The organism is Nostoc sp. (genome assembly GCF_036918245.1).
In the GTDB taxonomy this organism is placed as follows: Bacteria; Cyanobacteriota; Cyanobacteriia; order Cyanobacteriales; family Nostocaceae; genus Nostoc.
Map to the genome: position 1 here is coordinate 1 of NZ_JBALEF010000027.1, position 57,671 is coordinate 57,671.

Here is a 57,671-nt window from a genome sequence, read left to right on the forward strand (position 1 = left end):
CTCTTTTTATCCCATTCTTACGGATGTTTTTAGAGCCACAGTCAGGACAATTCATGTTTTAGCACCCTATGTTCATACCCTATTATGCAACGCCTCGATGTTTACAGACCTTAATTCGCCCTTGGCGTTCTTGGAGGATTGCGTTACGCAAAAAAAGCGATAATGCTATAGTAGTATAGGGAATCCAGCAATATTTCCCTAAATTTACAGCATTTGAATGTAGAATAGATACTCAAATGTCTGAATAAATAGTTGGAGAGGTGTCCGAGCGGTTCATGGTGACGCACTCGAAATGCGTTTTGGGGAAACCCAACGGGGGTTCGAATCCCCCCCTCTCCGTTCAAAAGATTACTGAAAATTTACTACAAGGTGGCTGAAATTTGCCTACCTTTAACAAAAATCTTGAGCAACTTGTTTGTTTATTTGCAAGTGAGATAGGATTATCGCTTAATATTTAGGTAGTCAAATATTTGCCAAAAACACTAAAATATACACCACCAACACAGATTTTTGGGATAAACTAATGCCATCGTGTGAGGAGTGAACGATGGTAGATCGCAGCTTGGGGCGAGTATTCTCATTTAGTCTTATTAGCATTTTTTTATATCTGGGTATTAGTATAGGAGTGATTATCCGGCTTGGGCAATCACAGCGATTAAACGCTGCTACTACACCTACTGAGCCTGTGCGATTTCCATTAGCTATTCCTGAACTTACGCCATCAACAACGGAACAACAAACCTTTCCAGATACTATTACCATCAAAGCCGTTGGAGATATTATTCCCGGCACTAATTTCCCTAACTATAGATTACCCCGCTTTCGAGATCAATTATTACCAAAGTCAGTGAGAACTCACTTGCAAGGATCTGATATCTTGTTTGGTAATTTTGAAAGTAGTCTAACTAATTATCCCTATACTGCCAAAGATATTAGTCGAGGACAAGTCTTTGCCTTTCGCTCTCCACCTGTATATGCCCAGCTTTTTGCTGAAGCTGGTTTTAATGTGTTCAATATGGCAAATAACCATGCAATGGACTTTGGACCAGTAGGGTTCAAAGATACAATGAAAAATCTTCAGGCTGTGGGCATTGCAACATTAGGTCATAAAAATCAAATTCTTTATTTGGAAGCTAACAATATCCCCGTGGCGATGATCGGGTTTTCTCCTTATGAAATGTATAATTTCATCCATAATTTAGGAGCAGCTAAAGCACTTGTGGCAGAAGCCAAAAATAAAGCCAATATTGTAGTAGTATCGATGCACGCTGGAGCAGAAGGAACGGGGGCACTACACGTTAAGAATCAAACAGAGTTTTTTTATGGAGAAAACCGAGGTAATGCGATCGCCTTTGCTCGAAACATGATTGATGCAGGAGCGGACTTAGTACTAGGACATGGGCCTCACGTTCCCAGAGCGATGGAAATTTATAAGGGAAAAATCATTGCCTATTCTTTAGGAAACTTTTTGGGATATCGGACTTTATCTACAAATGCCCAAACAGGTGACTCAATGATTTTAGAAGTCAAACTCAACTCAGCAGGAGATTTGGTATCAAGTAAAATTATTCCTGTTCGGATGGATCGGCAGGGAATTCCTCATATCGATCAGAGTTTTCAAACTGTGAGACTTATGCGTTATTTGAATAATCAAGCTTTTCCTAAGAATCCGGTAAAGATTAATAAGAAGGGGGAAGTTGTTGTACAGAACAGGCTTGATCCTCTCTAAAATAATTCGTACTTCGTAATTCGTAATTAGTTAGTAGGAGTCGGCGCTGTGCTGGACTCACCGCGCTGCTTCACCAAAATCCCAGATTGAAAATCTAAAATTCACTAGTTATTGTCATCTTGTGGCTTTTCCTCGAACTTCTGAATATTCTGAGGTTGACTATTAGTGGGTGAATTTTGCTTTTCCAGTGTTGGTACTACCACAGCAGAAGGATCTGATTGTTTGGATTCCGTTGGTGGTGCTGGTGATATAAGCACAGGCTTTGATGGACTCACGGGTTGAGGGGAAGCAGAATTTTGACTAGAAGTGGGTAAGTTCTTTTGTGGGAATGGCAATGGTGCGGGGGAAGCATTTCGAGATGAGCGGATTGCTCGTAGTTTCTCCACTAAGGAGGGTGTGGGGGAAACGCTAGGTGAAGGTGTGGATTGTTCGGAATCACCGCGTTGTGATTCTCTTGTAGGGCTGCTGGTAGATGCTTTTTGAGAAGAACGACGATTGCGGCGACGCTGCTTGGAATTAGAGCCAGGTGCTGTTTCGGTTCTTGAGGTAGTGTTAGTCTCTTCACCTCTGGGTGAAGATGTACTATCAAAATTAGGTGCTTTCGCGCCTGATTCTTGAGTTGGCTTTTCAACAAGTGGCTTGGCAGTCGGCTGCTGCTGAGATTTGGGTAATATGCTTGTGATCCCAAAACCTGCTGTAGCAGCAACTAAGGCTACACCTATACCAATAAGTACCTGAGATGATCCCAGTTTTTTAGCCAGTACACTTTCCTTAGCCATGCCTGGGTTGGGTTGCGCCAGCACAGATGGTCTATAAATAGAATTTTGGGCAGTTTTCCCAATTACAGTTGCTGCTTGCTGCGCAGATAAATTGACAGTTGGCACTGCGTAAGTGGACAAGACTTGCGATGTCCCATTCACCTGATTTCCAGGTAGCAATTGCAGCCACTCCGCAACTGTCACTGGCCGAAAACGAGACTCTACCGCCATACCGCGCATTACCGCCTGGTTGACAGCAGCACTCAAATGTGGTTGCAGTTCGCGGGGGGAAGGCATTTGTTCGCGATCGCGCAATAATGCTGGCATGGGAACTTGGGCTGTCAACAGTGCATACAAGGTTGCTGCTAAACCATAAACATCTGTGGCGGGTGTGCGCGCCGCTTGCGTCATATACTGCTCAATAGGAGAATAACCCTCAGAAACCAAACCTGTGTGAGTCTGTCTGACACCGCCATTAAATTCCCTGGCAATGCCAAAATCAATCAGTACTACTTCCTGTGTTCCTTGACGAAGAATAATATTATCTGGTTTGACATCGCGGTGTAACAAGCCGTTGTTGTGTACTACCTGCAACGCTGCTCCAATTTGCCGGATGTAATGAATTGCTGTGCCTTCAGGCAAAGTTATCCCTGGTAATACAAATGCGTCTCCCAAGGTTTCGCCACGAATGTATTCCATCACCATATAAGGCAGTCCAGCTTCCACAAAAAAGTCACTAACTCGGACTATATTTGGGTGAATACACGTAGCTAATCGTCTGGCTTCATCTTGGAATTGGCGCTCGAATTTGGCAAAATCAGGATGTTGTCGCAGCCGTTCATTGATGGTTTTCATCACCACCTCCTGACCCAAGTAGTGATGCCTAGCTTTAAAGGTAATGCCAAAGCCACCCCGCCCTATTTCTTGAATTAGGGTATATTTTCCATCCTGCAAAATTGTGCCTGCTAACATAAAGAGTCCTGAGTCCTGAGCGAGCAGATAAGTAGCGAGTCCTGAGTTTTGAGGGATTTCCCAAAAATTTTCCCATATTTTTATCGGGCAGGGTTCTTGCCTGTTTATTTTACGGGATGATTTAGTTGTTGAAATTCCTGAAGTGAGAAATACCTCCCCATGATCGCAACAGTTTTATCTTTTCTCAGATGATAACGCGGGAGTGCGGCAAGCCTAAACCGGAAGACGGGCTAAGGCTATTTTTTAGGTTTTATAAAAGTCATTTTTAGAAAAGCTATTTAAAACCCAAATTCATCAATTGAATATCTGGCACGATCTTAACAAAACTTGAGAAACCGCGTTTGTGGGTGAAAAATCTAGGTTTTCAGGATAAACCAGCATAACAACTGATTTTTGATACATCTGCTAGATGTGAGTTCGTTCCGAAACGCAGTAATATTACATACTTTTATTGCTTTACAAAAGCGGCAATTTGCTAGATGATGGCAACGAAAGGGAAAATACATTAGTAAACATCTAGTTTTTTTACTCTCAGTAGTTGTGTGAAAACCCTGTAATTACAAGGCGGAAGTCGGTTTGAGTTTCCCTCATTACCCTAGCTCGAAGTAACAAAATGGCAACGCTAAATACCTCAAACTTCCCAGAAAATCACGCAACTTCTACCTCATATACCCATAGTCTAGTCTTCATCGACATGGCGGTTGAAGACTATAGCGATTTAATCAATGGCGTGCTTGATAATGCCCAAGTGTTCGTGCTTGACTCGACACAGAACGGTGTTGAACAAATTACGAAAATTCTGGCAAGTTGCGTAGAGGCGCAGCAGCTTGCCGTTAAACATCGCTCGAATTTGACTAACATTCATATTGTGTGCCACGGTGTCCCAGGTTGCTTACAATTGGGCAACACCCATTTAGGAATTGATACCCTCGACGAATACAGCCAGCAACTCCAACAATGGCAGAAGATATTTTCAGCCTCTGGCAAAAGCGATAACCCCAGTAACTTACTCATCTATGGTTGCAATGTGGCTTTGGGTGATGCAGGGGCAGAATTTGTAGAAAAACTGCACCAACTCACAGGAGCGAATATTGCCGCTTCTCGTCAGCGGATTGGCAATGCAGTATTAGGCGGTAACTGGGAGTTAGAAGTTCGCACTGCTGATATGGAAGTAAATCTTGCGTTTGCAGAAACGACGCGAGAAGCTTACCCAGGAGTACTAGCAACGTTTACAGTAAATAATACCAAAGACGCAGATGATGGTGATCGCAATAACGGCATCACAACACTCCGGGAGGCAATTAACTTAGCCAACGCTACTGCTGGGGATGATGCGATCGCTTTTGGAGGCGTGTTCACAGATACTACTCCAGATACCATCACGCTCACCTCTGGGCAACTGACGATTACCGATGATGTTACCATCTTGGGGACTGGGACATCTAAGCTTACTGTGAGTGGAAAGAATACCTCTACAGTATTCGAGATATCGGGACTAGGGACAGTTGTCAATATTAATGGACTGGCGATCGCTAGCGGCAGTATTAAGATTAATAGAACTTCCATCCTCAGCCTAGCAAAAAGCAGTGTGTCTGGTAATACAGCAGGAAGTGGCATCTCTAATAGCGGCATCCTCAGTCTTGCTAACACCAGTGTCTTTAGCAATACGCAAGGTGGTATCTATAACGGTGGTATTCTCAGCCTAACTAACAGCAGTGTTTATGCCAATACCGGGGGAAGCAAGATTTATAATGGCAATACTGGAGGAGGCGGCATTTTTAATGACGCTTCCTCTGGTAAAACTGGTATTCTCAGCCTAATTAACAGCAGTGTCTCTAGCAATACGGCAAACTCCGGCGCTGGCATCTATAATCAAGGCGGTACTCTCAGGCTGACCAATAGCACTGTCTCTGGCAATACTGCAACCTCCGGCGGTGCCATTTTTAACGGAAAAGATGATGGTTATGGTTCCGGATTAGCTACTCTAACTAATAGCACCATCTCTGGCAATACAGCGTTAAAGGATGGCGGTGGCATATACAATGGCGGAGCCTACGCCAGTGACAACAGCCTCACCCTAATCAGCACTACAATTAATAACAACACAGCTGACTCAGATGGTGATGGTACTGGCAATGGCGGGGGTGTTTTTAGTTCCTCTGATTCCTCTGTTAACGTCAAGGTTAGTAACACCATCATTGCAGGCAACTTCGACAAGTCCACCTCCGGTGATATACACCCTGACGTGAGTGGTGGGCTGATTGACTCCGGCAATAACCTGATTGGCAATAATACTGGTAGCACTGCCTTTACCACCAGCACCCTCGTCGGCACAAGTGCTAACCCCATTGACCCCAAACTCGGACTGCTGCAAAATAACGGTGGTGCAACCTTTACCCAGGCGTTACTTGCGAAAAGCCCCGCTATTGATGCTGGCAATAATTCCCTAGTTCCTAGTGGTGTCACCACTGACCAACGCGGCGCTCGATTTAACCGGATATTCAACGGTGTTGTTGATATTGGTGCTTACGAAGTCCAGTCCCCCATCACTTTGCCACCTGTTAATACTGCCACAGTGGTGACTAATACCAATGATTCTGGCTCAGGGTCGTTGCGGCAGGCTATCCTCAATGCCAATTCGACTCTTGGGGCAGATACGATTACCTTTGCGGGCGTGTTCACCGATGCCACCCCAGATATTATCACCCTGACGTCTGGGAAACTAACCATTACCGATAATATAACCATTTTGGGCGCTGGGGCATCTAACCTCATTGTGAGTGGGAATAATTCATCGGGCGTGTTTGAGATATTGGGTTCTGGAACAGATGCCAGCATTGATAGCTTGAAGATTGCTAATGCTAATGACCCCTTGGGCAGTATTTTGCTCAATAGCAATACCAGCCTCAGCCTGACTAACAGCAATGTCTCTGACAATAGAGGGGAGGTAGGCGGCATATTTAACAGAGGAACACTCAGCCTAACGGGAAGCACTGTCTCTGGCAATAGCGGGTCGTCCTTAGGCGGCGGCATCTTTAACAAAGGCAACCTTAGCCTAATTAACAGCACTGTCTCTAATAATAATGCAAGCGTCGGTTTCTACACAGCTTATGGTGGCGGCATATTCAACACAGGTAAACTCAGCATAACTAACAGCACTGTCTCTAATAATAGTGCGATCGCCAGCGGTCTTGGTCGGGGAGGCCCTGACCCCTACCCATCTTACGGCGGTGGCATTTATAACTCAGGCACCGTCGATATCACTAACAGCACTGTCTCTGATAATAGTGCGGCAGACGGCGGTGGCATCTCTAACTCAGGTACTTTTAGCTTGATTAACAGCACTGTCTCTGGTAATAGTGTATATTACACCGGCGGCGGTATCTTGAACAGCGGCACTCTCACCCTCACCAATGACACCATTACCAATAACACAGCAGAGGGCTTTGGCTATAACGGTGTTAGTGGCAACGGTGGGGGTGTTGTCAGTAATGGCACTGTTATCGTTGGTAATACCATCATTGCAGGCAACTTCTACACAGTTTTTTCTGATGATCCCAACGATTCCGGTAATTCCCGCGACGTTTCCGGCAACTTCAGCGACGCTGGTAATAACCTAATTGGCGATCGCACTGCTAGCACCGGCTTTACTACCAGCACCCTCGTCGGCACCAGAACCAACCCCATTGATCCAAAACTCAGCCCCCTGCAAAATAACGGTGGTGCAACCTTTACTAATGCCTTACTTGGGGATAGTCCCGCCATTAACGCTGGCAATAATGCTCTGATTCCAGCAGGTATCACTACCGACCAACGCGGCGCTGGATTTAACAGAATATCTAAGGGTAAAGTTGATATTGGTGCATTAGAGTTTAATGGGCTGAATGGAACCAATGGCGCTGATAATTTAGTAGGCAAGAACTACAGTGACATCATTAACGCTCAAGCCGGGAACGATACCATCACAGGTAATCAAGGCAACGATATCCTAACTGGTGGCGGCGGCAAAGATAAATTTGTTTACAACTTAGGTGACGGTGTTGATACCATTACCGATTTCGGTGGGCTAGGTAAAGGCTCAAATCCATCAGCAGCAATCATTGCCGAACTGGATATCCTCAAATTTCAAGGTGCTGGATTGACAGCCCGAAATCTGCTACTCACCCAGAATTCTAACAATCTGGAAATCACCTTTGAAGGGGTGGCTGATGACAAAGTTATCCTGCAAAACTTTCCCCTGGAAAACCTAGAGAACGTATCGGCAGTGGGCAATATCCTGTTTAATGGGCAAACCAGCATTAGTCAAAGCTTTGATGTCTTCGATGCCAACTCCACCCAAAACGCTATCTTAAACAAGAACACAGTCACCTTTCTCAATGACCTGAACAACAATCTCAATGGCTTTGACAACTCAGCAGATGTTATTAATGGTCAAGGGGGCGATGACCGCATCGACGGCAAGAGTGGTAACGACCTGCTGCGCGGTGGCGCTGGTAACGATACCCTGCTTGGTGGTGTTGGTAATGATACCCTGCTTGGTGGTGCTGGTAATAATAGCCTTATGGGAGGTGCTGGTAATGACATCCTCCTTGGCGGTGATTTTAGTGATACGCTGACTGGCGGTAGCGGTAATGACCAGTTCATCTACCAAACCCTTAGCAATAGTGATACAATCACTGACTTTAATAAAAGCGAGGATAAATTAATCCTTACTGACTTGTTTAAGAGTAGAGGCTACAGTGGCAGCAATCCCATCGGTGATGGCAACTTACAATTTGTGCAATCGGGTACTTCTACACTAGTTCAAGTTTTTGATTATTATTCTTTTTACACCTTTGTGACTTTGAATAATTTCACCGCGACAAATCTGGTAGTTGGTACTAACGTCATCGTCTAGCGCTCGATTCTAGTCTGTAGCGACTGTCTTAAGATTGAACCTCACACGACTTCGAGTCGTGTGATTCCTGCTTCAGGGGTCTGTGCCTGAATTACTCTCTTGTATTACGAGTTCTCCACAAGCATTTAGAGCCTCCGGGATACCATTAACGCAGAGTTAGACGAAAAGGGCGATTTAATAATTATTGAGCAAGACGGGGGCAAAGCAGCGATCGCATATTGGGGCATGAAGACTATGAATTTTGGGTTACTGTAGCGAAAGAAGATTTGGATTTTAGATGTCTCTGAAATCTAAAATCCAAAATCTAAAATTATTACAGTTGCCGCACTAATGGCTGACCATCTTTGACTTCACCAATTAAAACTAAATCGACACAGTTAACGAAGATGCCATTTTCCAGAACGCCGGGAATGTTATTCAATGTCTTTTCTAGTCCGGCTGGATCTTCAATAGAGTCAAATCTGACATCTAAGACAAAGTTCCCTTGGTCTGTGATTACTGGTCCAGCTTTTTTTACACCCATGCGGAGTTCTGGTTTGCCACCGAGTTTTTTGATGGCATTAGTTACAGGAGTAATTGCCATTGGAATCACTTCCACGGGCACAGCGAAACTAGAACCTAAGCGGTCTACTAACTTGCCACTGTCTACTACGACGATGAACTGTTCTGCTAGGTAGTCTACGACTTTTTCGCGGGTATGTGCTGCACCACCGCCTTTAATCAAATTCTTCTGCGGATCGACTTCATCTGCGCCATCAATGGCAATATCTATGCGATCGATAGCATCCAAGGTGGCGAGAGGGACACCATACTGCTTCGCCAGCACTTCTGACTGAAACGAGGTAGGTATACCAATGATATCTTTGAGTTCACCAGACTTGAGGCGATCGCCCAAAAACTGAATTGTATATGCTGTAGTTGACCCCGTACCCAACCCGACAATGGAACCCGACTTTACTAAGGCGGCGGCGGCTTTGCCAACTTCTTGCTTCATCAACTTTACGGGATCTGCTGCTGCGGTCATTGCCAAAACTCCTGAAAAACTGACTATAGTCCATAGTAGTGGGCAGATAACATCAAAAGATGAAAGGTAAAAAACAAGTTTTTGCTAATTTCTACTTCCTTGATTAGGGACTTCCAAAATATAAAACATCCTAGTGTCCGGAACAAAGGAGATGACTAATGTAAAATAAATGTATATTAATATACGAATTTAATGAACCACCCCCAGTACACCGTTCCTACTTTTAAGCAACTTTTCGCTGAGATTGACCCTGAAATAGCAAATACCTTCACGGTAGAGCAATTAGAAGCGATAAAAAAGGGTTTGGCCTCTCGTGCTAGGACACGTCATTCTTTAGACATAAGAGTTTCAGTACCAATTCCCGGATTAAGGTTTTATCTGGTGTTGCTAGCAGGTTCAGAACGTCGCTCTCAAGTGCGTTTACGCTCTGAAAAAGGTTTATATCCTTTTTGGACTCCTGCCAATATCTTGTTCCTCATAGGATTTCTAATCATTCTATCGACTTGTAGCTACACTATATTTTCTTTTGCATTGTCTTCACTTACTCCCACATCTAGCTCCTATTACCCGACTTCAATTCCTTGGATTTACAATAAATCGGAATGTGAACACACTGGTAGAATCTGGAATGATGGGAAGTGCTGGGATACTGAACACAGTCCTAATTTTTAAAATTTATAGCCACACCCTACGTAGCTAAAGCAACATTGCCCAGCCTAAATTCGTCACTAGCTGAGTTACAGGTTATTAGGAACACCAAATTTTGCGTTAACCTCAGTAACGTAGTTTTTTAAATTCACGTTAGCAGTTAAAAGTGCTTATCATGATGCGTCAGCTTTCAATTTCTCTATCTTTAATGGCACTACTACAAAGCTTGCCAGCAATTGCTCAAGTACCAGAATCTACTTCTGGAATCCCAGCTGATTCCATTCAACAGGTAACTGCTGTCAAATGGATGACAAACTTTCCCGATGGCAAATTTTATCCCGAAAGGTTACTGAGTCGGGCAGAATTAGCCTCGATTATGGTAAAAGCATTTCGCCTAGATAAAAGAGAAGCTGTTACCAAAGAAAATTTAACTATTCCAGATGTTCCTCGTTCTTATTGGGCATTTAATGATATACAGACAGTCCTAAAAACTGACATCATGAAAGGCTATCGGGGCAATGAATTCTTCCCTAACCAAAAGGTGACAAGGGCAGAAGCTCTGGCTATTTTCGCCCAGGCTTATGGTGTATTTCAGTTTCCCGATGCCGCTGTGAATGAGATTCTGGCTTCACATCCAGATGAAAAATCTATCCCAACTTGGGCTAGAAAAGCGATCGCTACAGTAGCTACTGAGGGATTTCTGAATACAGATGCTCAAGGCAATATTTCTCCATTAAAACCCGTAACCCGTGGGGATATGGCTTATGTATTGAGTAAATATTTGCAACGACAACAGCAACAACCCGAAACACCAGAAGTTCCGATGATTCCAAATAGCCCACAATCACCTTAGCTAGACTTTATCAAGCCAACATACTCAAAATCAGTTTTGGCCGGGATTTCTATACCTGTCTCGAAGTTGACGAAGATATAAAGAATTAGACTGTGTTGGTTGCTGTAACACATTATTCCCATAATTAGATTGTGGTAGTTGGGTCGGTTGCTGCAACACATTATTCCCATAATTAGATTGTGGTAGTTGGGTCGGTTGCTGCAAGCCATTATTCCCATAGTTAGTTTGTGGTAGTTGGGTCGGTTGCTGCAAGCCATTATTCCCATAATTAGATTGTGGTAGTTGGATCGGTTGCTGCAAGCCATTATTCCCATAATTAGTTTGTGGTGGTTGGGTCGGCTGCTGCAAGCCATAATTCCCATATCCTACAGGGGTTGTGGGTGTGACAACACTTTGACTCGGACTTTGGCTAGAGTAAGGTACAGTATTACTTGGTGCTACATTAGGCACTACTTGACCGTTATTTAAATTACTGTAGGGATTTTGTGGTAAGTTCGTACCCGTAGTTAACCCATTATTAGGCAATACCTGACCGTTATTTAAATTACTGTAGGAATTTTGTGGTAAGTTCGTACCCGTTGAAGTGTTGCCTGTCCCAGCAGTTAACCCAGTGTTTGGTAGAGAATTCTGACTGGTTAAGCTATTGATGGGTGGCATTAGCGTTGTTCCTGGAGCGGAGACTTGCCCTAAAGCATTTGTCTGAGTTGCAGTTGTACCACTGAAGCTAGACAATTTCTGGTTTGTCGATTGATTAAGCGCTGCTTGCAGAGGGTTGATAGAGAGAGAATTTTGATTCTTATTGGTTTGATTAGCAAATCCAATACCCAAGCTAGAGGATGTTTGATCTCCTCCTGTTGGTTCAGATGCCGCATTTAAGGTTTTAAGACCTAGAAACTGGCTACTACTATCAACCGTTCCAGTACGCAATAAATTGTCTGTTTGTACGACAAACGGATTTTTCGCGGCTGGAGAGGTGTCGCCGTTAACGCCTAAATCAGGATTTAATTTGGTATTATTAGCAGACTTTTGTTTGTTACTTACATCATCTAATAAGCCTTTGCTCTTGTTCGCTTCAGTCTTTTGCTCAGACCCATTCGCTGTTGATGAGAGAGTTGCTTGGTCAAGGTCATTAAATAAAACTGGCAGGTTATCAATATCTGCTGCAATAGCTTTGTTTTCTTCTGACAGGGAGGAATCAGCAGAGTTTTGTAAAACAACTGGTTTTTTTGGCTTAGAAACGAAAATATCTGGGTTTGACCAGTATTCCCAGGTTGCTAACCCCACTACAGATAAAAAAATTGCAGTTCCCCAAAAACCAGGTCGCCCTAGATTCCATAACCTGGCTTTGAGATAGCGTAAGTAGGCGGGAGGATAATGACGATTTGGCATGGGATTGGTAATTGAGATTTACTATAAATTGCTAAAATTCCCCGGAAAAGGGATTGCTGTTTGATACTTTTACTCGCCTGGGAAGGAAATGTCTCAACTGAAGTTTGATTGTGATTTTATCGTAACTTCTCAAGAAATTATTAGTCATTATTAAGTCAAAAATTTACTATTTACGTTTTTAGACTAAACAGTTTAGTTTAACAGGTTTTGAGTATCTTATGCTGCGATCGCCCCAGCTTCCATTTTCGCTATCTTGATTTTCTACAGGATTAACAACTCATCGATGGATAGCTACAATATTCACCTTGGGGAGCAGACAAAGTAACAAAGTATCAGAGGTGGCATCTCTGCAATGAAAATATTTTAAATAGTTAATGAAAAATAATTACCGACTGTAATTTCTTTGTAATGATTTAGGTGCAGAGCAAATGCATCTAAATTTTGACAAAGTGATACGTAAAGGTATGTTTAAAGTAGTATAAATAAACTAGATGACTAGTTAAGTGAACGATCGCTAGTTCTACCTCCTTCAATAAATCCTAAATATGTCAGAGATTGCTGATTTCTCGGCTTCTAAGCTTTTGTCGTTAGCTTGCGATCGGGGTTTGCGGTGCAGTTTCCGAAATAAGCAGGCGCAGGAATGCGCTGATATTCAACATAAACCTGTTTCTCAATTTTCAATTAATACCTTTGCCACTTTTTGTAGCAGAGATGATTGACTATTATCACTGATCTTTAAAACATTTTGAGTTAGTGTACTAAAATGTAAAGCTGTGATGGGATGCTTGATAAGTTCTGATGTCTGAATTGACGTTTGGGAATATGTCTTCCCAATCAAATGATAGACTTTAAACCCTTTCTTAAGAGAACTATCAAGATTTTTCCCAGGCGGAACATAATACTGAACAAATATTTTGTTCTGCAAATCCAAACATATCATACTTTGTATTCGCTTAATGGGTTTAACTTCACCGTTGTAATACGACACCAAAGGGAATAATCTACTACTATCTTCATTTTGAATTTCTCGGTTAATTTTTAGAGTTCCCTTTTCCATGTCTTCAATAATACCATTGCGTCCAATTAAAGTTGGTGTATACAAGTCATTTGTATAGCAACTAATATATAACTGCTCCGATTTATCTACAAAATATTGTTGATCGTCAATTAATTTCTCTGACTTGTTTTTTTGCCTTCTTAAAAATTGAAATTCTTTTTCGATCTGTTTCATATCGCGCATTACATTTTTGATATATATGCAACCCTCTTTATATAAGAATTCTACTGCTACGGCTTTAGCTTCCTTTTTTCGATGACTACGCACATATATAGTAAAGAATTTTTTTTCGGGAAATGATTGAGGATTAATTCGCAAGCCAAACCTAGGATTTACAAGACTTTGCCTCATCCAGTTCTTAATTCCCAATTCAATCAAGACCTTCTGAAATTCAGGTGAAATATTTATTTTGTAATTATCGCAGAAATGTTTCGATTGTTTGCTATCTTCTTGACCTTTTAAATAGCAGAAAATAGAACCCTCTATGTCCAAAAAGTCCCCATCCGTAAAAGCCTGCGTGTCTAGGAGCAGAGTATCTTTATCAATTTTATAGTTCGTATAATTAAGAACCGACCAGGCAGATTTTACATCTCCAACAGCCCTAAATTCTAGTACATTTATTCCTTGTATGCTAAAAAAATCTCCTGTATCTAAATAGTTAAATCTTTTCTTTAACTGTGAATAGAAATCAACTTTCACTTTATTATCTATTTTTGTTCATGGATACCAGAGACCATCCTTTCTCTGGTAGGCCATTGAACCTGCTTCTTCTTCCAAAAGTTTATTGAAAACTAAATAGTTTTTTCCCTTATCAAAATTAATATCTGACCAGGGAACAACTTCAGTAATTCTCCAGCAAGGCTCGTCCTCACCCTCAACTTCTATTTGTTCATAGGTACTAACGGTTGTTCCAGAATTATAAAATGTGAGTAAAGATACCCCTTGATGTTTCAGAAAATTTTTCAGAAATTCTTGTTCAGATTCAGTCAGATCAACTCCCGTATTGTTAATAATCTCTAATGATTCTACAGATTCTATGTTTTTGATAAAAGGGTTTTCTAAGTAATAGTCAGCCTGAAAATGAAGAGGATTAAAGTCAATACCACACTCACTTAAAAAAACCTCAAGTTGTGTCATGAGATTTTGATAATGATAAACTTGAGTCTTTTTGAACTTATTAAAATCTGCCTGATCTTTAGGGAATTGCATAAAATAAATAGAGTTTTTACAGCGAGCCTCAAGGTAACGTTCAAAGTAGTAGTTCTTGTTTTTATAGACCAACAAGTCTCCCAAATTGTCACTATCTGTAGTTATATACTCATCATTTGGTAACAATAGTCGCCTTTTTCGAGATAAGGTTAATGTGACTACATTATGGTTATTGTATTTAATTAACAGATTCTGTCCCCAGACTATAAGGGCATTTTCTGATTTGCTAAGACTCCTGGAATGAAGTAATAGTAATTCCTCAAAACCATTCATTGTCTCTACAGATAAACCTGGAGAAAGAAGATAAAATTTAAAAACTAAATTGAAAATTCTTTCTTGATTCTTGCTGAATAACTGTTTCCATCCAGAATGGCTTTTATTTGGAGATAGAAAGAACACATTGTTTTTACCATCAACGTAGGAAAGGAAGTACTGAATGTCTGAATATTTAGGTTTTTGTCCATTTACAGAAAGTCGTTCTTGGATCTGACTTTTAATGAATTTATGCTGTTTTTCGTAATAACCAGCCTGTGAATCTTCATCTTGGGAATACTCATCTTCAGCAACCTGATATTTAGGATCAAAATGCTCAATTCCTTTACCCATCTTAAAGAGATATAGGTAAAGTTTTTCAGCAACATCTTCTGGATTCAGTAATATCTTTAGCTGGTTTGTTCTTGATTTATCTGAGAATGCTTTAGTCATTTTATCTCTCATCTTATTTCTCCTTTGGGAACAAAAAGTCTTTAAGTATATTAGATTCAACTGGGATATTGTAGCGATCAAAGTAAATTAAATTTCCTGAAAATAATATTGGTGAGTATTGGTTATTTTTTTCTTGTTTTGCGTGCAAATTTAGAAGTAACCCTCTCACAGCATTAAACTCTGGATAGTCTGAAACAATAGTATTCAGCTTGTTTTGAGTTTTCTCTAGCATCTGATTTGAAAGGCGATTCCCCGAAGCTACACTCCAGGCTTTAACATCAATACAAAATAGCGTATTGTCCTTGATATAGTACAAATCAAACCGCTCATACAACTTGTGATATTTTTTAAAATCTAGCAATGGCTCAAAACCATCCTTGTCTTTTATGGTTTTCCAGTCTTTACCTTTGAAAACTACATCTTTAATCCAGCGTTCTGCAAAATTTTCGGTTAGTGATGGATATAACATATCGTAAAAGAAATGTGGACGCGGAATATAAGTATTAAAAATTTCCGGTTGTGGAATTAACTCATTGTACAAGCTGTAAATTAAATTACTTGAAGGATCTAGTAAGCCAATTTCATTTCCTTCCAAGTCATAACCTTGAGCATTTGTTTTGATAGATTCAGGATATAACCGCTTCTGGTAAGGATAAATTTTTTCCCCATTGATGCTATCGCTGATAATCTGGAACTTTTTGCCGTCTTCCTTCACAGAAACTAAATATGGGGTGAATTCAAGTTTTTCTGCGTTGCTATAAAATAATGAATCAATAAATTCGTCAGGAAATAGCTTTAACTCTCGTAACTTTTGCAGATACCTGTTTGGCTCTTTAAAAACAACTGGATCGCGTAAAGCGCTCCACATTTTTGTAATAGCAAAGGCTGTTTTATCTTGGTGAAAAGTCTCAATATTATCCAACATTTTTTCTCTGAAATTTTGGAAATTTAGAGAAGCATTAGTCTCATGATATACATGCTCATCATAATCATTAATTGCTCGTTTATTCTCTTCCTCTTGAACACTTAAGTAAACTTTGTGGTTGTTAACGGAAAACTTACGGATTTCATTCGGCTCTTCCCGCTCCAGGTATCTGTAAAAATTCACTAAATTTTTTCTGGTTTCTTCATTAACGAAAATCTTTCCCATTTGGTTGGGAAAATCACGTCTTTCAGATCTGCCAATAGCTTGCAAAATTGCTTTGCCTAATAAAATTTGGTGTTGCTGGTCTCGAAATGCTCCAGCTTCCGGTTAGCTCAGGTATTTGTTGAAATCTTTTATTTCAAGATTAGAGTCTCCCAAATTTACAATACTTTTCATTAAAGCAAAATGATAAAGTGTCGTAGATTTTTCAGACTCTTTTGACTTCTTCTGTGATGGTTTCATTACTGTGTAGTAACTGTCCATTAACAAAACTAAAGAGTCGAAATCTTTTTCATCGCCGTTGTGATTTTTTATGATAGGGTTCAATCCTTTTGAAGCTGACTGATAAGCCGATATAAAGAATATTTTCTGTCCTTCTTCTTCAACAAGCTCATCCAAATATATTTTTTTAGTTGTTTGATCAAAGTAAAGTTTAGTGAAGGATGCTTCGTATAAAATTATTTTAATACAAATATTGCTCTGATATTTTTGATGCTTTAAATTGATATAATATATATTTGGATGCTCTGATGATTTCTCAAATACAAAGTTTGCATGATGAAGTTTCTCCCAAAAACTCATCAACTTTTTAATCCAGCTTATGGTTTGAGTAAAAGCAATTGTTTCTTGAATTGAGTCCTCTTCACACAGGTAAAATAAGAAACGAATAAAATTTTTTAACTCTTGTATTTTGTAAATACCAAACCAAGTACCATCATTCTTACAATCATTGACAAAATCTTTTAAGATTTTGTTTTCAAATCTTTCTGCTACTTCTTGAGTTTTGTTATTTGGAAAAGATGATAAATTTTCGTTAAAAAAGTTGACTGTAATCTGTCGCTTTGCCTCACGCTGATTTCGGATTTCTTCACAAAGCCAGATTTCTTCTTCAACCATTGATTTAAATGAACTTTTGCCAGATTCATTACGCAAATTATCTTCTAAATAACGCATATCATAACTTGTGCTTAAATCCCCAAAAATTCCTCCTGTTGCTGAGATAAGAAAAATTACATTACTATTATTAGTTAGCATGGAATTTATCTTGAATTCAGGCGAAGTCAATATAACCGTACTCCCAATAGAAACTTCTCTAAGTGTGTGATTAATCAAGTTATTCTTAGGATTTTGATACCGAGAAATTTCTTTAATATTTATGATAGATTTATAGCTTTCATAGACATAGGTACGGTTTAAGTATTTGAGCAGCTGATTTGGCAATGAGCTTTCTTCACTTGCCTTTTGGACTCTAGCTATCTGTTCTGACCAAATATCTAAAGAACGAGATTGAGAATCTTCAGCATCCAAAACATTAACCAGAAAATCTTTGATGGTTTTGATTTGTAATCGAACAGCTAGAATGGCATAAATCAATTCTGCCACAGAGGTATTATCTGAAACTTTTTCCTCAGTGATGTGAACATGACCGCCGGAAGGTCTGGTTAAAAATAGTTTTTTCAGAGGTTCAATGTTGTAGATGTATAGGTTGTTATATGAGAAAATGCTCATCAATTCATCACTGATTTTGTTGTAAAGCTGCTGAGAAATCAACAAACTTCTATTACTATCGAATTTTGAAAATACTCTGGATAACATTTCAAAATCTAATACAATGGGGTTATCTTGATCGGAATCATCGAAAATCCCAGCAATTTCTTCCATTGATTTTTCAAGTCTTTTTATAATCGTTACTACCTGTTCCAAAAAATTGATAGAGTTGCCTTCCTCAAAGGTCAGTCGTTGATATACTGGGGCAAATTTTTGCAATTTTGGGTCAATATCTTTGTTTTTCTCAAAATGTTCTTGAAATTCGTGCAAAGCTCCCTTATTTTTATCAACAAAATTTAGAAATTCTCTGTTTTCATTGTTTTGAGTAGAAAAAAGAATAGAAAATTCCCTATTAATAGATGACAACGCATTATTAATTGCCAACATTTGAGGTGAAATGATATCAATTTTTTCATTTAGCATAATTTGATATCCATCTTCCTGCTCATCAAATGCAAGGATAAATTTTCTGGAGCTATTTGTGTGCTGAATAACGTATTTATCAAGCTCGTTGCTTTTCTTTACCCATGTTTTACCATTATGGATAAAGTATGGAATAGCGGTTTCAAATTTATCATAAGTGAGCATCAAGATGCCAGATTTATCTTGCAGGAGATGAAGGGGGAAAAATATCCCAACTAACTTTAAACATTCATCTGGCCAACTTGAACGATCCAATTTACATTTGATTGTAAATTCTAAAAAGTTTTCAAGTAAATTATTCAGTTGACGTATTGCTTTCTTAGTCTCGGAACTATTAAATTCCTCATTCACTAAACCTACACTTTGGACATACTCAAGGCGGCGTATAACATCTTCTACTGTCTTGAGTTTTTGTTGGCTTTCCTGAACTTTTTCATGAGGGTATATTTTTGGATCGATCTTCCAAAACTTTTTGTTTTTAAGGATTGAAGGTATCCATTTTTTGTATGATTTGATATATTCATCCGTCGTTTTCATTTCTAAGGAATTTAGTTTATAGACGGGAACATCTGGATATTGACTGCTAACTGAAGTGGGAACACATAAATGTTCTCTTAATGGGGCAAAATATATGCCGATTATCTGAGTATTTGGATGCTCTTGAATCGTTTTATATATAGCTTGAAACAATTGATGAGTCTTTCCTGATCCTGTACCATAATTGATGAGTTTGAGTTGAGGACGGTTTTCTCGAAAACTATCTTCAATTGTTGTAACCCACATTCCGCACCCATAACTGTCACACCCCAAAGAAACGGATATATTTAGTACATAAGAACTAATGATTGGGAGAATTGACTATTTTCTCTATAACATCTCTTTTTGGGCAAAATATAAACTTTTTACGTATACAGACCCCGTTTAAGGAAACAATATACAAAATTTCCGTGTAAATCACCCTGATATTTATAACTTTTGCGAATATCATTCACTAGCGCTACTCGACTCTATCGATAGCTGTACAGACGCGCTCCTAACTCCTTCTTTGCTTATGCTATACAAGCACCATCAACAAAAGCTGTTGAGATGGATTGCATTGTTCCTAATTGGAACATTTCTGCAATTACTGTTTTACATCCCGACACCAGTCTTATCCCAAAATTCCAATAACTGTAGCAATATTACAACCCCGCTCACATCTGAAGAACAAACTTATGCTCGTGCGGCTTGGCAGTATTTTGTCAAAAATTATCAGCCAGCAACGGGATTTACCAATTCTACTGGGGGTTATCCTTCAGGTACACTCTGGGATATGGGTAATTACCTAATGGCATTGAATGCTGCACGTTGGTTGAATGTGACTGAGCAAGCAGACTTTGATGCACATCTAAATAAGTTTTTAACGACTCTTAGCAGCTTGAAGTTGTTTGAGAATACTTTGCCCAATAAAGTCTATAACGCAGCCACTGCACAAATGGTTGATTATGGTAACAATCCGTTGGAGCAGGGTATTGGTTGGTCTGCTTTGGATGTTGGGCGAATACTGGCTGCGTTTGATGTCATCCGTACCTGTCATCCTCAATATAATGACTGGCTCAAAGGGATTGTAGCAAAGTGGCAGGTGGCGCGATCGCTTAAAGATGGACAACTTTTTGGCGCTACTGTTTTGCCTGACAAGAAAACGTTACTAGTACAAGAGGGACGACTCGGCTACGAAGAATACGGCGCTAGGGGTTATCAACTTTGGGGTTTCTCAGCACCCAAGGCTATTGCTTTAGAACCATTTAAGTTAGTTGAAATTAATGGTGTGCAAATTCCTGTTGATAGCCGTGACTTTCAAAGCACCAACGCTAATAATTATGTTGTGAGTGAGTCTTATATCCTTGATGGGATTGAATTTGGCTTGCAAGGTGAGTTAGCTGATTTTGCTACTAGGGTTTTAGATGTGCAAAAACGGCGTTTTGATACCACAGGTCAGTTAACTGCGGTAACAGAAGATAATATCGACCAAGCACCTTATTTTCTCTACAACACCGTCTATGCCAACGGTGCAAACTGGGCAACTATTACCGATGCTAATCAGCCTTATCCACAGTTTCGCAGCATCAGCACAAAAGCTGCTTTTGGTTGGCGCTATTTGTTTCCAGATAATGCTTATGCCCAAAAGGTTTTTGATGCAGTTAAGGATCTCCGCAGTCCTGATGATAGCGGTTACTATGCTGGTATCTATGAAGAATCAAAACAACCCAACAAAGCTTTGACAGGTAATACTAATGGGTTAATTTTGGAGATTTTATACTACAAAGCTAGGGGAAATCACCCTTTAATTGCTTCTACTTCTGCGAGTGTGTCTACTAGCAAGCCTAATGAAAATGCTTCTGGTGCAACACCCTCAAATCAACTGAATTCTACTGGCAATCCCAGTGAAAATGCTTCTGGTGCAACACCCTCAAATCAACCGAATTCTACTGTTACAACTCCGATCGCAACCCCTGCGGATACTTCTAAACCTACAGAAGTAGCTGTTACACCTATTCCACCAGTAGATAGTCCCCAGCCATCATCTCAACTGAAACTAGCTCGACCACTGACGCCTGTTGAACGGCGCTATGCAGAGGCGGCTTGGCGATACTTTCAAGCAAATTATCACTCCAAAAGTGGGCTGATAGACGATCGCAGTGATTTCAAAGGTGCAACCCTCTGGGGATTGGGAGATTATCTAGCGGCACTCCATGCCGCGCGATCGCTCGATACAATTACCCCCAAAGAATTTGACCAGCGCACCCGCCATCTATTAGCAGCCTTGACAAAGTTACCGTTATTTGCAGGGGAATTACCGAGTCGAGGTTATGATACCAGAACCCTCCAACCAGTAGATTATGGTGGAAATCCAGTTCCCGAAGGAAACGGTTGGTCAGCTTTAGATTTAGGTAGAATGCTGGCAGCGCTTTACAACTTAAAAAGCTGTCATCCAGAATACACGGCTGCCGTAGATAAAATTGTCCTGGATTGGTCATACTTGCGTGTGGTGCGCGAAGGTATTCTTTCTAGTGCCACTGTCACCAAAGAGCAAGATGGGCGATCGCTTATCCGTGTTAATCCTGAAACTCGCTTAGGTTATGAGGAATATGCAGCTCGTGCTTTTCAATTATGGGGATTTAATGTGGATCGTTCTGCTGTTGGGGGTGAATATCAAACTGCCTCAGTGGAGGGATTGAAAGTCCCAATTCAACGCCATCGCACAGATACTAATTCCAAAAACCAATACACAGTTAGCAATCCTTTTGTACTCTATGGATTGGAGTTTGGACTAGATCCACAAATGCGATCGCTCTTTGAGCCAATTTTCGAGGCGCAAGCTGAACGTTACCGTCGCACCGGCATCTTCACAGCCTCAGCCACCACCTTGATTGATCGTAAACCTTACACTGTCCACAGTACAATTACTGGGCAGGGTGATCCTTGGGTGGCTTTAGGAGATAATGGTCAACCTGTACCAAAAGGGCGATTGGTAAGTACAGCAGTCGCTTTTGCCTATCATGCCTTGCTTCCAGAAAACAAGTACAGTCAACAGTTACTGCAAGGAACGACTGACTTATACAATCCATTAGTTGGATTTTATGAGGGCTTTTATGAAACCACGGGTAAAACGGCAGTTGGTTTCACCAGCAGCACCAACAGTATGATTTTGCAATCCTTGCTGTACAAGGTAATGAATCGACAACCCCTAATTCGTCCGACTTCCACCATGAAATCTCCTTGGTGGCAAGAAGTTACTAAGGGAAATTCTGGGCGAGGTCTACCCAAAACTGCAATACAACGAACTAAGTTAATTTCTGATAGTTCTGGAAGTTACTGGGTTTCAGGTGGCGAAAAGACTCCGTTAGTAACTGGCACAAAAGTTACAGAATAAGTTGGAATGCAACTTACTGTAATTACAAAGCTGTGTTTGTTAATAATCAGTCGTATTTGGGAATACTTGTACATGAGTCAATGCAGTCCGTAGCTTACACGAGCAACAGACATCTCGATTCAAAATCCCTGGTTATTCCTTCAAATCTATGAACAAGGTACGACTGGCGCTGATGATGCTAATTTTACTAGGAAGCATCTTTGCGAGTAAAAATCTAATGGCGGTTGCTGATGCCTCAAGGCAACTCGAAAACCGGAAATTAAACCAAATTCGCAACCAAACAGCTTCCAATACTCCTGTACTACTGGGACTGTACACTCCAGATTACATGGGAAATCAAAGTACAATTGACAGCCAATTGCGTCAAGTCGATCAATGGACTGGTAAGCGCCATTCTATTGCTGGATTTTTCTTTGATATCGAAGACTCGAATCCTGCCTACAACATCCCAGTTTCCCTAGAACAACTGAAACACAACGGATACACAGCCTTTATTAATCTCAAATCTACTCGTTCAGCAGCGCAGATTGCTAGAGGAGACGTAGATAGTTCTCTGCAAAAAGTGGCAAAAGCATACTCTGACTGGGCAAAACGAGGCGAGGGACGTATTGCGTTTATCGCTCCGTTGCAAGAGATGAACATTCCTGGAGAAGCATACAGCAAAAACCCGCAGAACTTCAAGTTAGCTTATCAACGTATCCAAAAGATATTTAAAGAGGCTGGTGTATCTTCACAAGCAATCCGTTGGGTATTTGCACCGAATGGTTGGAGTGAAAACAATGAACATCGCTTTGAAAACTACTATCCTGGGGACAAATCAGTAGATGTCGTTGCCTTTAGTTCGTACAACTGGGGGTATTGTAGTAATTCTTCTTGGAAACACTGGAGTAGCCCAAAAGAAGTTTTTGAACCATATATCAAGCGGATGAAGGTTATGGCTGGCAGTAAGCCGATTTTCATCGCTCAAACAGCTAGTACGAGTAATACGCAAAATGGTTTGCCCAACACTGCCAAAGACCAATGGTTAAGAGACTCTTACACGCAGCTACCTGGGATGGGTGTAAGAGCCATTCTTTATTTCAATATTAATAAAGAATGTGATTGGGCAATTAATAGTAATAGCGGCAAATCTGCTGGTTATAAAGACGCGGTAAATAATTCGGCTTTTGGCTATTTATCGCCTGCTGAGTTGGCAAAGAAGATATAAATGGCAACAAGCGGCATCAAAAGCATGATTTTGCAATCAGTATTGTACGCAACGACAAATCAACAACTCCTGCTTTGTCCGAGTACGGGGACGTGGCAATGCTCTCCTACTCCATCTACGCTCATTGCTGCCCCTGACAACTTTAACCCTGATATCCAAACACCACCCTCACAAACCGTTCCAGACCCGACTGCTCCCACAGTCACGCCACTACCGTTAAAACCAAAACCGACACCACCAAAACCAACAGCTAGTCCAGAAAAACCTGCGACTCCAACGCCCACAACTTCTTTGCCTGGATTGAACCAAAAAGCAGATCAAATTGCTGCCGGGCGGGCTTGGAAGTATTTTGAGCGTAACTGGAATCCTCAAACAGGTTTAGTAAATTCGGTAGACAACTTGCCGTGGACAACTTGGTGGGATCAGGGTAGCGCTTTATTAGGAATTCATGCGGCTCGCCAGTTAGGTTTATTGCCGAAAGAAATGTTTCAACAGCGAATGAACACATTGCTACAGACGCTGGAAAAACTGCCACTACCTGCAACTGGGTTACCCAATAAAGCTTATAGCACCCATACTGCCGAAATGCGCCAACTCAATGACACACCCGATCCCAAAGGTACAAGTGGTTGGTCAGCTTTGGATATGGCACGATTTTTGATCGGATTGCATGTTATGCGATCGCATTATCCAGAATATAGCGATCGCATTAATCACATCGTCGCTCGTTGGCATACATCAAAACTAGTCAAGGATGGTTGGTTAAATGGAGCTATTCCTAAAGCAGGCAAACTTCTCGAAGTGCAGGAAGGGCGATTAGGCTACGAGCAATATGCTGCCCAAAGTTTAAAGTTGTGGAATATTCAAGCTACTAATGCTCTCACAAATCCACCAGTCAAAGCAGTTCAAGTTGATGGTATTACTTTGCAAATTGATGAGCGTAATTTCAAAAATTCTGGAGCTAGCAACTACCTGACGAATGATCCTTATTTACTCTGGGGTTTAGAAATGGGTTGGAATGATGCTGTTAAACCTCAAGTGCAAAACCTTTTAAAAGTGCAATTACAACGATTTAAGCGCACTGGAATTTTAACTGCTGTAAATGAAGATTCCTTGGATCGTCCTCCTTACTTTCTGTATTACAGCGTCTACTCCAATGGCCAATCTTGGCAAGCCGTGAACACCACAGGAAAAGCCTATCCCCAATTGCGGTTTGTCAGTACGAAAGCAGCATTTTCTTGGTTTGCGCTCATGCCAGATGAGCCTTACACAAAGATGCTGCGAGACTTTGCTCAAAATTTAGCTGATAAAAATCGCGGCTATCTTTCAGGGCGATATGAAAATTCCAAACTAGGTGTTAATGCTTCAGTTGACGTGAATACGAATGCGATCGTTTTAGAAAGTCTGCTTTACCAAGCTAGAGGCAGACATCCGCTTGTGCTTGACCCTTCGGAAATTAAAAATTAAAGCAATTGAGTTTTTAATTTTTCATTGTTTTAATTACTGGTACTAAAATGACTTCAGTTTCTATTAGTGATAATTTCTCAAATTTTTCCGGCAACAGCCGCTCATTACTCAAAAAAAGAACGCTGTTATTTCGCTACCTGGCAGAAATCAATTTAATTTTTGGTATCTGGTATTTGCAATGGCGCGTCACCCATTCGATCAATTTTGATGCCCTCTGGATCTCGATTCCTTTGCTGATAGCAGAAATTTATAGCTATTTCGGTGGCATGATGTTTGTAATTGGGTTATGGCGTCCTTTAGTCAGACAGATTAAGTCTCTTGACCAGATGATCCCACCTCTACCCAGATCGGACTGGCCAACAGTGGATGTGTTTGTCACCTGCTACAACGAGCCGCCGGAAATTGTAGAAGAAACTGCCAAAGCTGCTCTGACAATAGATTACCCGCCAACAAAGTTACGCGTTTATGTGCTGGATGACGGTAACTCGGCTGATATGCGGGCTATGACAGAAAGATTGTGTATTCAGGATTTGCAGTCACCACTACTACAACAAGAAGCAAATCGGATTGATGCAGAACACTCTTGTTTGTTAGAGCGCCTGAAGCACCTGCAAAATCTAACACCTAATACTCAAGCCGCAGAACAATGGCTGCAAGCATCATCAGAACCAGTGGTTAACCAGTTTGCTACTGAATTTGTGCAAAGTCTACGACAGTTTATTCTTTGGCTACCTCCGACTCATCAAAGTATTAGCGATTCTCCTGCAAAGACGCTACGCGAACGCCTAATTACCGAACACAAAGCCTTAGAAGAAGCTATTCGCAAAAAAGAACTAGAACTGCTAGAACTCTCCCGGTTTCGCTACATTGCTCGTCCTAAGACGCCTGGTGTAGCACATCATGCCAAAGCAGGCAACATCAATTATGCAATTTTTTCAGGAGAAACGGCAGGAAATTTTATTGTTACTCTAGATGCTGACCACATTCCCAAGCCAAGTTTTCTTAAGCGAGTTCTGCCTTATTTCTACACCTATAATCTTTCAACAGGAAAATACGACCAGAATCAAATTGCTTTTGTACAGACCCGCCAGGATTTTTACAATATTCCTCCAGGCGATCCTTTTGGACATCGAGCAAATTTATTTTATGGACCACTTCAACAAGGTAAAGATGGCATGAATGCTGCGTTCTATACGGGCACAAATGCGATCTTGAGACGTGAAGCATTAGTTAGTGTAGGACTGCAAAATTTTGCTGATGAATTTGCCAAAAATGAAAAACGTTTAGATGAATTTGATTTAGTTGGTGGGGTATCCAGTAATAGCATTACGGAAGATATGAATACAGCCATGCGTCTGCATAGTGCTGGCTGGAAATCTATTTATCACAATGAACTTTTGGCAGAAGGTTTAGCGCCAGACGATCTAAGTTCTACTCTTAAACAGCGGCTACGCTGGGCACAAGGAACTATCCAAGTGCTAGTGAGGGAAAATCCACTCACAAAATCAGGGCTAACGTTTTGGCAAAGGTTGCAATATTTCAAGACGATGTATAGTTATTTCTCTGGTTTTGCAACTCTGGTTTTTATTTCTTGTCCAATTATCTATTTTTTTACGGACATTGTTCCAGTTAGAAGCTACGGCCCTGACTTTGCCATACACTTTTTTCCAGCTTTTATTATTAACCGTCTGACTTTTCTTGCAGCCACCTGGGGTATTCCAGCTAGAGAAGTATGGCGCTCCGAACAATATGCGATCGCTTTATTCCCCTTATTAATCCAAGCTGTATGGAGTGTGTTCACAGGGCAAAAACTCAATTTCCAAGTCACACCTAAGCAACGCCAATCTGGAATTTATCTCCGGCTTGTTTGGCCACAGTTGGTTATCTTCGCCCTGACGATTCTAGGAATATTGTGGAGTCTTTACCGCTTTGCGATTGGTCATCTAAATTATCCTTTGGTTCACCTACTTAACGGTGCATGGGCTATCTATAACTTGTTACTTTTGTGGGCTATCATCCGCGCATCTGTTTGGCAGCCCTCAAAAGAAGCCTAAGAGGCTAGCAGGGAAAGCTGGGAAAGAGCAGGTGAATAAATAACTCATGACTGCTGACTTGCAAATCCAATTTAGAAAGAAAACAGCTATGAACACTTATTCTGACTCAAACAACCTTGGTGGGCGAACCGTCTTAACAATTTATGCTCATGCTGATGATGAAGTTCTACCTGCTGCTGGTACTCTCAGTCTGATGTCTCAAGCAGGATGGAATGTTCGTTGCTTAATTTTGACTGATGGCGGTCTTTCTAGTTCGCCTGTTAAGGGTACACGTCATCAAGAAGCAGATGCGGCTGGTAAAATCATCGGTGCAACTTACGAGTTTCATGCTCTTGAGGAGTGTAATTTCTCTACACAAGCAGTGATTAAAGTTACTGAAGAAGCTCTTGGGCGTTGGCAACCGGATCTGATTATTACTCACGCACCACAACCTGAAAAATATGGACATAGAGATCATGAAGTGTGTGCGATCGCAGTTTCTAATGTTGCTACCCGCAAAAATATACCCTTGTGGTATTCAGCACCACCTGTTTTTTTGCGGGGTTTTGAACCCAACTTTTTTGTAGATATCACCTCTGTAATTGAGGAAAAAGTTGCAGCTATCGGTTGTTATGAATCGGAGTTAAATAAAGCATTTATGCAACTTGATGCCATACTTGTTCTATCTCGCTTTTGGGCGCGAGAATTAGGTCAAAAAGATGGCTATTTTGAAGCTTTTGAAATTTCTCGGCAATGGGTTGATGCTAGCTTTTTTACTGCGATAGCAAATAATAGTAATCAGCAAGTAGTAAACCAAAGCTAATTGCATACGTAACACAAAAGTCTTGCTTTATCTATTGCAGTTTTCATTAGGTCAATGCCAAAATATAAATACATAGTTTTCAAGCCAAATAATCGGAAAATAGAACCATGACTTTGAGTATAAAAGTACTAGAAATATCTGGGATTTTAGATGGCATTAGAGGTAATGAACTACGTCGTGAAGTTAGCAGTATTCTGGCAAACGGAGCCGATATTTTGCTGATTGACATGAAAGAAGTAAAGTTTATTGATAGCTCTGGTTTAGGTGCTTTAGTATCAGCAATGCAAATGGTACGAACTGCTAATGCGAAACTGTTCGTTTGTTCGATCAGCGATCAAGTCAGGATGCTGTTTGAACTGACTAAAATGGATAGAATTTTTCAAACATTTGCTGATCAAGATGAATTCAATCGCCAAGTATTGGCAACCCAATAAGCTGTTAAGCAATCCAAAATTCAATATGTATATTTGACTTTTCTAACCAAAGTTAACTTTTACTAAAGATAAGTCATCATCAAGATTATCTTGAGCATTTAAGGTGAGAATCTTCGCTAATAGTTGATTTAGGTTACAAGTATGTTTCTGACTATATTTGGTTAGTAAGTCAATGAAAGCATCGATCCCCCAAATTTCACCATCTGACTGATTAATTTCATAAGCACCATCACTAAAGATGTATAAAGTGCTATTTTCTTTGACCTGAAAAACAGCATCCTCAAATTGAACTTCAGGTAAAAAGCCAATTGGTAAATCTAAAGAAGTTAGCTGTTTAACTTCGATGTTGTTTATGGAGGTATTAGATAACAGTAAAGCTGGTGGATGTCCGGCGTTGGCATAAATGAGTTGACGTTTAAGGCGGTGATAAACTCCATACCAGATTGTAAAGTATTTATCACCGTGCTTGCTCATTTGGAAGGCATGATTGAGAGCTTTCAGGACTTCACTTGGTTGACAAAAGTTAGTGTTCGGTAGAGATTGCGATCGCAAAACATTCAGCACGGATACTGATAGGAGGGCTGAACCCACCCCATGACCTGATACATCCAATAAATAAATTGCCAAATGATCCTCGTCAATCCAATGATGGTCGAAGCAATCGCCTCCTAGTTGTGCTGAGGGAATAAACAGATTTTCTGTAGTTACTGCTCCTACAAGCGGTGAGGGTAAAAGCGATTGCACATAAGCAGCTGCCTCAGACAATTCGGTTTCCAAAATTTGCTTTTGGGTTTGCAAATCTTGATTGAGTGTCTCCAAAGCTTGCTTTTGACTTTGTAAATCCTGATTTAGCTGGTGTAACCTTAGTCCTGCTCTTACCCGTGCTTTCAATTCATTCATCTCTATTGGTTTAGAGATAAACTCATCCGCTCCAGCGTCAAGTCCCCTAACTCTATCTTCCTCCTCTCCTCGAGCTGCTCCCCTAGCCGTCAATAGAATAAAAAAAGTAGTTGCTAACTCTCGATCTGTTCTAATTCGACGACACACTTCTAGCCCATCTACCTGGGGCATCATCCAGTCACAGATAATTAGAGCCGGACGTAGCAGTTGTGCTTGGATAATTCCTTCTTCGCCATTGCTGGCTACAGTAGTCTCATAACCCTGCCTTTGGAGTGTGCTTTTCAGTACTGCTCGCACTGTCGGGTCATCATCAATAACCAGAATTTTAAACATAAATTACAATTTTCTAAGTAAAATGATCGTTAAATAGTTGCTTTAATTTAAGTTATATGAAATTTATTTTTTAATGTATAGTAAAAATACTCAAATTAAATAAACTAATTAACGAATATGATGATTTCACAATATTTTATTAGTTAAGAAGTGAATAATAAAATTTCTCTCAAAGTCAACACAGACCTGACAGCTTCACCTCAAGTTTTATCTTGGTTCGAGCAGATAAATCAACCAGCTATTCCCGATAAAAAAATTTGGTGGCAATGTCAAACGCTGATGATAGAAGGCTTTACTAACATTGTTGAACATGCCCACAAAAATTTACCTATTGAAACTCCGATTGAGATGGAAGCTGTGCGGTTAGATGAATATATAGAAATTCGCATCTGGTCTCAAGGTGAACCATTTGACTTAGAACAGCAATTGCGCCAAACATCTGAATTTGAGGATAACGATCAAGAGCGCGGGCGGGGTTTAAAAATCATGTCCGCCATTGCCGACAAATTGAGTTATGAACCGACAGTAGATAATCGTTACTGTTTATTTATTAGTAAATATTACAAAAAAGACCTATGACTGGAGTGGGAAGACACTGACTACTTACTACTGATTAAAAACTCTTCAATGCGTTTAATAAACTCTTCTAACTCTACGATTAAGTTAGTAGTACCTCGACGCTCTTGGGTTATCGCTAATTGTTCTAGTTTTTCTGCTGCTAGATGCATGGTTGTAACTCCCATATTGGCACTAGCACCTTTAATTTGATGGACTTGGAGCGCTAGTTGCTCAAAGTCATTAGCTGCGATCGCTATTTTAATGACCTCTAGACGAGGTTGAATATCTTCAACAAACATTTGCAATAGTTCCCATTCAAATTCTGGGTTGTTTTCTGAAAGTTGATGCAAACGTTCCCAATCAATTGGGAGGTCAACCGAACCGACATCTGTTGTAGAAATCTGCTCTGTGGCAGCTGTTTCTTTTGCCCTGAATATTACACTTCCCCAATACTCTAGCGTCGCGGCCAAATTTTCTTTCAGCACCGGCTTGCTCAAATAGTCGTCCATACCGGCATCTAAACACATTTGTTTGTCTTGTTTCATCGCATTAGCTGTCATCGCAATTACCACAGGACGACGACCACTAGCAAAGCTACTTTCTTGCCAACGATGAATTTCTTTTGTGGTTTCCAAACCGTCGAGAATCGGCATTTGGCAATCCATCAGAATCAAATCATAAGGAATCTTTTCTAATAGCTGCAACGCTTCTTCCCCATTATTAGCGACATCAGCACTGTAGCCCAGGTTTTTGAGTTGCTTCAAGGCTATTTTTTGATTCACCAGATTATCTTCAGTTAAAAGAATTTTTAATTTATGTAGGTCAGGAGACGGGGAAGAAGACGCGGGGACGCTGAATAATTCCTGACTCTTGAACGCCAGTTGCTCCACTTGGGGAGACTCGATCGCTTTTGGTATCTCCTGTTGGGGGAAGACCGCACTGGCTCCTGCTGACTCCTCTGGAATCACAGAAGCGGCAATCGTAAAGTAAAATGTACTACCTGCATTAAGCTCACTTTCAACCCAAATTCTGCCACCCATTAACTCGCATAGTTGCTTGCAGATGGCTAGACCTAAGCCAGTACCGCCATATTGTCGAGTAATGGAGGAGTTAACTTGACTGAAAGCTTTAAATAAACGCTCCAGGCGATCGCGTGGAATTCCGATGCCTGTATCTTTAACACTAAACTGAATTTCGTCAGTATTTGCAGCACAAGAATGATTAATATTGCTATTCTTGCGGGTTATAACTGAAACTTCTATGCTTCCAGTTTCAGTAAATTTAATCGCATTACTGATTAAATTAATCAAGACTTGGCGCAGTCTGGTGATATCCCCGACAATCGTAGTAGGAAGTTCAGGAGTATCTAAAAATGTGAGTTTTAAACCTTTTTCTTTAGCTGTAGGTGCAAGCAGATAAAAAGCCTCATGAATGCAATTTCGTAAACCAAAAGGTTCCTCTTCTAGTTCCAAGTTACCTGATTGTATTTTGGAAAAGTCAAGGAAATCGTTAATAATTTTGAGTAAAGAATTTCCACTGGTGTAAATGGTTTCAACAAAATCTTGTTGTTCAGTAGTCAATTCAGTATATTGCAACAAACCGGCCATACCAATTACCGATGCGATCGGAGTCCGAACTTCATGGCTAATCATGGCTAAGAATTCCTGTTTAGCAAGTTCTGCCTGTTTTCGTTCAGTCATGTCTCGCAAAATGTAAACATAGCCTTGAAAATGTTCAATTTCTGTTTTGACGATTGAGGATGAAAAAGCTACGGGAATTGTTTTACAACTTTTGGTATAACAAACGGTTTCTACTTCTTTTACTAAAGGATTTATGTCTTGACTGTGGGATATATCAGTATCATCAATTGTCAATGGATACTTATTGACTTCTCTAATAACTTTTGCTATCGGTTGACCGATGAGTTCTATTTCGTTATACTGCAATAAAATTTGTGCGGCATAATTCATTTTTTTTATCTCACCTGATAGCGTTGTCACTAACAAGGCGTCCGCCATTGATGTCACAATTTGGTCAATATATTGTTTAGAAGCTTTTAAGTTACGTAGCAAAAGATTTGCTTCATTTGCACCTTGAAATAAAGATTGCTCAAGTACCATCCGTTCTGTAGCGTCTTCGACAACGATGGTTAGTCGATTGCTGGAATGCTCTTCCTGGAGATTATTAGTAATACGAATATCAATATACAAAGGAGAAGCCGTATCTTGCGATCGCATAATTCCTTTTAATTCAAAATTATCTTGTTCTCCCTGTATAATTGCATCAAAAATATCTTCAAGTCCCTCTAGTTCAGGAAACACAATCCGAACATCCTTACCGAGCTTTACTTCATTAGGAATATCGGCAAACTGATTTAATCCCAAAGACATCTCTAGAATCTGGAAGTTTGCATCAATTATCAAATATTCAATACCACATACAGATAATAAATTTGTCAAAAATGAATTCATCTTAATTAAATTAAACGAGTGGCTAAAGCTTGAAATATTTTGTCGACATTATTACCAGTTTTAGCTGAAGTTACATAAGTGTCTAATATATTAGCTTGATTGGTGAATTGATACATTTGACGAATTTTTTCTAAATATTCGGCTGCAATCATATCTGATTTATTCAGTGCAACAACAATATAGCTGTTAGGATTAATAGCTAAAAAAGTTTGAATATGCTCCTGGATATGATTGAGCGTTTCTGCTTGTGTCACATCAGCGACTATCACAGCACCTTTAGAACCTTGAAAATAATTGTTAGCAACTGCCTTAAACTTATTACTGCCTTCAATATCCCAAATTATCAACTGTAATTTTTGTTCGCTAAGTAGATTTTTTTCTGAAACACTAACCAATTTACGAGAGATTTTTACTCCTACAGTTGAAAGGTATTCATCACTAAACTGACACTCTACAAATTGGCGAACCAGACTAGTTTTACCAACACCAAAATCACCAAATAAGCATATTTTTTTAGAGATTGTAGACATAGTTGAAGAAAAATAGAGAATGTTTTATCCGAATCATAGCTACTATAAACTTAAAATTGCTTGTTTATCGACTCTAGAGCAACACAGCGGCTTAACCACAAGGGTTGAGTTTGATCAATTCCTGGTGGTAAATTTGTCCTCCCAATGACCTGTAGGCGAGATGGCTCTATGCCTAATTTAATCAGTGCTTGTTGTACAGCCTTTGCTCGCGCCAGTGCCAATTTTTGAGATTTGTTCTCGCCATTACGGTAACTATAACCAATGATTTTTAAATGCTTATTTGGGTGCTGATTGAGGAAAAAGTTGACCTGTTGAACCTTGTACGTTAAATCTGATTTCATTAAACTCGCTGAGTCAGGTTGAAAGTAAAATCGAACTTCAATCTGTGGGGGTTCTACTCGTACCGCACTAGACACAGATTTTACACCTGGAATTTGTTCAAATGCATGAGTAATAATCTGAGCATCTGCAATTCGGTTGACAGTTCCTTCAACAGCTACTTTCCCAGCAATGTATTGAGCAGAAATTGCTATATTGTCAGTCTGATTTAAAACTGCTGTGACTCGTTTGACTTCAGCAGCAGCTAATACGGGATCTGCTGGTACGTCTACTAATAAAATTTGATTGTCAATCACCCAATTAGGAGAGGTGATTTTGACAGTTTGCTCGGCTTTCTGGCGAAGAAGTTGATTAGGTAATCGTCCTGTTAATTTTAATTTGTTGTGTTCTACTTGTACAGTGAGCCGATATACAGCTAGTTCTGGAACAGAAGTTAGAGCCAACGAAGTTTGATTTTCGATGGAATGTATAACTCTACTACGATATTGCCAAATGCCCCAAGGAATTATAATGGTACTGATAACTGTTAAGGCTAATATCTGGAATGGTGAGATTTTTGTTTTCTTTTTATCCTGAATATCTGTATGTTTCAGTTCTTCTAGAAGTGTATGAACTTCCATAGAAATTGAATCTGGGTCGCCGTCAAATTTTTCAATTAAATCACCATATTTTTTAACAATTGTACTGAATACTTGCCGCATTTTCCAAAGAAAGTTTTTGCTTGGTTCTCCGCGCACAACAATCGCTAAATAACAGTATCCTGCAACTTCTAAAATTATTTTGGATGTCCCGTATTCAATTGCATCTAATTCTGTTATGCTTCCAGATTGATTGATGCAATCATTGGCAAAGCTGCGAATTGCTGTCAGCATTCCTGCTACCATTTCAGCTTCTAGCTGCTCTACATCAGAATGCTGAATATCTGAGATAACTAAACCAGATGCTTTATGAATCAAGAAAATAGCTTGAATTGTAAATGGTAGAGCTTCTTTAAGAATTAATTCTGCTTCCGAAACTCCCTGTAGCTTGGAACGAATTTTACGTTTAATGCCTTCAACGCTGAGGGTTTCTTCAACTTGTCGGTTAATGGCACGGATTGTCTCTGCCATATATTTAGCTATGGTACTACCAATAATTGGGTAGAGTGCATCCACCACAATATTCTGCTCAATTTCAATTTGCTTTTTTATAGCTCGTCCCATTGCCGGAGCGATCGCCTCTGAAACTTCTTCTGGAGCTATAATAATCTGCTGGGTAATAGCCAGAGGAATAACAGGTGCGATCGCCTCACTCATGCTAACTTTATCCTGTTCAGTGCGACTGCGAATAGTCTCATCAATGATCGGAGCAATTATCTGGACAATTTCCTCTCTCGACTCTGTAATCTTCAGCCTTAAAAGCTCAGAAATCCACGGTAGTAGTAGATTTATTAGCTCTTTAGGATCGTAAATTTGATGCTCTATTTTTGTTAATTTTTGTTCGATTTTATCTGTAATATTGTTTATTTCTGATAGCTCATATCCGACTAATATTTCCCGTAATTTTTGCAATGCATCCTCTGAATTGTCTAATTCTTCCTCAAGTTCTGTAAATATTTCAATAGATTCTTCTAATTCTTCTTGGGTATTTTCTGAGTAATTAGATATATCTTGAGTCAAATTAAAATTCGATTCTAAATAAGCTTCACATACTTCTAATGTCACTGGAGAAAGTTGCAATAATTCAATTTCTTCTAGAATATACTCATTTTTATTATCAGTTTTTGATGGTAATAAAGGAAAAGACTGCTCAGGTGATTCGATAATTTTGAGTTCGATTAGCAAATGCAGCAAGTTGTCAACCTGTACAGCTATTTCTGGCTTTAACTCAACAGATTGAGAAATCGAATTTTCCACCTGAGTCATCCTTTTTAAAGTGCTGAGTGCTGTTAGCTCTCTTCCGGGCGTTTAGCCCGTGCTGAGTTAAGAGCTAGGAGTTATTATCTCCCTCATCTTTCTTTACCTTCTAACTTAATTACTAATGCAATTCTGCTGTACTGTTAGAGTGAGTTAACACTTACTTTTGATAACTTTGTAGTTTCTAGAAGCGGTACACCAGTATATTCGTCGCTGCGTTCATTGGCTGCTTCTCGTAATTTAGGAATAAATTCAGTTTCTTTCAGACGCATTCCTAAGGCAAACAAAGTTTCAGCCATATCGTCTTTAGAAACTTTAGTGTCTGTCAACTGCGAGAAGCGTCGCTCTATTTCTTCTAAAATCAGATCCCGTAATGCCGTAACATCATCTTGTAATTGGACTTTAGTTTGAAAGATTTCATCTCGAATCGAGGTAGTTTGGCTATCTAAGGTTTCATCAAGTGACTGAACGCTGCTAGAGAACTTTTTATTAAGTCTATCAACCTGTTGCCGTAAGTCAAGAGTTTCTTCTTGAGTTGCCAGGTTAAGTGACTTCAGCTTTTTATCCAGCGACTCAAACCCTGCTTTCAGTTCAGCCGAAAAGTTGGACTTGAGTTGCTCGACATGCAATCGCGTCTGTTGTTGCAGGACAGATATATCAGACTCCAGCTTGCTAAATCGATTTTCGTACTCTCTTAACTGTGTTCCAAGAATAATATCGCGGATCTGATCGATATTGCCAAGTCTTTCTCGTACATCGTCTCTACTCATCTGACTCATTAGGAAAACCTCGCTTTTCAGGAATCAATTGGGAATAAGAGGTGATGCATTTAACTGACATTTAGGCTAAAAATTCTTAGCTTATGATGCAGCTAACTCACCGAATATACTTTGTTATTATTCCCAATTATTTACAATTTCTATCTGTAAAATAAAAAATGAGTAACGAGAAATCGAAAACAAGTGTTTTTCATAAATTATTCAAAAAAAAATGCTTCAGTTAATTTATTAATAAATATTATTTCCGGTTGTAGCGTCACTATCTTTGCAATTCAAAAATTCTTCGATGCGTTTAACAAAGTCTTCTAACTCCACGATTAAGTTACTAGAACCTCGACGCTCTTGGTTTATCGCTAGTTTTTCTAGTTTTTCTGCTGCCAGATGCATGGTTGTAACTCCCATATTGGCACTAGCACCTTTAATTTGATGCCCTTGGAGCGCTATTTGCTGAAAGTCATGAGCTGCGATCGCTATTTTAATTAACTCTAGACGAGGTTGAATATCCTCAACAAATATTTGCAGTAGTTCCAATTCAAATTCTGGGTTATTTTCCGAGAGTTGGTGTAAGCGTTCCCAATCAATTGGGAGGTTAACTGCACCGACATCTGTTGTAGAAACTGTTTGCTCTGTGGCAGCTATTTCTTTTGCCTGGAATATCGCATTTCCCCAATGCTCTAGTGCTCCCGCCAATTTTTCTTTTATTACTGGCTTGCTCAAATAGTCATCCATTCCGGCATCTAGACACATTTGCTGGTCTTCTTTCATCGCATTAGCTGTCATTGCAATTACCACAGGACGATAACCACTGGCAAAGTAGCTTTCTTGCCAACGGTGAATTTCTTTTGTGGTTTCTAAACCGTCGAGGACTGGCATTTGGCAATCCATCAGAACCAAATCATAAGGAATTTTTTCTAATAGCTGCAAAACTTCTTTCCCATTACCAGCGACATCAGCACTATAACCCAGACTTTGGAGTTGCTTCAAGGCAACTTTTTGATTCACCAAATTATCTTCAGCTAAGAGAATTCTAAGTTTGGGGAAGTCAGGAGAATAATAGTTGCGGTTGTTTTCAGAGTTTTTCAGTTTTAAATTCTGACTTCTGACTTCTAACTCCTGAATTCTAACTTCTGTTTCTTGTTTTAGCTGCGTTCCTAAAATAGTCATGATGGTATCGAGAAGTCGGGACGGTTTAACAGGTTTGACTAAATAAGCTGCAAATCCTATTTTTAGCGATCGCTGGATTTCATCGCGTTGATTAGTAGAGGTAAGCATAATCAAAGGTAGCCCAGCGATCGCTGAATTTGCCTTAATTTGTTCTCCTAAAGTCATGCCATCTATTTCTGGCATCTGCATATCAATCACAGCTATGTCATAGAAATTTTTTTGCTTGGCAGCCTCCTGAATAGCTTTGAGGGCAGCAGTAGCCGAAGCAGCCTGATCCACTAGCATCCCCCAACGGGTAGCTTGATGGTGGATGATTTTGCGATTAGTAGCATTATCATCCACCACTAACAAGCGCCGATTCAGCAAAAGTTTGCCTTCGCCTTCTAAGGAAATAGGCTCAAGTTGCTTGGCGAGAGTTACTTCAAACCAAAACTTAGATCCTTTCCCCAAGCGACTTTCTACGCCCATTTCTCCTCCCATCAAGCTTACCAGTTGCTTGCAGATGGCTAATCCCAAACCTGTACCACCATATTTACGGGTGGTGGAAGCATCTACTTGAGTAAATGGCTTAAAGAGTTTGGATTGATCTTCAGGGGTAATGCCAAGACCGGTATCTGTAATCGCAAAATAGATAGTGGCTGTAGTCGGGGAAAGCGTACGCAATTCTGCTCGTAATACTACCTCTCCATTACTGGTGAACTTGATCGCATTGCCGATCAGGTTCATGAGAATTTGCCGCAGGCGGCCAGCATCGCCTTGGAGGCGGGTAGGGACGTTGCTATAAATTAATCCTGCAATTTCTAATCCCTTATGATGGGCTGAGGGAGCCAATAATTCCAACACCTCTTCTACACAGGTAGATAAGTCAAAATCTAGAGTTTCTAGTGCCATTTCCCCAGCCTCTAGTTTGGACAGATCCAAAATTTCGTTGATCAGGCTTAACAGAGCATCGCCACTAATGCGAATTGTTTCCATAAAATCCCGCTGCTCGGAGTTTAGGGGAGTTTCTAACATTAAGCTTGTCATCCCTAACACAGCATTCATGGGAGTCCGAATTTCATGGCTCATGTTAGCCAAAAAGGCACTTTTGGTTTGAGAAGCTAATTCAGCTTGGTGACGGGCAATTTCGAGTTCTCGTCGCTGTTGAGTTTCTGCACTTAACATTTGGGCTTGGGCTAAGGCAATACCTACTTGGTCAGCTATTTGCCGTAAAAGATGAGTTTCAAAACTAGACCATTGGCGAGAACTGCCGCACTGATGGACAATCAGTAAACCGCAAAGTTCTTCTTTGACAAGAATGGGTATGACTAAATTACACTGGACTCCAAATTGTTGCAGTAATTCAAGATGATTTTTTTGGACTTCAGCTATATCCAAGTCAGCAAGCCCTAGATTCGGTCTTTGACGGTACTGCTGTAGATAGTACTGCTGGATGTATTCGGCTTGAAAGTAAGCATCGACTAGCTCTTTCTCTTTAATTGCCAGCCAGCCAGAAATTACTGCCTCAACCACCGTGGCTCCAGAGCCATCAGCCTTTGGCTGATAAATCAAAACTCGGTCGCTATGGAGAATTTTTTGAACCTCGGTGACAGTGATTTGGAGAATTTCTTTGATTTGCAAAGACTGACGAATTTTCAGGGTGATTTCAGTAAATAGTTGCGATCGCAAGTTTTGGCGTTGGAGTTGTTCTTCTGCCTGCTTGCGCTCAATAAACTGCCCTACTTGCTCACCAATCGAATTCATGACTTTTGCCAAATCTGGGTCAGCTTGCTGGATTTCATGGCTAAAGCAGGTAATAACACCGATGATTTTTTTACCACTACGGATCGGAAAACCGAAAGCTCCGTGCAGTTCTGCTTCGGCAGCCATTTGAGAGCGGATGAAACTCGGATCTTTAACGACATCAGCGATCCAAACAGGTTCAACACTAGTCCAGACACGACCAGGCAGCCCAATTCCTGGTGCAAATGTGGTCTGCCGACTGAGGATGTCAAATTCTTGCATCTCGAAGGATATTTTATACCATGAATTTAACAAAGACAGTAGATTTGATCGCGGATCTAGCATCCAAAATTCACTTAAATCCCATCCTAAACTTTCGCAGATTCCTTGCAGAATTTGGGGCATGGCTTCGGTGATTGTGGTTGACTCTGCCAAGACGCGGGTTGTAACATACTCAGCTTTCAGATGTTGTTCAGCTCGTTTGCGTAAGCGCAGCTCCTCGAAGACATCGGTGATGTCGATACCTGTGGCGACAATGTATTCAACGTAGCCCTTATAGTCTTGCAAGGTAGTGTTAGTCCAGGCAATCAGCCGCTGACTGCCATCCTTAGCTACCCAATAGTTTTCGTACTCATTGGGCCCTTCACCAATTCGCAACTGCTCAAAAACTGCCTTAACTTGCTCTACCTGTTCAGGAAGTAAAAACAGGTTCCAGAAATGCCTTCCTTTCACCTCATCAAATGAGTAACCAGTTATTTGTTCACAAGCTTGATTGAAGCGAACGATTTGTCCTTGTGTGTCAATAACTATTACCAAAGCGCTGGCTGTATCAAGGACTGCTGAGATAAAGTTGCGTTCTTGGTTCAGTGTTTCCTCTGTTAATTTACGCTCTTTTACCTCACGAGAAATTAAATAGTAGACTATAGCCAGAATCAGAAAACTTAGAAAAATAGCGATCGCCAGTGTCAAAAGCGTGGTGTTAGCACTGGCTTTTGCAGCTTGTGACTGCTGTTGGAGCAACCTTTTATCCTGATTCTCTATCTCATGGACGATCTTACGGATATCATCCATGAGATGTTTTCCTTGATTTGTCTGGATTAACTGCAATGCTGCGTCAAATCCCTGATTTTGACGCAGGTCTATAGTCTGCTTGAGTATGGCAAGTTTTGCAGCTATCAGAAGTTCAAGGGTTGCGAACTGCTTTTGTTGGTTAGATTGATCTGTGATTAAATCCCTCAGTTCTACAATTTTGCGATCGATGTTTCCAACTACTGCTTGATAAGGTTCTAGATAACTTTCTTGTCCAGTAAGGATATAACCGCGTTGTCCAGTCTCAGCATCCTTCATCTCGGACAGTAATTCTTCTAGTTTATTGATTTTCTCTTGAGTTTTTTGTACCTGATTATTATTATCAATCAATATGCGTGTGTTGTGATAAGAAATCACGCCAATTAAAACTAAAATTGCCGATGCTAACCCAAACCCTCCAGCTACTTTTTGAAAAAATTGTTTGCGTCTCTTCTGCGTCTGTTTGCGTGTATCACTCGCTAATACTAAACTTGCTAAAGTGCGCCGCATTTCTAGTTGTTTTATTACCTGGCGACCTAAAATTCGTAATGCTTCCAATTGTTCTGGAGAGAAGTTTCTTGGTACATGATCTTTAACACAAAGTGTTCCTAGTGCATATCCTTCAGCGTTAGTCAGCGTTACACCAGCATAAGATCGAATATTAGGATCAGAAGTGACTAGTGGGTTTGTCGCAAATCTTTCGTCTTGTGTGGCATCAGGCACAAGAAAAACTTCAGGTTGCATAATAGCATGGGCGCAGAATGCCACATCTCGCGGTGTTTCTAGGGCATCCAAACCAACTTTTGACTTGAACCATTGGCGATCGCTATCAATTAAACTGATTAAGGCAATCGGAGTTTCACAAATATATGAGGCTAAACGGGTAAGGTCGTCAAAGGCAGTTTCCGAAGGAGTATCGAGAATCTTATACTCCAAAAGAGATTCGATTCGCTGTGTTTCGTTATCAGGTAATGGTGCTTTCATTCTTCGGCTTTATACCATTTTGGATTTTAGATTTTGGATTTTAGATTATTTATAGGGTTTACCTTCGCCTTCTGCCTCCTGCCTCCTGCCCCCTGCCTCCTAAAACTTGACCCGCAACTGTCCTGTGAAGGAATTACCACTGTAGGTACTTCCGCTGGTTTCTTGATTGCGGACATTACTAAAGCTATAGCCCAAGTCTGCTTCTATACTGGGCGACAGTTTTACCGTACAGCGCGTTTGATAAGTATTAGCGTTGTCAAATTCTCCTTTAAGTCGCTGCCGTCCTAAGTTTGCAGCGAGGCGACAGCGTAAGAATTTAGCAATATCTCCTTCCCAAGCTACCTCACCGTTATAAACTAGGAAATCTGGTGGAGAAAAATAACCGCTTGTGCGTTCTAAATCGCGATCGTAACTCCAAGTAAATAAGTTAGCTGCCAAAGAAAATTGTCCGAACTTGCGCTCTAACCTACTAAAAGACTGCACATCGGAATTACCATCGTTGTAACTACCCAAACGCAATGAGGAAAACAAGCTGGTGTCACGGTCAATCTGCCAGTATAAATCAGGGCCAAATCGCCAAGCAGTAATTTGATTGTCTAAAGTTCGAGCATTGGATTTATAAGGCCCTTGTTCTAAATTACCTGATAGTACTACTGCCGATAGCAACCGACCTGATGACGAAACTCGCGGCGGCGAAATGGGAGCCTCCACCTTAACATTGAGATTGATAGCTGTGGGTAAACGATTGAATACATCGACTCCAGCTGCTGTTTGTAGAGTCACTTGTCCAATTTTTCCTTGCCATCCAACTTGCAAAGGAAAATTGGTTACTGATTCAACACCGCGTTGCTCAAATAAGTTAAAACCTGTCTTGAAAAATATTTTATTGCCATTTCTCAATCGAAACTGAACTGTTGGCTCAAGGAAAAAATTTGTTTGGCCAAAGTTGTCTGTCTCATAGTGATAGTCCGTATAAATACTTTCCAAAAATGCATCCGGCGTTTTTGGTTTGGTGGAAGTTTTTGGTGGACTAGAATTCTGCTGCGGTGGTTCGGGTAGCGATAGTGGGCTAGAATTCGGCGGTGGTTCGGGTAGCGATGGCGGTAATCGCAAATCAGGATTGAAGTTTTCGGGTGCCGCCATCAAAATAGGTGTTGGTTTTAATCGATAGGGGAGTGGTTTTGAGTATTGCTTTGCTAACTCAGGATTTATTGTGGTGACTTGCTCAGTCAATTCTGAAGGTGATTTCCAAGTCTGATGTGCTTGGGCTGCTTGTAACTTAGCTTCTGATAATATCCAAACACCTACGCTACAGATTACTCCCAATTGAATCTGTAGGCATCCCAAAAGAAATACAGCGTACAAACTATATCGAGAAACAAAGAGATAAGGTCTAAAATTATCTACCATCGGTTGATACTATATTTGTAAATGAAAAACTTGCTGCCAAATAGTTTTCTGGCTGCTAGCTGATGTATTCGGACTGGGATTATGATGCCCATAATCGATGCTTGTTAAGACATAGAAAAGGCAAAAGGCGTAAAGACGTTAATTTGGCGGGATATAGAAGTTTCCAGGTGCATGAGGTACATATTAAAACCTCACCCTTAACCCCTCTTTTTATCAAGAGGTTGAGGGTGAGGTTAAGTTATACCTCATTCTGATTAGGAAACGCTATATTCGAGTCGATAGTTAGTGTGATTTTGACCAACTGCCAACAGTCATTGTTGAGTCTGCTGTTCCCATATCAGAGTTTTCAGCATTGTCAACCTCAAGACTTCGGAGCAATTCTCGAATTACATCTGTTGCTGGTCTTCCTGTGAGAGTACAGTATTGTTCAAGTTTCTTCATTTCCTCGGTTGTGAGATTTACTGTCAGTCGTTTAACAGCCCATTTTTTCTTCATAATTTTCTTTTATCTTCAATATGTTGCTTTTTATTAAAATCACCAAGTCATTACGATTACTCCCGTAGTGCATAGCCTACACCACGGACTGTATGAATCAAACGTTTTTCATTATTTTCTTCCAACTTGAGTCGCAAATAACGAATATAAACCTCAATAATATTAGAATCACCCATGAAATCGTAACCCCAAACTTTCTCTAAAATTTGATCTCTAGTAAATACTTGATGGGGATGTGAAAGGTGATATTCTAATAAGTCAAATTCTTTTGCTGTTAACTGAATGGTTCGTTTCTCTCGAAATACTTCACGGGTGCGCCGATTTAAGCTTAAATCTTCAAATTGCAACAAATCCTCGTCTGTTTCTTGCGTGCGGCGGAGATGAGCACGAATTCTAGCTAATAATTCCTCAATGCTGAAGGGCTTAACTACATAATCATCAGCTCCTGCATCTAATCCTGCCACGCGTAGACGCGGAGCGGCTTGCCGTAGGCATCGCTCACTTCATCTTTTGCTGTCAACAAAATCACTGGTACTGTACTACCTGTTGTTCGCAAACGTCGACAAATTTCCAAACCCGTCAGTCCTGGAAGCATCCAATCCAGAATCGCTAAATCTGGTGATGAGTCTCGCGCCAGAGTCAAGCCTGCGATACCATCATGGGCGACACTTACCCGGTATCCTTCGCTATTAAGTTCTAATTCGACAAATCGCGCCAGTTTGACTTCATCTTCCACCAAAAGGATATGTACTGTCATATTTTTGCTCCTAAAGCAGGTAATGTGAGAATAAAAGTGCTACCAATAACCTGGCTTTTAAAGGATGGCAATTTTGCCTTCCATACCTTCGGTTAGGTGTTTCACAATCGATAAACCCAAACCTGCTTTGCAGTTAAACGAGGGCTGCTTTTATTCTCACAGGAAACGGGGTAACTTCCAAATAAATTACCCGATGCTTAAATTTCTGGCATTACTGATTAGACGTATGAATATTGGTGTAAAAATGTTGCATTGCAAAGTATCTACAAAGGTTTTGAAATCACACAAAATCATTTTCATCCTGGAATTCAGCAACACCAAATTTCTATGTCATCTGTACTATGTCTGCAATCAAATCAAGAAACTAGATATCTGAGTCTTGCAATTTTTAAAAATCAGATAGAACTACTATATGTAGGTAAACTGATTGTAAACATACTCCCTTCTCCTAACTTTGATTCCACAGTTACACTACCTCCCATACCTTCGACAAACAACCGATTATCTTTCGCTGTGACTCCCACATACCCCTCTCGTCCAGGTAGTAGGTCTTTGATTATCTCCCACTGGTCATCTCGCAGTGCATATCGGCGTGTCATTGTTTTCAAGAGTGTTTATTTTTTTCAGCAGTTCTCATTCCACTTTACCTAATTGATGACACGCCCTAAGTCTTCAGCAGAAATCACAGAAGCCATTTGATTTAGCTGGCGCAGAGATTGCAGAGAACGCTTAATATAAAATGCGATCGCAGCAGTTAAAACAAAAATTGCTAAAACACTAGTAATACCTAAACTCTGCATCATTACTACAAACATTCTCTGTTCGCGGGTAATATCCTTGACTACAAATAACTCACCTAGTAACTTACCCTGTACTTGCACAGAACTACCACATAAAACAAAGTAGCTTTGGTTCACTTGATAAACTTGTGGTTTAATCGGCATCTTAGTCAGGGACATTAACTCAGCTACCGTAGGATCAGATAATAAATCCAAAGTGGTAGATTTTGCTAAAATTTTATTATCAGGACTTTTTAGCCATAATAATATGTTGGTATTTGCCAAATTATTAATAGCCTTTTGCAACCCAGTTTCAGGTTGCATCATTTCACTATAAATTTGCACATCTTGCGGCAAGCGCTTGGCAATTTGTTCTATATTATATTTATGACTATCAACTAAAATTTGCTGCATTTTCCAACTAGTCCATGTCGCAAGGCTACCTAATACCAAAGCTGAAAATGATGCAATACTAACCGTGAGGCGTGATTGTAAGGAAAATGGATCTATATTTATCCCAACTTTTCTGATTTGCTTCACTGTTTCGGTTGCGTTTTAGGTGTTTAATAAGGCTTGAAAAAGAAAATCAGAGCGCTAAATGTAAAGTTAATGTTAACCACTACATCTTTAGTTATAGCTGATTTGAACTTACCTGTGTTGCATACCTACAGTGAAAAGTGCAGCCATTCCAAAAAGATTGCTAAATATTTTTATTTAATTGCCATCTCAAATCCGCGAATTCTTGTCTAATAATAATTTAAATGCATTTACTAGTAATTAAATTAATTTCTGCTGGGAATTCCCTTAAGATTTTTAATCCTCAAAATTGATTCCGAGACCGGGTGGTAACAACAAGCCTTTTTCATTAGGGCGAGAGAGAATCGGATTTGGATGATGTTATGTTAAAGCGATCGCTCAAAGATGACCTCCATGTACGCCAATGAGCTTTGTGAGTTAGGGCTTCTGCTAATCTGATTTCTTCTTGAGTTAGATTTGTCATAATATCATCCTGTGTATACCTGCATTTTAGTTAATTTGCTATTTGGAGTATTCCTTTGTTAACATCTACACAAATTTTCCGTGTAATATCAAGTTAGACATCAAGTTATAGAGTACTTTTTTTAAAGTTCCGTTATGGCATTTAGTAAAAAAACAAAATTGCTTGCAAAGAAAAAGTCCGCATTTAGATGTTGCTTGTGCCACAAGCCTTTTGTCGAGATACATCATATCATTCCTCAATCTGAGGGAGGCTCAGACGAGTTAGATAATTTTGCACCTTTGTGCTCTTCTTGCCATGACCTTTATGGAGGTAATCCAGAAAAGAGAAGAACAATGCGCCAGATGAGAGATTACTGGTGGGAACTGATAGAAAAAAGAAACAATAATCTCACAGACTTGCTAAATTTAGACGAGTTCTGTGAAATTAAATCTGATAAAAACTGGGAAGGTATGCTCCACTCAAAAGGAGTTGTACTTTATCATGCAGTCTTTGAAGAGGAAAATTTTGAAGTTAGCGTTTACCATATCCATAGGCTGCTCAAAATTGCTCAAGATACTAGTCCCAACAAAAAAAGATTTCTTTATATTGACATCGATGGTCATAGAAATAAAAACGGTGGATTTGACCATGATATGTACGAGCTTCAACGACATTTTCTATTAGGCTTTTTAGCTCCATATTTCACTGAAATTTATATGCCTTTGGGACTTATCAATAACAAGAAGGCACAGAGAAATAATGTGCCAGAAACTATTGAAATCATTGAGAAACTTGATCAAAATTCTATCAACCAGGCAATTGATAAAGGTATATCTAGTATCTGGGTTGCAGATAAAGATAAGCTGATCAAGTTTGAGTGATATAGACTGGTTAAAGATATAACAACACATTGTAGCGGATGAGTGAGAGATTTTGGCGGAGATCCTAAATTGCTCGGAGAAAGAGCAATTTAGCTGTTAAAGCAATACTTAAGTCCTAAATGTATTCCCCGTATCAACTTGTTGTCGCCAACCAAGCACGCAAAACCTCTGCCACTGTCCACGCTTGGGCAATACATCCCCGTGGAGTCATCGGGGCATCACCATCAAAAATTTCGCTGAGACTACCAACACCGTGCGCGTTGAGGTGATTAGCCATTGGTTCCAAAAATTGACGAGCCTGCTCAGGATTTTTGTAGACGCGCAGGTGTGCTAAGACAAACGGCCCCAATAACCAACCCCAAACCGTCCCCTGGTGGTAAGCTCCATCACGTTGATACTGATTGCCACCGTATTTACTCTGATACTGGGGATGATCGAGGGCTAGCGATCGCAACCCATGAGAAGTTAGCAGCGTTCGCCCACAAGCTTCCACCACACCCCTTTGCTGGGCAGGTGTGAGCGGACTTTCTGGTAATGAAACGGCAAATATTTGGTTAGGACGCAATAACGCATCATCACCATCAGGACTGTCTAAAACGTCATAGCAATAACCTGTCTCGTTATTCCAGAAGCGAGAAAATCTATACTTTGCCCGGTCTGCCATTGCCTCATACTCTTGGTGTGGTTTACCAAGGTGACGAGCAAACTTTGCCATTGTCCGCAAAGCATTATACCAGAGGGCGTTAACTTCAATCGGTTTGCCAATTCGGGGCGTAACTACCCAATCGTCAACTTTGGCATCCATCCAGGTCAGTTGTACACCAGCAACGCCTGCATAAAGTAAGCCATCGGCGGCATCGAGATGAATGTTGTAGCGTGTACCGCGACAGTGCCAATTAATGATGTCTGCAAGTATGGGAAAAAGTTCACCAAGCAAAGTATCATCGTCTGTAGCGCTGTAGTAGGCGCGGACTGCTTCAAAGTACCAGAGTGTGGCATCGACTGTATTATATTCTGGTTGCTCATCCGCATCGGGAAAGCGATTAGGTAACATTCCCTGGTCTACATATCTGGCAAAGGTGCGAAGAATTGAGCGTGCTACCTCTGGACTACCAGTAGAAATTGTCAAACCAGGTAGACTAATCATGGTGTCGCGTCCCCAGTCGCTAAACCAGTGATAACCAGCGATGATGGTTTTACCCTGCGGGTCTTCTGGTAATGAGCGATCGACAATAAACTGGTCAGCAGTTAGTACTAGGTGGTCGATCCAGCTAGGTGATTCCTTAATCTTAAGGGGTCGATTAGTTTTCCAAAATCCTGTTAACTTCTGCTCTTGAGCGCGACGTAACTTAAGTGCCGCTTCACCATTGAGATTTGGTTGTTTTTCTGTGCTGGCTACAAATGCGTAGGCGTAGCCCGTCGTAGACATCGCTTCCCCAGGATTCAGTGTAACTTCAAAAGTGGCGGCGTGGAGGTGGTCTTCTTTATCTCTCAATCCCCGATAGCGTTCAACTGCCAAGTCAAAGCCATGATACCAATTGTGGACAACAGATGCACTACCCCTATCGCTCAGTAGATATAGTGGTACAGCACCCGGATAAGCAGTTACACAAATCCCCTGTTCCACCTCCTCAACAGACATCTGCCAACCATTGCTTTGAGTGTCGCTGTGATAATCGCGGTAGTTGACCATTGCTTTGAGCCTCAACTTCAACGGTTGAGTGGCACGACGCAAAGTATATTGGACATAAGTTGTGTTCGCGCCTTGTTGCATCCACACCCGTTTTTCTAATAAGGCATCGGCAACAGCAAAACGCCATACAGGAATTGTACCTTCCAGAGAAAAACGTTCAATATGCTGATAGCCGTGGGGACTGACAATCCCATCTGCCCAACGATTGGTGTCTAAAGAATAAGAGCGGGTATCATACAATACAGTTTCATCTAGTTTTGCCAGCATTAAAGTACGACCTAGAGGTGGTTTCAATGCTGCTACCAATAGTCCGTGATAGCGGCGGGTTAATAAACCAGCCACAGTCCCAGAGGCGTAACCACCAATACCGTTAGTAACTAACCACTCCCGCGATTCTGCAATGTCAAGATTGCCGCAGATTTCCCGCCCAAATTCTATACACATAAGCCACGTCGCTTTGCTCTAAATTCAAAATCAATAATAGCCATAATGCTTTTCTCTCTGCGTTCTCCGTGCCTCTGCGGTTTTAAAGTAATTTATTGAAACCACAGAGTCGCAGATAACACGGAGAAAAGAAGAATTATTATCCAAAAATTTTACCCACTTTCAAAGGGCTAATCCTAACTTTTGTTAGATTGGAGATTGATCCTCAGTTATTTGAGATTCATTCACTAGACGATTGAGGACGACTTCATTAGCTACACTATCAGGTTTACGCGCACGAATTGCTGGACGCGTAGGCGTAGCCCGTCGTAGACATCGCCTATAACCTGCTCTTTCAGCTTTTTGGTGTTCGTAATCAATTAATCTGCCATAATATTCATGCTTACTTAAATTCATCGACAAGAAAATATGCTGGCGGATATTACCAAAACCTTTGCGGTTAAAAAACTTTAACGCTGAAGTATTGGTAGGATTAGTGTCTACCAGCATAAACCGCGCCCCATCTTCAATCATCCGGGCGACGACTTTATCAACCAACTTGTCTGCAACTCCCCGACGCTGATACTTCGGACTAACTCCCAGCCATAAAATATATCCATAAGTCCAGGATGCTTTGGTGATGATGGTTCCCAAAACGAATCCTGCTAATTCCCCATCTGTTTCGGCCACAAGACAGTATTCTGGATCGGTGTTGTAAAGTCCAATTACCTCCCATTCATCCTAGGTACGGTATAAATAAGGATATAAATCGCTGGTAAATAACCCTTCTCCCAAGTGGTAAACGGGAGCAATATCATCAATTCCTAATTCGCGTACATAAATTGCTTCAGTCTCCTCAAAGCTTGACATAATTTTACATAAATTTAAAAGTTATAACTTCTTTATACCTTGATTGGATTTGACAAACATCCTCTAATTTATAGGGTTGAGTGAGACTTCTTGAATACTGTCAAAATTTGGCAATGAGTCTTTCACTGCTTCTTCAGTAGATTGGATGCGATCGCACCGTTTGGCAAACTGACAATAATCACAGGTTTTGCTACCCTCCACCACTTGAGGAAACTGCTGGTTATTTTGGTAATTTTCTAGCCAACCACTTAACTGACTTAATAGTTGATTAAGTTTCTTTCCTGTTTGTGTATGTTGAGCAGTACTGTAATTAAATTTAATATTTTGCGGTTTGCCTTCAGATTGGACAAACCAATAAGTCATGGAAATCTTTTCTGGCAAATAGTCGCTAGTTTCTGCCAATACATACAGATAAAGCCGTGTTTGCCAGTTGGATTCTAACTTGCGTTTATTGGGTGGTTTAGGATAAGTTTTCCAGTCGAGAATTTGCGCTTGTTGGTTATCTGCAATCAATAAATCATAGACAACTGTCAGCAAATAGTTCTGAACTTGCAGAGTCCGGTAGTGTTCGCTTTCACGGAAAGTTTGATTATCAGATGCAGCCGTTAAAATTTCTGGCGCTGCATCGGCAAAACCTAGCATCCAGCTTTGCAGTTGAGCATCTGCTTCCAGGAAACTATCAATTGGCAAACCCATTTCTCGCTGTTGCATTAGCAAGTGAAAACGACTACCCAAAGTTAGCCGTTCTTCTTGTTCTGGATTTGAGGGGGAATTGAGTTTTTCGAGATAGGTATGTTGAAACTTACGCGGACAAGCTTCTAGTAAGTTAAGTTGTCCTTGAGACAGTCGCAGTAGTTGAGTGGGAGTTGACAGCATTCTTCTATTTTAGAAGTAAATTATAATCTGCAACTCACCTTTGGCAGGCTATCTGTAAAAACAGGTATTTTTTACTGCCTTCACATCTGCTACTTTAACTCGTCTCGATCTTCCTCATCCTGGTGATTGGAATGTTTAGTTTTTCCTTGGGACTTGATTGAACCAAAGCTATAGGCCATAGCTATTTTAACTATGTCAAAATATGCCGGGTGATTAGCTTTGTTAATGATCGCTAAAGAAATAGATCCTGCCACTAAGATAACTAAAAGTGGCGAAATTGGTTCTAACCCAGAGCCGTTGTTGTTGTTAGGCATGATATAATCTCCGAATGGAAAGTTACGAAGCCTTTAGCTAAGTGGAAGTTAGCCAAAGGCTATTTATTGTCAATATGGGCCTTAACCCCAAGACTCAAATATCATTGCGATCGCAAATAGACAGACTAGGAAAATCGCTATCTTCGCAACCCATGACCGTAGACTTGCGGATAAAAGCATCCCAACTATCGCATTTGCCCCAAAAGTGTGAGACACAACAAAGGCTATTCCCAGCCCTAGCAGTGCCAGCAGAAAATATTTGAGTCCTATACAAAACCACCTGAAAAACAGATTATCGTTATCTTTGAGACTGGGTTTCATAGTTTTTTTCCTGTTTTGAAAGTTGAATCTAGGTAGCAGTTTGCGCTCCCCCGACCACACTAAGGAAACAGCGAATCTCCACAGTTTTGCTCCTACCAAGTTAAGGTAGACAAAAGTCCTACTCCTGAGTGGAGTGGGAATACCAACAAAGGTGGTTTTGATATTTGCGGCTTATGAAAAATTAAGCTGTTTGATGAATTACTAGGGCAATCTGGATATCAAAAATTAGGCGTTCAATGCGCTTAGTAGCACGAACGCGGACTACGCGCATTGAACCTTCGAAATTCCTACAGGCAATTTGTATACTTGCCTTTTTCAGAATTTGCAGTTCCAGTCTTTGCCTTTATCCTTTGCTCACTAAGTTTCTTTAATTCACCCGTAACCTTACTAAGTCACCGTGGTTTCTACTGTTAAACTCACTATAAAGTAACTTAGTTACTTAGGTCAAGGTAAACTGTAGAGAAAATTATTTAAACAGCATAAGATTCTATAAATCCGCCTGAAGTCTCCAAATGAATCCTCACTTTTGGCACTAAGGGACTTTCAAATAAAAAATACTCAACTACCTATTGTGAGGTGGCCGTCTCACTTGCCCCTAGTTACCCCACAGGTAACTTATCCGGCTAGCATCCTGCGGCATCACAGAGAATTCTGACAATTGAACCTTAAGTACTTGGCTAAAAAGGCTCAATTTGATATTGTTAATCAACATATCAGATTGATATATCAAAATGCTGAAGTTGGCAGTATTAGGTTTATTACAGCGAGAGCCATTAAATGGTTATCGGCTCAAACAGCAACTAGAGATGTTTATGAGTTGCAGTATTTGTGTCAACTATGGCGCGATTTATCCTCTTTTGAAGCGCATGGAAGAACAAGGTGAAGCGATCCTATGTGCAGAACAAGGAGAAGAAGGTGGGCAGTGTGGAAAGGTATATGAGATTACACACCTCGGTAAAAACACTTGGTATCAAGAGATGCTCGCATATCCTCATGAAAGCTGGGTTAATGCGCGATCGCGATTCTTTATCAAATTTTTTTTCTTTAGTCATTTATTACCCGAAGAACGAGTCCAGTTAATCGAACATCGATTGATATTATGTCAGTTACGCCTTGCAGAGAAAAAAGCACTTGAAGTTACTGATGATTTATATCAAGCGAAAGTGCAAAAGCGCGCAGTTGAAGTGATCAAATCAGAAATTGAGTGGCTAGTTGAGCAACTCCAAACAGAACAACTTCAATTAGCTCAAACGCCAACCTCAGTCAGCTTTAACACAAAAAACTTTTGAAGTATCCTAACTAACTATGTGGATCGTCAAAATTGCTTTACGTCTTCCGTATACATTCGCGATCGCAGCTTTGATGATTGTGATCCTGGGTGTAGTCACGATATTTGGTACACCAGTTGACATTTTTCCGGCAATCAACATTCCGGTTGTCAGCGTAGTTTGGACTTACACTGGTACCACATCAGAGGAAATGGCACAGCGAATCGTCACCATTAGCGAACGCGCTATGACAACAACCGTTGGTGACATCGAACACATTGAGTCTCAATCTTTAAGTGGTGTTAGTGTCGTCAAGGTTTTCTTCCAACCGAGTGTCAATATAGCCTCAGCCGTTGCTCAAATCACCTCTGTCAGCCAAACAATTCTCCGTCCTTTGCCACCTGGGATTACACCGCCATTCATCATTCAATACAACGCTTCTAGCGTGCCGATTATCCAGATGAGTGTCAGTAGCAAAACCTTGCCAGAAGAAGCACTCTTCGACTATTCTACCAACTTCGTTCGCACTCAATTGGCAACAGTGCAAGGAGCGAGTGTACCTCTGCCTTATGGTGGTAAACCTCGGCAAATTATGGTTGATATCGATCCCCAAGCGATGTTAGCTAATGGCATTTCTGCCCAAGACGTGACTAATGCTGTCAGTGCCCAAAACTTGGTTTTGCCCGCAGGCGATATGAAAATAGGCGCTCGCGACTTCGCCGTACAAATCAACAATAGTCCAGATGTGGTGGCAGCACTCAACAACTTACCGATTAAGCAAGTTAATGGTACTGTCATTTCCATTCGTGATGTCGCGCAGGTAAGAGATGGCTTTGGTGTGCAATCAAACATTGTACGTCAGAATGGCAGACGATCGAGCTTACTTAGTATCCTCAAGAGTGGCAATGCCTCAACGATTGATGTGATCGAGCGGGTAAAAAAAACTTTGCCTCGCATCCAATCCACCTTGCCCCCAGAACTGAATTTAGCGTTTTTGTTTGATCAATCTATATTTGTGAAAGCTTCGATTCAAGGCGTTCTCAAAGAAGGATTGATTGCAGCCTGTCTCACCGCGCTGATGATTTTGATTTTCTTGGGAAGTTGGCGCAGCACCGTAATTGTAGCCGTATCGATTCCTCTGTCGATGCTAGTTTCAATTATTGTGATGAGTCGTTTGGGACAAACTTTCAACATCATGACTCTAGGTGGTTTATCCTTAGCTGTTGGTATTCTTGTAGATGATGCCACAGTAGAAATTGAAAATATCCACCGAAATCTCGGACAAGGTAAACCCATCAAGCGAGCAATCTTAGATGGGGCGCAGCAAATCGCCACTCCAGCACTTGTAGCAACATTATGTATTTGTATTGTCTTTGTGCCGGTTGTGTTTCTCAGTGGAGTAGCAAAGTACCTGTTTGTCCCCCTAGCAATGGCGGTGGTATTTGGGATGCTTGCTTCTTATGTGCTATCTCGGACTGTAGTCCCGACAATGGCAAGCTATTTTCTACCATCTGAAGTAGACTGGCATAGAGAAAGCGAGGATCATAATGGTCATAGCGACAACCATCATCTAGATTCGCCAGTCCAAAACAACAATGGTCGCGACAACCATCATCTAGATTCGCCAGTCCAAAACAATAATGGTCGCAACAATCACCACAGCCATTCTTCACTAGTCGAAATCCATGATAATCGTGACCACCACACCCATTCGCCAGTCCAAAACAATAATGGTCACGACAACCACCACCAAAAGTCAGAAGCAACAACGACAACTGCCAAAGCTGTGAAGAAAGATTGGATATGGCGGCTACACGAAAAGTTTAACCGACAATTTGAGAAGCTTCGCAGTTGGTACTACAATGTCCTGACCTCAGCATTAAATCACCGCCGCATAGTCTTTGTGTTATTTGGTGCTTTTATCGTCAGTGCAGGAGTTTTGTTACCGTTCGTCGGTCAAGACTTTTTCCCTGAAGTCGATGGTGGTCAGTTTAGCCTTCATGTTCGAGCCTTACCAGGTACTCGTTTGGAAGAGACAGAAAGAATTGTCAGCCAAGTTGAAGGCGTTATCCGCCAGACTGTACCGAAAGAGAATCTCTCTCTGATTTTGGATAACATCGGCTTACCCACCAGTGGCATTAACCTTACTTATGGGTACAACGGTGCCACAATTGGACAGGCTGATGCTGATATTCTTGTGTCCCTAAAAGAATCTGGTGCAACTTTTTCTTACATCAAGGAACTCCGCCAGAAATTGAAAGCGACATTTCCCAACTACACCTTCTTTTTTCAGCCGGCTGATATTGTGACTCAAATTCTCAATTTCGGTTTGCCTGCTGCTGTTGACGTGCAAATATCTGGCCCTCTGAAAAACTCAAAGGGCAACTTTGAAATTGCCCAACAAATTGCCGCCCGAATGACGCGCATTCCTGGGGCTGTAGATGTACATCTTCACCAAGTTGTCGATGCTCCCAAATTACGTCTTGATGTAGATCGCACCGAGGCTCAACAACTGGGTATGACCCAGCGTGATGTTGCCAATAGTGTCCTCACTTCCTTAAGTTCAAGCGGTCAAGCTGCAATCAACCAATGGCTCGATCCCAAAAAAGGCGTGAGTTATACCCTTGCTGTACAAGTTCCTCAGTACAAACTTGACTCTATTGACAGCCTGAAAAATACGCCAGTTGGCAACGGTCAAACTGCACCCCAACTTTTAGGTAATTTGGCTAGTGTCAAACGCGACACAGTGATGCAAGTTGTGAATCACTACAACATTCAGCCAGTTTTCGATATCTACGCTAACTCCTCTGGCCGTGACCTTGGGGGAGTTGCCAATGATGTAAATAGAATCATCGCTGATTATCAGAAAAAATTGCCCAAGGGAAGTCAGATTAATGTCCGAGGGCAAGTGCAAACGATGAACTCTTCGTTTTTGGGACTTGGTTTAGGGCTTGTGTTTGCAATTGTACTGGTTTACTGCTTAATGGTGGTGAACTTCCAATCTTGGCTCGATCCCCTGATTATTATGATGGCACTGCCAAGTGCTTTAGCTGGTATTGTCTGGATGCTGTTTGTCACCCGCACCACTTTCAGCGTTCCTTCGTTAATGGGTGCAATTATGAGTATCGGTGTAGCGACATCAAACAGTATTCTAATGATCACTTTTGCTAATGACCAGCGTCAGGAAGGGCAAAATGCCTATAAAGCAGCGCAAGCGGCAGGTCACACGCGGTTGCGTCCTGTGTTGATGACTGCCTTAGCCATGCTCATCGGTATGGTGCCAATGTCTCTTGGTCTTGGTGAAGGTGGTGAGCAGAATGCACCCTTGGGTCGCGCTGTAATTGGCGGCTTGTCAGCTGCAACAGTCGCAACTCTTATCTTTGTACCTGTTGTATACAGCATTATGCGGCGTCAACAACCTCGTCCTATCGATCAGGATGATGACGATTTAAATTTCTCAGATTCGCAGACAGAATACTCGTTGTCATCATCTCAAGGCAAGTCATAGCATATAAGAGCTACGGTGTACACATAAATCTCTTAAAGTTACTACGTAACGTAGGGTAGATTAATTTTTGCAAGTCGATGCAACAAAGGTGCAGGTCAATGCAACAAAGGTGCAGGTCAATGCAATAAAGGTGCAGGTCAATGCAACAAAGGTGCAGGTCAATGCAACAAAGGTGCAGGTCAATGCAACAAAGGTGCAGGTCAATGCAACAAAGGTGCAGGTCAAAAACTTGTGTGTACACCGTAGCGGAAAGGGTTTTTTCTGAGCCGCTTTCCCCTTTACCTCTTACCCCTTATCCCACTTTTGCAAGAAGTCTAATAATGGTAATGACTCTAGCTGTTAAATTTTTGCTTTCTTAGATAATACAGGACAGTTTACCTATGGATTCTCAACATCGTCCATCTCCTGATTCTGAACAACAAACGACTTCTAAAAAACACAGGCGCGGCATTGGTGCAATTGGTTGGGCTGTAATTGGTGCTGTTTTTTTTGGTAGCTTACTGGCCATAGGCATTCTACCCCGATTAAGTCAAAAGTCAGAATTACAAGCAGCAGTCAAGGAAGCAAGCACCCTACCTTCTATCAACGTAATCACTCCCCGTCGCGCTACTGGTGCTACCAAATTGGAACTACCTGGCAATGTTGTAGCCCTGAATCAAACGACCATCTACGCTCGCAGTACTGGGTATTTAAAGCGGTGGTACGCAGATATTGGCGATCGCGTCCAAGCGGGTCAGTTGTTGGCAGAAATTGATTCACCAGACACCGACCAGCAAGTTCTGCAAGCGAAGGCAGAGGTAGTGCAAGCACAAGCCAATGTATCTCAAACTCGTGCTAATTTAGCTAAAAGTATTTCTGATTTGAAGCAAGCCCGCGCTAATCTATTGATCGCACGTCAGAGCTGGCAGCGCTGGAGTGTTCTTGTCAAGCAAGGTGCAGTACCTCAACAAGATGCAGATACAAGATATGCTACATATCAAGCTAATCTTGCCAGCGTTGAGGCAGCACAAAACACTATTAATTCTGACTCTGCCAACATCAAAGCAGCACAAGCTAACGCCTACGCAAGTCAAGCAAACTTCCAACGTAATACCGTATTGCAGTCTTATAAGAAAGTCACTGCTCCTTTTGCAGGAGTGATTACTGCACGTAATGTCAATACAGGTGTTTTAATTTCAGCAGGTAATGGCAACACCAGTACCAGTACCAGCAACACCAACACTAGCAATAGCAGCCTTTATACTATTGCTGCTTATGACAATCTAAAGGTAAATGTGAGTGTTCCACAGAGTTTATCACAGTCACTTCAAACTGGACAAACAGCACAAATTACAGTTAGAGAGTTACCCCAACGAGTGTTTACGGGTAAAGTAATACGTACTAGCAACGCTATAGATCCAACTACTCGCACTTTACTGACACAATTAGAAGTACAGAATTTGGACGCGACGCTGCGACCTGGGATGTATGCCAATGTCAAATTTGCCATTAACCGCACTAATCCTCCTTTTGTCGTGCCAGATAGTGCCTTGGTCGTTAACGCCGGAGGGACGCAGGTAGCAACTGTAACCAAAGACCACACAGTGCATTATCAAAAAGTTGCTGTTGGGCGAGATTATGGTACTGAAGTAGAAATTACATCAGGTCTGACAGGAAATGAATCGCTGATTGCCACTCCTACGGTTGATGAGACAGAGGGTTTGCGCGTGCAGCCAGTTGCACAAAGAAAGTAGACTCAATGTATCTAAGTGAGGTAAACTAAACTCATCCGCGCGATCGCCCATCCCGTCAGAATAAGAACGACAAAGCCCAAGAAAACATTCCCAGAGCAGCAAATGTTTACCTCGAAATATTGAGGGGATACCAGATTGGCAGTAATGTTATCTCACTATGTGAGATAACATTGGTTTGTAATGTGTCTTTGTGTGAGTATGAGTGTCATTCCCGAAAACGTTCTTTTGGCTTTAGCCGAAAAACGGTGCTTGTCTAACAGCGAGATCAAAGTCTTTTTATATGCTGTTGAGGGACATTCGCCAAATGCGATCGCTAAAAAATTGGCAATCAGCGCCGAGGCAGTACGCAAAAGATTAAGTGAAGTTTACAAGAAATTTAATGTTACTG

At 40.9% G+C, this 57,671-nt stretch carries 36 protein-coding genes, 1 tRNA gene and 6 pseudogenes (1 of these 43 running past the window's edge); 19 read left to right on the forward strand and 24 right to left on the reverse strand.

The window, feature by feature from the left end; translation table 11 throughout:
• Positions 1–254 precede the first annotated feature (254 nt).
• A tRNA-Ser gene (locus tag V7L12_RS05840) sits at positions 255–339 on the forward strand.
• Between the two features lie 208 nt (positions 340–547).
• On the forward strand, positions 548–1,729 hold the full coding sequence (locus V7L12_RS05845) for a CapA family protein (RefSeq protein ID WP_335082923.1): 1,182 nt from the start codon (positions 548–550) through the stop codon (positions 1,727–1,729).
• Positions 1,730–1,833: 104 nt separating this feature from the next.
• On the opposite strand, the gene V7L12_RS05850 is transcribed toward V7L12_RS05845, so the two are convergent.
• Positions 1,834–3,459, reverse strand: a complete 1,626-nt coding sequence (locus V7L12_RS05850) for a serine/threonine protein kinase (protein WP_335082925.1) — start codon at positions 3,457–3,459, stop codon at positions 1,834–1,836.
• Positions 3,460–4,072: 613 nt separating this feature from the next.
• Between V7L12_RS05850 and V7L12_RS05855 the strand changes: the two genes are divergently transcribed.
• Entirely contained in the window at positions 4,073–8,356 is a 4,284-nt protein-coding gene (locus tag V7L12_RS05855; RefSeq protein WP_335082927.1) for a DUF4347 domain-containing protein, read from the forward strand.
• A gap of 313 nt (positions 8,357–8,669) precedes the next feature.
• Here V7L12_RS05855 and rpiA read toward each other — a convergent pair whose 3' ends face one another.
• Positions 8,670–9,380 (reverse strand): ribose-5-phosphate isomerase RpiA, encoded by a 711-nt coding sequence (gene rpiA, locus V7L12_RS05860; protein WP_334819582.1) that lies wholly within the window; start codon positions 9,378–9,380, stop codon positions 8,670–8,672.
• A 192-nt stretch (positions 9,381–9,572) separates the two neighbouring features.
• Between rpiA and V7L12_RS05865 the strand changes: the two genes are divergently transcribed.
• Both V7L12_RS05865 and V7L12_RS05870 read left to right on the forward strand, forming a co-directional pair.
• Entirely contained in the window at positions 9,573–10,052 is a 480-nt protein-coding gene (locus V7L12_RS05865) for a hypothetical protein (protein ID WP_335082929.1), read from the forward strand.
• Positions 10,053–10,206: 154 nt separating this feature from the next.
• Positions 10,207–10,881, forward strand: a complete 675-nt coding sequence (locus V7L12_RS05870) for an S-layer homology domain-containing protein (protein ID WP_335083112.1) — start codon at positions 10,207–10,209, stop codon at positions 10,879–10,881.
• Between the two features lie 30 nt (positions 10,882–10,911).
• Here V7L12_RS05870 and V7L12_RS05875 read toward each other — a convergent pair whose 3' ends face one another.
• The 5 genes from V7L12_RS05875 to V7L12_RS05895 all read right to left on the reverse strand — a co-directional run bounded on the left by V7L12_RS05875 (position 10,912) and on the right by V7L12_RS05895 (position 19,139).
• Positions 10,912–12,270 (reverse strand): hypothetical protein, encoded by a 1,359-nt coding sequence (locus tag V7L12_RS05875; RefSeq protein WP_335082931.1) that lies wholly within the window; start codon positions 12,268–12,270, stop codon positions 10,912–10,914.
• A 670-nt stretch (positions 12,271–12,940) separates the two neighbouring features.
• The gene (locus V7L12_RS05880; RefSeq protein WP_335082933.1) at positions 12,941–14,026 is read right to left on the reverse strand and encodes a hypothetical protein; all 1,086 of its coding nucleotides are present in this window, start codon (positions 14,024–14,026) and stop codon (positions 12,941–12,943) included.
• A gap of 18 nt (positions 14,027–14,044) precedes the next feature.
• Positions 14,045–15,241 (reverse strand): hypothetical protein, encoded by a 1,197-nt coding sequence (locus V7L12_RS05885; RefSeq protein WP_335082935.1) that lies wholly within the window; start codon positions 15,239–15,241, stop codon positions 14,045–14,047.
• A gap of 13 nt (positions 15,242–15,254) precedes the next feature.
• Complete coding sequence (locus V7L12_RS05890; RefSeq protein WP_335082937.1) at positions 15,255–16,436, reverse strand: hypothetical protein; 1,182 nt, start codon at positions 16,434–16,436, stop codon at positions 15,255–15,257.
• 57 nt (positions 16,437–16,493) lie between these two features.
• Positions 16,494–19,139, reverse strand: coding sequence for a hypothetical protein (locus V7L12_RS05895; RefSeq protein ID WP_335082939.1), 2,646 nt, complete (start codon positions 19,137–19,139; stop codon positions 16,494–16,496).
• A gap of 313 nt (positions 19,140–19,452) precedes the next feature.
• Between V7L12_RS05895 and V7L12_RS05900 the strand changes: the two genes are divergently transcribed.
• The 6 genes from V7L12_RS05900 (at position 19,453) to V7L12_RS05925 (ending at position 28,233) form a co-directional block, all read left to right on the forward strand.
• A complete protein-coding gene (locus V7L12_RS05900; RefSeq protein ID WP_335082941.1) occupies positions 19,453–22,269 on the forward strand; it encodes a DUF3131 domain-containing protein in 2,817 nt (938 codons plus the stop codon).
• Positions 22,270–22,417: 148 nt separating this feature from the next.
• Positions 22,418–23,476: a hypothetical protein gene (locus V7L12_RS05905; protein WP_335082943.1), complete on the forward strand. Its 1,059-nt coding sequence runs from the start codon at positions 22,418–22,420 to the stop codon at positions 23,474–23,476.
• The gene (locus V7L12_RS05910) at positions 23,477–24,943 is read left to right on the forward strand and encodes a DUF3131 domain-containing protein (protein ID WP_335082945.1); all 1,467 of its coding nucleotides are present in this window, start codon (positions 23,477–23,479) and stop codon (positions 24,941–24,943) included. It abuts the gene before it with no gap.
• Positions 24,944–24,990: 47 nt separating this feature from the next.
• Entirely contained in the window at positions 24,991–26,997 is a 2,007-nt protein-coding gene (locus V7L12_RS05915; protein WP_335082947.1) for a glycosyltransferase, read from the forward strand.
• 88 nt (positions 26,998–27,085) lie between these two features.
• Positions 27,086–27,799, forward strand: a complete 714-nt coding sequence (locus tag V7L12_RS05920; RefSeq protein WP_335082949.1) for a PIG-L deacetylase family protein — start codon at positions 27,086–27,088, stop codon at positions 27,797–27,799.
• A gap of 107 nt (positions 27,800–27,906) precedes the next feature.
• Positions 27,907–28,233 carry an STAS domain-containing protein gene (locus V7L12_RS05925; RefSeq protein WP_335082950.1) on the forward strand — a complete coding sequence of 109 codons (327 nt, stop codon included), beginning with the start codon at positions 27,907–27,909 and terminating at the stop codon, positions 28,231–28,233.
• A gap of 42 nt (positions 28,234–28,275) precedes the next feature.
• Here the strand turns inward: V7L12_RS05925 and V7L12_RS05930 are convergent, their stop codons facing one another.
• A complete protein-coding gene (locus V7L12_RS05930; RefSeq protein WP_335082952.1) occupies positions 28,276–29,466 on the reverse strand; it encodes a PP2C family protein-serine/threonine phosphatase in 1,191 nt (396 codons plus the stop codon).
• 150 nt (positions 29,467–29,616) lie between these two features.
• On the opposite strand from V7L12_RS05930, the gene V7L12_RS05935 reads away from it, so the two are divergent.
• Positions 29,617–30,045 carry an ATP-binding protein gene (locus tag V7L12_RS05935; protein WP_335082954.1) on the forward strand — a complete coding sequence of 143 codons (429 nt, stop codon included), beginning with the start codon at positions 29,617–29,619 and terminating at the stop codon, positions 30,043–30,045.
• Positions 30,046–30,065: 20 nt separating this feature from the next.
• Here V7L12_RS05935 and V7L12_RS05940 read toward each other — a convergent pair.
• The 12 genes and pseudogenes from V7L12_RS05940 to V7L12_RS05990 form a co-directional block, all read right to left on the reverse strand.
• A pseudogene (locus V7L12_RS05940) lies at positions 30,066–31,706 on the reverse strand (ATP-binding protein); the annotation flags it as partial.
• A 21-nt stretch (positions 31,707–31,727) separates the two neighbouring features.
• Positions 31,728–32,495, reverse strand: a pseudogene (locus V7L12_RS33125) (PAS domain-containing protein); the annotation flags it as partial.
• A 5-nt stretch (positions 32,496–32,500) separates the two neighbouring features.
• Entirely contained in the window at positions 32,501–33,025 is a 525-nt protein-coding gene (locus V7L12_RS05945; RefSeq protein WP_335082958.1) for a Rab family GTPase, read from the reverse strand.
• A 50-nt stretch (positions 33,026–33,075) separates the two neighbouring features.
• Positions 33,076–35,268, reverse strand: coding sequence for an OmpA family protein (locus V7L12_RS05950; protein ID WP_335082960.1), 2,193 nt, complete (start codon positions 35,266–35,268; stop codon positions 33,076–33,078).
• A gap of 134 nt (positions 35,269–35,402) precedes the next feature.
• On the reverse strand, positions 35,403–36,038 hold the full coding sequence (locus V7L12_RS05955) for a hypothetical protein (protein WP_334819554.1): 636 nt from the start codon (positions 36,036–36,038) through the stop codon (positions 35,403–35,405).
• 228 nt (positions 36,039–36,266) lie between these two features.
• Positions 36,267–40,976: a response regulator gene (locus tag V7L12_RS05960; RefSeq protein WP_335082962.1), complete on the reverse strand. Its 4,710-nt coding sequence runs from the start codon at positions 40,974–40,976 to the stop codon at positions 36,267–36,269.
• 99 nt (positions 40,977–41,075) lie between these two features.
• Positions 41,076–42,386, reverse strand: coding sequence for a hypothetical protein (locus V7L12_RS05965; protein ID WP_335082964.1), 1,311 nt, complete (start codon positions 42,384–42,386; stop codon positions 41,076–41,078).
• 282 nt (positions 42,387–42,668) lie between these two features.
• On the reverse strand, positions 42,669–42,881 hold the full coding sequence (locus tag V7L12_RS05970) for a CopG family transcriptional regulator (protein ID WP_335082966.1): 213 nt from the start codon (positions 42,879–42,881) through the stop codon (positions 42,669–42,671).
• A 56-nt stretch (positions 42,882–42,937) separates the two neighbouring features.
• A pseudogene (locus tag V7L12_RS05975) lies at positions 42,938–43,638 on the reverse strand (response regulator transcription factor).
• Positions 43,639–44,117: 479 nt separating this feature from the next.
• A pseudogene (locus V7L12_RS05980) lies at positions 44,118–44,237 on the reverse strand (IS5/IS1182 family transposase); the annotation flags it as partial.
• A gap of 60 nt (positions 44,238–44,297) precedes the next feature.
• Positions 44,298–44,957 (reverse strand): annotated as a pseudogene (locus V7L12_RS05985) (two-component sensor histidine kinase); the annotation flags it as partial.
• Positions 44,958–45,282: 325 nt separating this feature from the next.
• The gene (locus tag V7L12_RS05990) at positions 45,283–45,417 is read right to left on the reverse strand and encodes a hypothetical protein (protein ID WP_335082968.1); all 135 of its coding nucleotides are present in this window, start codon (positions 45,415–45,417) and stop codon (positions 45,283–45,285) included.
• A gap of 134 nt (positions 45,418–45,551) precedes the next feature.
• Between V7L12_RS05990 and V7L12_RS05995 the strand changes: the two genes are divergently transcribed.
• The gene (locus tag V7L12_RS05995; RefSeq protein ID WP_335082970.1) at positions 45,552–46,277 is read left to right on the forward strand and encodes an HNH endonuclease; all 726 of its coding nucleotides are present in this window, start codon (positions 45,552–45,554) and stop codon (positions 46,275–46,277) included.
• Between the two features lie 133 nt (positions 46,278–46,410).
• Here V7L12_RS05995 and V7L12_RS06000 read toward each other — a convergent pair whose 3' ends face one another.
• From V7L12_RS06000 to V7L12_RS06015, 4 genes and pseudogenes are all read right to left on the reverse strand, one after another.
• Positions 46,411–48,414, reverse strand: coding sequence for an amylo-alpha-1,6-glucosidase (locus V7L12_RS06000; RefSeq protein WP_335082972.1), 2,004 nt, complete (start codon positions 48,412–48,414; stop codon positions 46,411–46,413).
• A 186-nt stretch (positions 48,415–48,600) separates the two neighbouring features.
• Positions 48,601–49,263: pseudogene (locus V7L12_RS06005) on the reverse strand (GNAT family N-acetyltransferase).
• A gap of 63 nt (positions 49,264–49,326) precedes the next feature.
• Positions 49,327–50,139, reverse strand: a complete 813-nt coding sequence (locus V7L12_RS06010; protein ID WP_335082974.1) for a PD-(D/E)XK nuclease family protein — start codon at positions 50,137–50,139, stop codon at positions 49,327–49,329.
• A gap of 89 nt (positions 50,140–50,228) precedes the next feature.
• A complete protein-coding gene (locus tag V7L12_RS06015; protein ID WP_335082976.1) occupies positions 50,229–50,453 on the reverse strand; it encodes a hypothetical protein in 225 nt (74 codons plus the stop codon).
• Positions 50,454–50,494: 41 nt separating this feature from the next.
• Here V7L12_RS06015 and V7L12_RS06020 point away from each other — a divergent pair, with 41 nt between their 5' ends.
• From V7L12_RS06020 to V7L12_RS06045, 6 genes are all read left to right on the forward strand, one after another.
• The gene (locus tag V7L12_RS06020; protein ID WP_335082978.1) at positions 50,495–50,716 is read left to right on the forward strand and encodes a hypothetical protein; all 222 of its coding nucleotides are present in this window, start codon (positions 50,495–50,497) and stop codon (positions 50,714–50,716) included.
• A 789-nt stretch (positions 50,717–51,505) separates the two neighbouring features.
• A complete protein-coding gene (locus tag V7L12_RS06025) occupies positions 51,506–52,063 on the forward strand; it encodes a PadR family transcriptional regulator (RefSeq protein ID WP_335082980.1) in 558 nt (185 codons plus the stop codon).
• 16 nt (positions 52,064–52,079) lie between these two features.
• Positions 52,080–55,550 (forward strand): efflux RND transporter permease subunit, encoded by a 3,471-nt coding sequence (locus V7L12_RS06030; protein WP_335082982.1) that lies wholly within the window; start codon positions 52,080–52,082, stop codon positions 55,548–55,550.
• 67 nt (positions 55,551–55,617) lie between these two features.
• A complete protein-coding gene (locus tag V7L12_RS06035) occupies positions 55,618–55,815 on the forward strand; it encodes a hypothetical protein (protein ID WP_335082984.1) in 198 nt (65 codons plus the stop codon).
• 115 nt (positions 55,816–55,930) lie between these two features.
• The gene (locus tag V7L12_RS06040; RefSeq protein ID WP_335082986.1) at positions 55,931–57,283 is read left to right on the forward strand and encodes an efflux RND transporter periplasmic adaptor subunit; all 1,353 of its coding nucleotides are present in this window, start codon (positions 55,931–55,933) and stop codon (positions 57,281–57,283) included.
• Between the two features lie 198 nt (positions 57,284–57,481).
• On the forward strand, positions 57,482–57,671 hold the 5' portion of the coding sequence (locus V7L12_RS06045; RefSeq protein ID WP_335082988.1) for an NB-ARC domain-containing protein. Its footprint extends 3,338 nt past the window's final position; 190 of the gene's 3,528 nt are visible here — the first part of the coding sequence; it begins with the start codon at positions 57,482–57,484; its stop codon lies off the right edge, out of view.

Excerpts from the sequence above, each read along its gene's own strand:
- V7L12_RS05845 (WP_335082923.1), top strand. The coding sequence starts at position 548 with ATGGTAGATCGCAGCTTGGGGCGAGTATTCTCATTTAGTCTTATTAGC.
- V7L12_RS05850 (WP_335082925.1), bottom strand. The coding sequence starts at position 3,459 with ATGTTAGCAGGCACAATTTTGCAGGATGGAAAATATACCCTAATTCAA.
- V7L12_RS05855 (WP_335082927.1), top strand. The coding sequence starts at position 4,073 with ATGGCAACGCTAAATACCTCAAACTTCCCAGAAAATCACGCAACTTCT.
- rpiA (WP_334819582.1), bottom strand. The coding sequence starts at position 9,380 with ATGACCGCAGCAGCAGATCCCGTAAAGTTGATGAAGCAAGAAGTTGGC.
- V7L12_RS05865 (WP_335082929.1), top strand. The coding sequence starts at position 9,573 with ATGAACCACCCCCAGTACACCGTTCCTACTTTTAAGCAACTTTTCGCT.
- V7L12_RS05870 (WP_335083112.1), top strand. The coding sequence starts at position 10,207 with ATGCGTCAGCTTTCAATTTCTCTATCTTTAATGGCACTACTACAAAGC.
- V7L12_RS05875 (WP_335082931.1), bottom strand. The coding sequence starts at position 12,270 with ATGCCAAATCGTCATTATCCTCCCGCCTACTTACGCTATCTCAAAGCC.
- V7L12_RS05885 (WP_335082935.1), bottom strand. The coding sequence starts at position 15,241 with ATGACTAAAGCATTCTCAGATAAATCAAGAACAAACCAGCTAAAGATA.
- V7L12_RS05895 (WP_335082939.1), bottom strand. The coding sequence starts at position 19,139 with ATGTGGGTTACAACAATTGAAGATAGTTTTCGAGAAAACCGTCCTCAA.
- V7L12_RS05905 (WP_335082943.1), top strand. The coding sequence starts at position 22,418 with ATGAACAAGGTACGACTGGCGCTGATGATGCTAATTTTACTAGGAAGC.
- V7L12_RS05910 (WP_335082945.1), top strand. The coding sequence starts at position 23,477 with ATGGCAACAAGCGGCATCAAAAGCATGATTTTGCAATCAGTATTGTAC.
- V7L12_RS05915 (WP_335082947.1), top strand. The coding sequence starts at position 24,991 with ATGACTTCAGTTTCTATTAGTGATAATTTCTCAAATTTTTCCGGCAAC.
- V7L12_RS05920 (WP_335082949.1), top strand. The coding sequence starts at position 27,086 with ATGAACACTTATTCTGACTCAAACAACCTTGGTGGGCGAACCGTCTTA.
- V7L12_RS05925 (WP_335082950.1), top strand. The coding sequence starts at position 27,907 with ATGACTTTGAGTATAAAAGTACTAGAAATATCTGGGATTTTAGATGGC.
- V7L12_RS05930 (WP_335082952.1), bottom strand. The coding sequence starts at position 29,466 with ATGTTTAAAATTCTGGTTATTGATGATGACCCGACAGTGCGAGCAGTA.
- V7L12_RS05945 (WP_335082958.1), bottom strand. The coding sequence starts at position 33,025 with ATGTCTACAATCTCTAAAAAAATATGCTTATTTGGTGATTTTGGTGTT.
- V7L12_RS05950 (WP_335082960.1), bottom strand. The coding sequence starts at position 35,268 with ATGACTCAGGTGGAAAATTCGATTTCTCAATCTGTTGAGTTAAAGCCA.
- V7L12_RS05955 (WP_334819554.1), bottom strand. The coding sequence starts at position 36,038 with ATGAGTCAGATGAGTAGAGACGATGTACGAGAAAGACTTGGCAATATC.
- V7L12_RS05960 (WP_335082962.1), bottom strand. The coding sequence starts at position 40,976 with ATGAAAGCACCATTACCTGATAACGAAACACAGCGAATCGAATCTCTT.
- V7L12_RS05965 (WP_335082964.1), bottom strand. The coding sequence starts at position 42,386 with ATGGTAGATAATTTTAGACCTTATCTCTTTGTTTCTCGATATAGTTTG.
- V7L12_RS05970 (WP_335082966.1), bottom strand. The coding sequence starts at position 42,881 with ATGAAGAAAAAATGGGCTGTTAAACGACTGACAGTAAATCTCACAACC.
- V7L12_RS05990 (WP_335082968.1), bottom strand. The coding sequence starts at position 45,417 with ATGACAAATCTAACTCAAGAAGAAATCAGATTAGCAGAAGCCCTAACT.
- V7L12_RS05995 (WP_335082970.1), top strand. The coding sequence starts at position 45,552 with ATGGCATTTAGTAAAAAAACAAAATTGCTTGCAAAGAAAAAGTCCGCA.
- V7L12_RS06000 (WP_335082972.1), bottom strand. The coding sequence starts at position 48,414 with ATGTGTATAGAATTTGGGCGGGAAATCTGCGGCAATCTTGACATTGCA.
- V7L12_RS06010 (WP_335082974.1), bottom strand. The coding sequence starts at position 50,139 with ATGCTGTCAACTCCCACTCAACTACTGCGACTGTCTCAAGGACAACTT.
- V7L12_RS06015 (WP_335082976.1), bottom strand. The coding sequence starts at position 50,453 with ATGCCTAACAACAACAACGGCTCTGGGTTAGAACCAATTTCGCCACTT.
- V7L12_RS06025 (WP_335082980.1), top strand. The coding sequence starts at position 51,506 with ATGCTGAAGTTGGCAGTATTAGGTTTATTACAGCGAGAGCCATTAAAT.
- V7L12_RS06030 (WP_335082982.1), top strand. The coding sequence starts at position 52,080 with ATGTGGATCGTCAAAATTGCTTTACGTCTTCCGTATACATTCGCGATC.
- V7L12_RS06040 (WP_335082986.1), top strand. The coding sequence starts at position 55,931 with ATGGATTCTCAACATCGTCCATCTCCTGATTCTGAACAACAAACGACT.